A 55,954-nucleotide genomic window follows, 5' to 3' on the forward strand; every position below is an offset into this window, starting at 1 on the left:
GAGGCGGTCGTCATGTTTGGGGGAGTCAACATATTCTTTTGATTTAGGAGTTTTATTGTCGCATGAGCATCCTAATCAAGCCTAGCTTAACTCACCCTGAGTCAGGCGTTCATCTGGCGTTCATGTTTGTGAATTAGCCAAATGACCGCGCACTTGGCCATGTAATGATCGGTTTGGTTTCGCACCATACCGATCCACCGCCAAGCCGTCTGTGGAAATTTCCGGCGACCTGCCGATAATCATGTCGGCGAGCAATTTGCCGCTTCCACATGCCATGGTCCACCCCAGGGTGCCATGGCCGGTGTTGATAAATAAATTTTGGTGGGTGGTACGCCCCACGATTGGTGTGCTGTCGGGTGTCATGGGGCGCAGACCTGTCCAGAACTCAGCCCGGGAAAGATCTCCGCCCGGGAAGAGTTGTTTGGTGACCATTTCCAGTGTCGCTCTTCGCTGAGGCAGCAGTGTTCGGTCAAAACCCGTTAGCTCTGCCATGCCGCCCACGCGAATGCGTTGATCAAAACGAGTGAGCGCAATTTTGTAGGTCTCATCTAATACCGTGGAGACAGGTGCCAGTGCTTCGTTCACAATTGGTATGGTGAGCGAATAGCCCTTGACCGGGTAGACCGGTAGGTCGATTCCGGTGGAAGCAAGCAGGTTGCGGGAGTAGCTGCCGAGTGCCACAACGTAACGATCAGCTTTTAGCACTTCCTTGTCGGGTGTGTTGAGTGTCACACCGGTGATGCGGTGGTTTGCGTCAAACGTAAACGATTGGGCTGCAACGCCGAAGCGAAAGTCCACCCCAAGGCCCTTTGCAATTGCGGCAAGCGCAGTTGTAAACATAAAGCAGTCGCCAGTCTCATCGTTGGGCAGTCGCAGGCCCCCCGCTATTTTTTGTTGGGACTGGGCCAAGGCGGGTTCGGCGCGTTTCACGCCGGTCGCATCGAGTAGCTCGAAGTCGATGCCGTATTCACGGAGAACCCGAATATCACGCTCTGCTTGGTCGAGCTGGTCGGTGCTGCGAAACAATTGCAGTGTGCCGGCAGTTCGTGCTTCGTACTGTATGCCTGTCTCAGCGCGAAGTTGCTGCAGGCAGGTTCGGCTATACGTGGCGAGCCGAAGCATGCGCTCTTTGTTGAGCGTGTAGCGCTCGCCCGAGCAATTGCGGAGCATCGCTGCCAACCAACGCAGTTGAAATAGGGTTCCGTCCAAGCGGATCGCTAGTGGTGCATGTCGCTGAAACAGCCACTTGATTGCCTTTAGGGGAATGCCGGGCGCCCCCCAGGGCGTTGAGTAGCCGGGCGAGACTTGGCCCGCGTTGGCGTAGCTCGTGTCTAAGGCGGCGCCTTCCTGCTGATCAACGACCGTCACTTGTGCACCCGAACGTGCCAGGTAGTAGGCAGTGGTCACGCCAATGACGCCAGACCCTAAAACAATTACACGCACGATTCTCTCCTAAATCAGTAGATTTAAAAATTATAGGAACCAGAATCAGTAAATGTTGCTGAAATTATTGGCTTATACAATAATTATTGCTTTTAGAATCCTGAAAGTATTTCTTATGCAGCAAACATCAGAGCTCGATACCATTGACCTGCGCATCCTGGATCTTTTGCAACAAGAGGGGCGCTTGACCGTGACGGAGTTGGGGGAGCGGGTGGGGCTCTCCACGTCACCCTGCGCGCAGCGGGTAAAGCGACTCGAGCGGCTAGGCGTGATTACTGGGTATCACGCAAAAATAGACCCCTTGGCCGTCGGCCATACCTTGCTGGTGTTTGTCGAGATTACGTTGGCGGAAAAATCAGAGCAGATCTTCAAAAAGGTGCGCGACGAGCTGGCACACATGCCCGAGGTGCTGGAATGCCATCTCGTATCGGGCAGTTTTGATTATCTGGTGAAGGCACGTCTTGCCGGCATGCCGCAGTATCGGCACTTGTTGGGTTCTATGCTTGAGAGAATCCCCGTGCCGGCACAGTCAAACAGTTATGTCGTGATGGAAGAGGTGAAAGAGACTTTCGCCTTGCGTTTAGATCGGCGTGGGGCCAAGAGTGCAAAAAAATAGCAGCACGCCTTGGCGATCTCGTCGTGCGACTCTACATGCGCTTTTGGATTTATGCTAGCGTGTGTTCGTTTTATCAACTAACTGATAGTTTGAAAAATTCTGGGGGGGATCAAATGAAAGTCTTTGTGAACGGGTTGGTCGCTGCAGTGCTTGGTGTGTCTTCCATTACCGCCGCCGTTAGTGCGCCGTCTTCTGATCGGGCACGGATTGTCTTGCAGGTCAGTGACGATGACCCGAAAAAGTGGAACCTGGCATTGAATAATGCCAGAAACGCTCAGCAGGATCTTGGCGGACCAAAGAATGTCGACATTGAAATTGTGGCCTACGGACCGGGTATCAATATGCTCAAAATGGATGCCGTGACCGCGAATCGAGTCACCGACGCGATCAAGACCGGCATTTCAGTTGTCGCTTGCGAAAACACCATGGGCGCACAGAAAATCGAAAAATCAGAAATGAACCCGTCGATTAGTTATGTCCCAGCTGGCGTTATTCAGTTAATGCGGCGCCAGCAGCAGGGCTGGGCCTACGTTCGGCCGTGACGTTATGAAGCAGTTTTTCCGCCCTCGGATAATCGCCGCAGACGCTTAAGCCCGGCGACGCATCACCCCCAAATTTCTGCGCATCACATTCGTCGTCGGGCCGCTCACCAAGCGCTATTTATGCATTCTGTTGTTGAGGAATGCCTTTTCATGGAGCCCCAAATGTCTACTGTTCTAAATGATGAGCTGCTGCTGACCGAACTCGATTACGTGCGTCTGTCGAGATTGAATGATGGACATCTGCCCCCCGATTTATCTCGGGTGCTAGACGCTGCTGATTTGGTGCCGGCGCCGGAAATTCCCGAAACGATTGTCACCATGTACTCTCGGGTACAAGTGCGCGACCGCGATAGTGGTGAGTCCCAAGAGATCACGGTTTGCTACCCAATTGATGCCAGTCTTGAAAAAGGCTTTATTTCGGTGCTATCGCCGATTGGCGCTGCCCTGATTGGTCGTCGTGTTGGGTCGGCCGTGTATTGGACACCGCCCGCGGGCAAGGAGCGCAGTATGGAGATTCAATCCATGCTGTATCAGCCAGAAGCCCACGGGGATTATGTGACTTGATCGGCGCGGGCACTGGTTTTACTTGGGGGGTGTTCGATCAAAGGCCCAGGGTTAGTTTCAAGCCTGCAATCAGCAAAACCACCCCAAGAGCCCGTTTTACGCCGACATGTGCAAAGTAGTGGATACCAAATCGTGTTCCAATGAAAGCGCCTAGCAGGACAAACGCGACATACAGGGGCAATACGGCAGGTAGTTGACTTACTGAGCTGATATTGCCGAGCAAACCAAACAGCGAGTTAAAAAATATAAATATCGCGGCTGTTCCGCTGGCGCCTTTTACCCGGGTCCATCCGGCAAACAAGATTAACGGTGACAGAAAAATACCCCCGCCAGTGCCCGTTAGCCCGGATAAAAAGCCAATCACTCCGCCCACAACAACCGCCAGCCATTTTTTATAGGGTTTTGGTGGTTGTTCTGTTTGGCTGGTGGTGGCGATGAATCGGTACGCCGAATACAGCAAAATGATGCCAACGATCGGTTTGTAAATGTCGCTTGGTAAGTTAAGTCTTCCACCTAAAAACGCGCAAGGAACGGCTCCGATGAGCAATGGAATAACAAGCTTTAGATCGTAGAGTTTCGCTTTAATAAACTGAAAGCTTGTGTAAGAGGACACAAAGATATTGAGCGTGAGTGCCGTGGGTTTTATCGCTGCAGCGCTCATTCCAAAAAGCGACATGATTGCAATATAGGCGGACGCTCCGCCGTGCCCAACAGAGGTGTAGAGCACCGCCCCTAAGAAAAGGCCGAATCCAACCGATAGATCGTAGAGGCTAAAGAGGGTTGTCATAAAATTGGGCGAATCCGGCAACAGCGCATTGACATTCTAAAGATGAAAAAAGGCCAAAAAAGTAGGGCGAAAGGCAAGGCTCGCAGAAGTTTAACTTCTCGATGGCTGTTGTGGTCGTTTGGGCTGGCCTGCGCTGGATTGCTGGCGTATCAGACATGGATCTTTACGCAGGTAGTATGGTTCCGGTGGAACGACCCACGCACCACTGCTTTCATCGAGGCCGAAAAGGATCGGCTTCGGGCCAAGGGAACATCTAGTTCCATTCGGCAGATCTGGGTGCCTTATGGTGCCATTTCAGTCTCTGTAAAACAGGCTGTGGTTGCCGCCGAAGATTCCGCCTTTGCTTTTCATGATGGCGTGGATTGGGAGTCGATAGAAAAAGCCGCTCGGGAGAACATTCGGCGCGGACAGGTGCGGCGGGGTGGGTCGACCATCACCATGCAGCTGGCAAAAAACCTTTTCTTGTCGTCTGACCGGTCTTACGTAAGGAAAGCTCAGGAACTGGTGATCACGGGAATGCTTGAGGTAGTTATGGACAAACGGCGAATTCTTGAGCTTTACCTGAATACCGCAGAATGGGGTGTCGGGGTGTTTGGTATCGAGGCCGCATCAAGGCACTACTTTGGTCTGCCAGCATCCCAAATAGATGCCATGCAGGCGGCCTGGCTGGCTTCTGTCTTACCGTCTCCGAAGCGGTTTGACCGCAATCGCGCGTCGGAATATCTGACCGAACGTGCCTTCGTTATTTTGGAGCGGATGCCCAAGGTGGCCCTGCCACGTTAGTTGGGGCAGTTCTTTTTCGCGGCGCGTCCTGACAGCTCGATTGCGTCGTTGGCGGAATACCCCATCGTTTCAGGGGTTTTCATTGGCGAAATGGTTGACGTCACCAAGCCGAATCTGTTTCAATTTGCCTGCCTCTCAAAGGGAGTAGCTGGCACGATCGTGCAAATGCGTCGTGTAGCGGTGTCGTCATTACGATATCGGTGGGCTGGCAGCCACTGGTGTTCGGTACCGTAACCTGGAACAGCGTTGTATCCGGGCAGCAAGACTGGCGAGGATTCCTAACAATTTGTTACCCAATCGTTGCCGGTTTGGGAAGAGAGGCTCGTCACGATGATGTCCATCGGAACCCCCTTGTTGTGGTCGCTGTTTGCCGCCTTCGTGGTGGTGGCGCTTGCGATCGACTTTTTTGCAATGAACCGCCAGGGTGCTCATACCGTGAGCATCAAAGAGGCCACGATCTGGTCCCTGATCTGGGTGGCGGTGTCCTTTGTCTTTGTGGGCTGGCTCTGGTGGTACCTGGGCGGCCTGGGTGCTGACCCTGTCGCCAAGGAATTGGCCGATGGCAAGGCACTGGAGTTCATCACCGGTTATCTGGTTGAGAAAGCACTGGCGGTCGACAACATCTTTGTGTTTTTGATGCTGTTTACGTATTTCGCCGTGCCGCCAGCGTTTCAAAAGCGTGTGCTCATGATCGGTATCCTGGGGGCGCTTGTCTTGCGTGCCGTCATGATTCTGATCGGTGCTTGGCTAATTGCTCAGTTCCACTGGATCATGTACGTGTTCGGTGCATTTCTGGTCTTTACCGGTGTCAAGATGTGGTGGGCGGCTGGGCAGGAGCCTGACTTGGATAACAACCCAGCACTTCGCTGGATCAACAAGCACATGAAGATGTCGCCAAACTACGATGGCGAGAAGTTCTTCACGATGGTCAACGGCGTAAAGATGGCAACACCGTTGTTTGTGGTGATCATCCTAATCGGTATTGTGGATCTGGTTTTTGCAGTGGACTCCATTCCTGCGATCTTCGCGATCACGACCGACCCTTTTATTGTGCTCACCTCTAATGTGTTTGCCATTTTAGGTCTGCGGGCAATGTACTTCCTGCTTGCCGGCATGCATGAGAAATTTCACCTGCTGTCTTATGGTCTTGCCATCGTCCTGGTGTTCATTGGCGCCAAGATGCTGCTCATTGATGTGTACAAGATTCCTATCGTTTGGTCGCTAGGCTTTACGGTGGTTACCCTGGCAGTCACGATGATCTTGTCGCTTCGGATTCCCGCAAAACCGGGTGAGTCCGGCACCGCCTTCCCGTTTGCCGCCAAGCAAGACGGCAAGTCGAAGACTGATCGTTGATCTGTTGACCGCTTCAGAGACAAGCGCCCCATCTTTGGGGCGTTTGTCGTTTGGCCGGCCTTTTTTGGGCAAATGATTAGAATTCTTAGCTACAAAATTCTTCGATTTCCCGATGCCCAGTCTTCAAATCGTCTGGTTTAAACGTGATCTTCGGGTCCGGGATCATGTTGCCCTGAGTGTCGCAGCGCTGCGTGGGCCTGTGCTGGGGCTGGTGGTGTTTGAGCCATCTTTGTGGGCGCTGCCGGACAGCAGCGGTCGGCACGCGGCCTTTTATCAGGAGTCGTTGGACGATCTTAAGATCTCCGCCAACAAGCTTGGATTAAAGCTGTTGGTGGCAACCGGCGAGATGCCTGATCTATTGAAGGTCTTGGTCGATCAGTTTGGTGTTTTCACGCTTCACAGTCATGAAGAGACCGGTAATTGGGAGAGTTTTGCACGCGATAAGCGGGTGGCGAATTGGTGCCGCGCGCATGGGGTTGCCTGGCTGGAGCACCCCCAAAACAACGTGGTGCGCCGGTTAAAAGATCGCGACGATTGGGCCCGTATCTGGGAAAAGCGAATGGCACAGCCAACGGCTGGGCTGCCTGAGCTGCAGCCGATTGGCGGCGAGATTGAGCAGGGCATTGCCCGCCTGCCCGAGTGTTTTCGAACTGATGGCGTTTCGGGCTGGCAGGCCCTTGCCCGAGTGGATCATTGCCCTGGAAGGCAGCAGGGCGGTCGCCGTTCTGGTATCGCACTTTTAAAAAGCTTCGTCGAGGGCAGGGGGCTCGACTACCGTTGGCATATGAGTAGTCCCGGTACTTCTGAACAATCTTGTTCGCGGCTTTCTCCCCACTTGGCATGGGGAACCCTGTCGATCAAAGAAGTCATTCAGGCGATAGAGCGTGCCAAGACCAATTGGCAGACGGAAGCTGGGCATCCCCACCAAAGCCGCATGCTGATGAGTCTAAAGAGCTTTGAGAGCCGGCTGCACTGGCGCTGTCACTTTATGCAGAAGCTGGAATCTGAGCCTGAGATTGAGTTTCGCTGTTTGCATCCGGCAACCCGGGGTCTACGCAATGAGGGGCTTTACACGAAAGAAGAAGAGCGGCTCTTTCAGGCTTGGCGAGATGGCCATACGGGCTTGCCTTTTGTCGACGCCTGCATGCGTTATCTTCATCACAACGGTTGGATTAATTTCCGAATGCGGGCCATGTTGGTGTCTTTTGCGAGCCAACATCTCTGGCTACATTGGCGGGAAACTGGCCAGCATTTGGCAAGACTCTTCACCGACTATGAACCCGGTATTCATTGGCCGCAGATTCAGATGCAAAGCGGCACCACCGGAATTAACACCATTCGTGTCTACAACCCGGAAAAACAACAAACAGATCAAGACCCCGATGGTCGTTTTGTTGCGGCTTGGGTGCCTGAGCATTTGGCTCCCAGTTATCCGTTGCCCATCGTCGATCATTTGGCGGCATCAAAGCTTGCGCGCGATCGGTTATGGGGCCTGCGAAAACAGGAAGATGTCCGTCAACAGGCCCAAGAGATTTTCAAAAAGCATGGCAGCCGAAAGTCGCGCAGGCGCTGAATCTATTTCTGCAGTCTTCATTGCTTTTTCGGTTTTTGGAAAATCTAATTCATAAATATCTAGAACCGCTCCCCCAATGCTCGGGCTAGAGTGGTGCCTATGCATTTTTTGTCAGTTCTAATGTTGAGTGTGGGCTTAGCGGCATCTTCAGCGGCTGCTTCCGAGTCGCTAACCCCTGTTGCGGCCCGGGCCCAGACCTGCGTGTCCTGCCACGGTGCATCTGGCCTGGGATCGGACTTGGCCCCCGCCATTGCGGGACAAGACCAGCATCGCCTTCGCTCCAAACTTTTCGCATACAAGTACCGTCCCGGTGCCCCAAGCCTAATGGTGGAGGAGGCTCGCCGGCTCTCAGATCGCGAGATTGAGGAGCTTGCAGCCCTTTTTTCGAGCCCCGAGCATCTCGTCTCCCGGCCCTAACGGCGGGCTTTAGAAAACCAAAATGCCTGAACCCCAGATTATGGGGTTCAGGCCTTAAATCGCTAGGTTTGACGGTTTAGATGGTGATGAGCCGCAGTTGGATTGCCCAAAAGTAGCCGATCGCCAGGATCATGGCCAGTCCCAGCCACCAGAAGGTGCGGCGGATACCCTCGGATGCATCGCCGATCTTATAGCCACTGATCATTGATTTAATCAGGTTCTCTTTGTGGGTAAAGCTTGAAAACAGCACCCCGGTGACATGCACACCGATCACCAGCAACAACAGATTGGCGAGTACCTCGTGAACCTCTTCGAAGAATTCCTCTTGAAACCCGCCATCCAGCATGATTCCAGATGTGGCCACGCCAATCACCAGAGATAAGATCACAATCACATCCAGGGCACCAAGCGGGTTGTGTCCCACCGTGTGAATCGGTTTTTTGGTAATCAACCCCTTCACATACGCGATGACGCGCTTCGGGCTTGGCACAAATGAGCTAAACCGTGCGTGCCGGGTGCCGATAATTCCCCAAATGATGCGAAAGGCGACCAGCCCAAGCATGGTGTAGCCACACGTGTTGTGAACGATGCGCAGGCTTTCCATGTCCTGAGTGATCATGGCCCCGGCAAAGCAGACGGCGAGTGTCCAGTGGAATATCCGGGTGGGGAAGTCCCACACCAGAATTGCCTTGGGTGTTTTCTTTTTAAGAGAACCCTCAGCGCTTTGGGCATCGATTGTGGTCAAGGAATTATTCATTTCGGAATCCTTACGTTATCTTCTTCAAAATCACCCTTGGCAGCGGTGGTGTGACAGGCGGCGCAATTCGCGGCGCTTTTAATCGCGGCGCGTTGGTACACATTGGGCTGAATTTCTTTGTGTTTGCGCAGGAACCACTCCGTGGTGGTGAGCCGATCCTCTTTTGACGATTGCACTACCCGCTTATAAGTCCCGGCGTGTTGGTTTAGCCACTGACTGATTTCCTTTACTTGAGTGTCATCCAGGCTGGCATCGGTACCGTAGTGGTTCGATAGCGAGTTCATGACCCGACCCCAGGCCGGTTTGGATAGAAACCCAGGGGGGTATGCCATGTGGCAGGTGCCGCACTCTTGTTTATAGATGGTCAGCATCTGCGTTTCCGGCATCATGGGTTTGCCCGCGTAAGCGGCCGTGCTGGCCACGACTGCGACCGCAAAGGCCAGGGATTTGGTAACTGAGTTCATCATGAATCTCCGAAGGTGTTGATTTATTTTTTGACACTCATCACATAGGCGATGAAGTCGGCTTTCTCCTGGGCGGAGCATTCCCGGCCAACGACGTCGTTGCAATTGCGACGGAACCATTTGTTCACTTTTGCAGTGTCAGTGAAGGCTTTCGGGTTGGCGCTCGGGGCGAGGGGCTCGATAGCTTTCCCGGTTGAACTATGCTTTCCTTGGGCCATGGGGTTACTGTTGTGGCACGAAGCGCAGCTCAGATCTTTGCCGTGTTTGGCGTTATAAAAGGTCTTGCCGCGTTCGATATCACCGGGCTTTCCGGCGGCGGTGCTCCACTGGGACAGTTGGGCCGCAGGCGTGGTGTCGGCGGCGCTAGCGGTGACGGCGGCCAATAGCATTCCGGCGCTAAGAATTAGGCGTACGGGTAGGGACTTTGGGATGCGAATCATGATGATTTCTCCATGCGGTTAAAAAGAACACAGGCGCAGTATGGGAAATCCATGATTGATGGAACCTGAAGGGCTCATTCATCTTGCGTTCAGCCGGCGTGGATAAGACTGCAAACCTTCTATAGGAGTTTTGAACATGAACAAAACCGCACTTAAATCTGCGCTGCTGGCCCTTGGGCTTGGCTTTGTTACCCTCACGACCCAGCCTGTGCTTGCTGCAGCCGATCACGCACGGGCAAGGCAGGCCCTGCAATCTGGCGAAATCCTGCCCTTGGATAAGATTCTGGCCAAGGTGTCGGCGTCACAGCCCGGGCAAATCCTAGAGGTCGAGTTGGACGACGAGCGCGCCAAAGATGGAAAGATCTGGGTCTACGAAATCAAGGGCGTAGCCCCCGATGGCAGGCTTTTTAAAATGAAAGTCGATGCGCGCACAGCGGAGATCTTAGAATCGCGCTCCAAGCCCCGTGAGCGCCAGTCGCCTGCCGCCAGGTAGCGGCATAATCAAACCTTGTTTACCCAAGAAACCAGACTCTTATGCGCATATTGGTTGTCGAAGATGAACCGACTCTAGGGCGGCAGCTTCAGACTGCATTCCAAGAGCAGGGCTATGCGGTCGATCTTGCGGTCAATGGCCAAGATGCACTTCACATGGGGCTTGAGGAATCGTTAGATGCCGCGATTCTTGATCTAGGGCTACCCATGCTAGATGGCTTATCGGTGTTAAAGGGCTGGCGGGCGGCTGGTCGAAATATGCCGGTCATCATTTTGACGGCGCGAGACAGCTGGAGTGACAAGGTGGGTGGAATTGATGCTGGGGCTGACGACTATGTTGCCAAGCCGTTTCACATGGAAGAGTTGTTGGCCAGATTGCGTGGCGTGATACGGCGTTCGGTAGGCAACCCAACACCGGTATTGGTGTGGCGAAATGTCAGGCTTGATACCGTGGGCGGACGGGTGAGTGTTGATGGCCAGCCTGTAACCCTGACTGCCCATGAATTCAAGATCTTGTCGTGGTTGATGCATCACCCCAAAGAAGTCGCAAGCCGAACAACGCTATCCGAGCACATTTATTCCTACAACGACGACCCGGATTCCAACACGATCGAAGTCTTTGTGGCGCGTCTTCGAAAGAAAATGCCCGCTGGCATGATTGAAACCGTTCGCGGCTTGGGCTATCGGCTCGGCGATTCAGAAGCGACTCTTGGGTAATAAGGTGATCATGGCCTGGGGCCAGTGGACAGGCTCTCTGCGCGCCCGGCTTAGCGCGATTAGTCTTGTTGCCATTGTGGCGACATTGTTTGTGGCCCATCAAGTGCTGACCGGGCTCTTTGAGCGTCAAGTCACCGCGCAGTTTCAATCGACCTTAAAGGTAACGCTAGATCAGCTCGCAGGCGGGTTAAGTGTTGACTCTGCCACGCAACGTGTCACGCTTAGAGAGCCCCAGGGGGATCCCCGCTGGAGCAAGCCCTATTCGGGAATGTATTGGCAAATCAGTTCAACGGAAGCGGTTATTCCCGGTGGTCTTCAGCGATCCCGTTCACTCTGGGACTATAAGTTGTCCTTGTTGGGGGATTCCTTGGCCGATGGCGCTGTCCATGTTCACCAGGTCACCGGCCCCAATCAGCAGCTCGTCATGGCACTTGAGCGCACGGTTCAGCTGGAGCTTGACCGTGATTCTGCACAGATTCGCTTGATTGCTGCCGCGGATATGAAACCGCTACAGGCGTCTATTCAAGAGTTCAACCAAACGGTGGTGCTGTATTTGGTGATCTTGGCTGCGGTCTTGGCTGCGGTGTTAATGGCGCAACTTGTCGTTGGGCTTTCCCCTTTAAAACGGCTCAATCTGGAGCTAACGAGACTGCGAGAGGGCCGCTCAGACCGGTTAGAGGGAAAATTTCCGGCTGAAATCGAACCCCTTGCCGAAAACTTCAACCAGGTCTTATCGGACTACACCCGACATGTCGAGCGGGCGAGAACCTTATCCGGAAATTTAGCCCATGCCGTAAAAACGCCTTTGGCCGTCATGTCTAACTCGGCGACAGATGCCTCGGTCTCGGAACAAACACTTCGAGACACCGTGAAGAAGTACAGCGAATTGGCCCAGAGCCAAGTGAATTGGCATTTAAAACGGTCCCGTATGGCGGCGGATGTGCGTGTGCATCGCCAGCCCGTGGAGGTAGCTCCGGTCGTGGAAGATGTGTTCAAAGTGATGCGTCGTGCCTTTGCAGAAAAGAATCTTACATTTGAGATTCAGTTGATCGATGGCCCTGTGTATTTCAAAGGGGAGTCACAAGATCTACTGGAAATTCTTGGTAATCTGATCGAAAACGCTGCAAAGTGGGCCCGCAAGCAAGTCTTGGTCACTGTTCAGCGAGAGGGAAATAACGTTGTGCTTGCGATTGGGGATGACGGCCCAGGGGTTGATCCGGCAAAGTATTCCGAGATATTCAAGCGTGGTGTTCGAATGGATGAGCAGGCACCCGGATCAGGGCTTGGTCTGGCGATCGTCTCGGAGTTAGTAGAACTCTATAGCGGCCATCTCAATCTCTCTGTCTCCACTCTGGGTGGGCTCTTGGTAAGACTCACGCTTCCGCAAGACATGTGAGCTGGGTTTTTAAAACAGTGTGGTTGTGCGGCAGATCAAACCGCTACCACTTTTTCAGCAAGCCCACTAACGCAATCAGGCTAAATGTAGCGCTTGCATAAAAAGTAAATGCCGGGCCGAGTTGGTCCCACAACAATCCCGCCACGCTGCTGGCAATCAGCATGGCAATGCCGCTCACCAGATAAAACAAACCAAAGGCGGTGCCACGCAGGTCTTCAGGTGCTGATGCGGCCACCATCGTGGCCAGCAGACCCTGGGTCATGCCCATATGAATTCCCCACAGCGCAACACCGGCCATAAGGGTGACCCAGTGATCGTCTGTGGCCAGCACAAGATCAGCAGCAATCAGCACCATTAAACCGATGGCAAGAAGTCTCTTGTGGCTCTTGCCGTCGGCGAGTCTGCCCCAGGGATAGGCGGTAATCGAATAAGCCAGATTCATCACCACCAGCACCAGTGGCACCAGGGCCAGGGCAACGCCAGCCTGTTGTGCGCGAAGAATAAGAAATGCCTCGCTAAAGCGCGCCAGCGTGAAGACGGCGCCCACACCGACCACCCACCAATACGCTTTGCTGAGTTTTTTGAGATTTTCTTTGTGAATTGGGTTTTTCCGGGTCGTGTCGACCAGTCGCTGAGGTTCTTTCACACCGTAGAGCAGCAGACCAACAGATACAAAGGCGGGTACCGCTGCTACCCAGAAGATCAGTTGGAAGTTGTTGGTCCACAGCAGCATCAATATCACCGCCATGAGTGGCCCCACAAAACCACCAATGGTGTCGAGTGACTGGCGAAGACCGTAGGCCGCGCCGCGTATCTCGCTTGGGGTTAAGTCGGCCACCAAGGCATCCCGGGGTGCGCCTCGAATGCCCTTTCCCACGCGATCAAGCAGGCGTGCGGTGAGTACAAAACTAATGGTGGGGGCAATCGCAAACAGGGGTTTACTCAGTGCGCCCAGACCGTAGCCAATCACGGCCAGGCCTTTGCGTCTGCCCAGGTAGTCACTTAGGGTTCCGGAGAAAACCTTGGCAATCAGTGCGGTAGCTTCGGCAAGCCCTTCGATGACACCAACCACCAAGGCGCTGGCACCAAGTGCGCCCACCAAATAAAGGGGCAAGAGACTGTGGATCATCTCTGATGAGATGTCCATGAGCATGCTGACAAAGCCCAAGATCCAGATGCCCGCTGGAATTCTGTGTGGCGTAACACTTGGTGGCGGCATCATGGGTGCTGGCGTGACAAATGACTGAAAAGAGTAGTGACCATGCGTTTTGTTGTATCAGGAGATAATGCCCTATCTGGGCAATCGATAGGGGTCGTTTTTCGTCATGGCGTTTAATTTTGATCAATTACGCGTTCCAGTAATCGCCGCGCCGATGGCGGGCGGTGTGAATACGCCAGCACTGGCTGCAGCAGTGGCAAACGCGGGCGGTGTGGGTAGTTTCGGTTTTGCCTACAACACGCCCGAAAAAATTGAGTCAGATTTGGTTGCGACTAGGCAACTGACATCAGGGCCCATTAACGCCAATTTCTTTGTGTTTTCGCCGGTGGTCATGCCCGAGGCCAAAGTGCAACAGGCCGCCTTAGCAGCGATTCGTGGGTTGCCATATGCCGACTTGTGCGATGTACAGATCCCGTCGCCGCCTTACTTTCCAGATCTAAATCAGCTTCTGGCGCCGATCTGGCGGCAGCGGCCAGACATTCTGACCTTTCACTTCGGAATTCCGTCGCCTGAAATTTTGCAGCAGGCCAAGTCGCTTGGTATTGCGACAGGAATTACGGCGACAAGCCTTGCCGAGGGCATGGCCATAGAGCGGGCTGGCGCTGATTTTGTTGTGGCCCAAGGCATCGAGGCCGGTGGGCATCGCGGAATATTCAATGTAAATGCCTCTGATGAAGAACTTGGAGTAGAGGCCTTGGTGTCTCAATTGGTCACAAAACTCTCGATACCAGTCGTGGCGGCCGGCGGTCTGATGGATGGCTGGGCGGTGCGGCGTGTACTGAATGCGGGGGCGCGTGCCGCGCAGTTGGGCACCGCGTTTCTGTGTTGTACAGAGTCGGGTGCAAGTCCTGCACACAAGTCGTATCTGGTTCAACAGACCGAACGGAGCACAAGCCTAACTAAAATTTTTTCTGGACGACGTGCCCGAGGGATTAATAACGAATTCATGACCCAGATGCAGGGCAAAGCGTTGTTCCCTTTCCCGGTACAAAATACACTAACCGGGCCTATTCGGGCATTAGCTGTGAAGCGAAATGACGGCGAATATCAAAGCCTATGGGCGGGACAACATTACGCTTTAGTGCGCCCAATGCCAGCAGCTGAACTAATGGCCACGCTTGCCGGTGAAATCAGCGGGTCTATACGACAGCGTTAAGGTATTGAATGGATTGTTGATCTTTAACGGTCTTTTAAGACGCTGCCGCGTAGCGGGCAATTGCAGCTTGGGTGTAGGCCGCTTCACCGATTGCGGTTGCAACAGTGATCTCAATTCCCGGATGCTGGTTCTTGGCCTGAGCAACCAGCTCGGGCAAATCCTGTCGCAAGTGAGAGCCCGATGCCAAAAAGAGCGGCACGATCCGAATGGTTTGTGCGCCACGATCGACTAGGCTGGCGATTCCCTGGGCAAAGTCGGGCTGCATGGATTCAAGAAAGGCCAGGCCCACAGGCCCACTGGCCTCTTGTTCGGTCTGTTGAAGAATTGACTCAAAAGGCCGCTTCCAGTTTGGATCGCGCGACCCGTGAGCAAATAATAAAATGCCGGTCGTCATGCCGTGAGCATACCGCGTTCTACACAGCGAAAGCGTGCCGTTTTATGGTCAGGCCAGGGCCTGAACTGCAGGTTTAATCGCGCCAAGCGTCTCGCGTAGGCGAACCACCTCACCGATCACAATCAGTGCCGGCGGTTTAATTTCCTCTTGGATGGCGATCTCGGGCAATGTCTTGATGTTCCCCGCCACGCAACGCTCTGCATCGGTGGTGGCCCGCTCAACCAGGGCCGCAGGTGTGTCTGGGGAAAGGCCGTGGGCGATGAGTTGTTGACTGATGATGGGCAGTGTGCCAATTCCCATATAGATCACCACGGTTTGATTGGGCCGTGACAGTGTGTCCCAATCTAAATCGACTTGTTTATTTTCGCGCAGATGCCCAGTAGCAAAGATCAGGGACCGGGAATGATCGCGGTGTGTGAGTGGGATTCCAACCGAGGCGGCTGCCCCCTGGGCAGAGGTAATGCCGGGAATCACGCAAAAGGGCACGCCGGCCTGGGCCAATACAGCAGCCTCTTCACCACCGCGGCCAAAGATGTAACCGTCGCCACCTTTTAATCGAATCACATCCCGGCCGGATCGGGCCAGGGCCACCAAGGTGTCGCAGATTTTTTCTTGGGGCATGGAGTGGCGTGAAGACTCTTTGCCCACATAAATGAGCTCTGCACTCTGGGGAAGGAACTTCATGACCTCTTGGCTGACCAGATGATCGTAGAGCACGACTTGAGCGGACTGGAGTGCGCGATACGCTTTTAGCGTGAGTAAATCTGGGTCACCGGGGCCGGCACCGATCAGCGTGACGGTGCCCACTCGGCCGGGTCTGCCACTTGACGATTCAGATCCGGAAAATTCGCGGATTAGTCCGTTATCTCGCACGTTCATCTCTTTCCCCACAAAAATTGATGGAAGTCATTTTCTGGTGGTAATGTCCCAATTTCCTTAACCTAGGTTAAGGAAAACAAAGGTTCATCTGGGCACCATAGCCCTCATGAAAACGGCCTGGGGAGTGGCGATGATGGGTGGTAAGAGTGGTCATCTGGGGGTAATCGTGGTTGGGCTTTTGCTCTGTGTCACAGCGGCCCAGGCTAGCACAGACCCGGCCGCATCGGAACCATCGTTGGCCCGTCAACAACAGTTAATCCGTATGGTGCGTCAGGATTGTGGCTCATGTCACGGCATGCGACTCACCGGCGGGCTTGGCCCTGCGCTCACCCAACAGGCCCTGGCCGACAAACCCCTGGACTCCCTGGTCGCCACAGTCCATGCTGGCCGACCGGGCACCCCCATGCCACCTTGGTCGGCATTATTAAGCTATGAAGAGGCCGCGTGGATTGTGAAGCGACTGCAGACAGGATTTCCAGAGGAAGTGGAGAGAGGTCGATAATGGAACGACGGGTATTTTTGGCAGGTGCAGTCATTGGTCCGGCGATGTTGGCGGGGTGTGCCTCGGTGGGGGTTCAACCCGCAGCGGTGGGCACCGGAGATCTGGGTGTTGTGATCCAGCGTGCCAAGGGAAGGCTGTCGATTGTCAACACCACTACCCGTGAATTGATTGGCGAGGTCGAAGGCCTGGGGGATTTATCCCATGCGTCGGTTGTCTTTTCGCGAGATGCTCGCTTTGCTTATGTGTTTGGCCGGGACGGGGGGCTGACCAAGGTCAACATCCTGACCCGGGCGATTGAGGCCCGAGTCATGCAGGCGGGCAATTCGATTGGTGGCGCCATCTCGGCCGATGGTAAGTTGGTTGTTGCTCAGAATTACACACCGGGTGGCATCAAGGTCTTTGATGCGGAGACATTGGAACTCAAACTCGATCTGCCAGCGCGCTACGGTCAAGGTCAGCTGTCCCGTGTGGTGGGTCTGGTCGATCTTCCAAACCGACGGTTTGCGTATAGCCTATTTGATGCAGATGAAATCTGGGTGGTAGATTGCAATGATCTGTCCAACCCGAAGGTGACCACGTTTAAGCAGATTGGTCGTCAACCCTATGATGCCCTGGTCACACCCAATGGGCGACACTACATTGCGGGCCTCTTTGGCCAAGACGGCTTGGCCATGATTGATCTGTGGAGTGAATCGCCCAAAGTGCAGCATATCTTGACAGGGTATGGCCGCGGATCTCAGCCGCTACCGGTTTACAAGATGCCGCACCTGCGTGGTTGGGCAGTGGCTGGCCGGCGTGCGTATCTTCCTGCGATTGGTCGTCACGAGGTCTTGGTGGTGGACACCGACACTTGGCAAGAGGTTGGCCGCATCCCGGTGGCAGGCCAGCCTGTTTTTGTGATGGCGCGCCCCGATGGCCGTCAGGTCTGGGTGAATTTTTCGGTCCCCGATTACAACAGGGTGCAGGTGATTGACACGCAGAGTAATCAGGTTGTGGCCACACTCTCGCCGGGCAAGGCAGTGCTGCATATGGAATTTACGCCCCGCGGAGAGTCGGTATGGATCAGTGCCCGCGATGACAATCGCGTGGTTGTTATCGATACACACACATTGAAGAATCAGGCGGTGCTGTCGGTCGATGCGCCATCGGGAATTTTCTTCACTTCGCGTGCGAATCGGGTTGGGTTTTAAACGCTAACGGCCGTCATGACCACCTCCACCAATCTGCCGATGGACTGCCAGGCTGCCGATCGACCGTTTGAGATGCTCAACGGTGAGCAGCGCGACTTTCCGCTGGTTGCCCGTCCTTTTGCGCTGCTTTCGGAGCGTTACGGCCTATCCATTGAAGAAGTGATGTCCTGTTATTGCGACTGGCTGGACAAGGGTGTGATGAGCCGCGTGGGCGGGGTATTTCATCAGGCCGCAGGTGGTGCATCTTTATTGGCCGCGATGGCGGTGCCTCCGCATGACCTGGATCGTGTGGCCGATATCGTGTCGCAATCTCCCGGGGTGAATCACAACTACGAACGCGAGCATGTCTACAACCTGTGGTTTGTCATGACAGGGCAAGACGCTGCAACGGTCGAAGCAGAGATGCAAGCGCTGGATGCGCAGACGGGCTATCAGGCACTTCGCCTGCCGATGGTCCGACCGTATCGGATTGACCTTGCTTTTGATCTCAAGGAAAAGGCTGCAAGTCACAAGCCCAGCAATCTTTCTTTGCAACAGGTTCCGGCGATTGCGCCCGCAGATCGTGCTTTGGCAGCCTTGGTGGAGGGGGGCATCGCGATTGTTGAACGCCCGTATGACTTGTGGGCAAAACAGTTGGGCTGGACTTCTGATCAGGTCTGTCAAAAGATTCAAGAGTGGTTAGCCACTGGTGTGTTGCGTCGTTTTGGCAATGTGGTGCGGCACCACGAGCTTGGTTTTGGTTGTAACGCCATGACTGTCTTCGATGTGCCGCAGGCGCGTGTGGACGAAGTAGGTCTGGCGTTGGCCCAGGTGCCACAGGTGACGCTGGCGTATCAACGCGCCCGGGCACCAGGATGGAATTACAATGTGTATTGCATGGTGCATGGCACGAATCGCGAAGATGTTCAGGCAGTGATCGATCAGATCTTGCACACCCTTCGTCTTGACGATCTGCCGCATGCGGTGCTCTTCTCACTCAGGCGCTTCAAACAGACGGGCGCCCGGAGATATCGTGATGCAGCTCACATCTAGAGATCTGCAGTTGATCGATCGGCTGCACGGCGGGTTTCCAATCTCAGAGCGACCGTATCAAGATGTTGCGGTGGAGATGGGTTGGTCCGAGATGGAAGTGATTGAACGGCTGCAAGCGCTGTTAGATGCCGGGGTCTTAACTCGCTTTGGGCCCTTGTTTCAGATTGAGCGGGCGGGTGGCCTATTTGTATTGGCAGCATTGGCGGCCCCCGAGGAACGGTTTGAAGCGATTACCGAGCTGGTCAATCAGTTCCCCGAGGTCGCCCACAACTATCGGCGTGAGCATGCCTTGAACATGTGGTTTGTGGTGGCTGCAGAGTCGCCAGCCGCAGCCCAGGATGTTATGGCCCGTATCGAGTCAGTGACGGGTTGTGCTGTGTTGGCCTTTCCAAAAGAGCGAGAGTTTTTTGTGGAGTTGCGATTGCCTGTCTTGGGAGGGACAGTATGAAGGCCCTGGATCCAATGGACCGCGCATTGATTCGCGCCACACAGTCGGGATTGCCGCTGGTGCCACGGCCCTATGCGCAGATTGCGGCCGAGCTTGGCATTGACGAGACCCAAGTCCGCGACCGTCTTTCTGCCATGCTGAACTCAGGACTGATTCGCCGGATTGGTGCGGTGCCCAATCACTATCGACTGGGCTTTGTGGCCAATGGCATGTCGGTCTGGGATGTCGACGACGACGTGGTGGACGCAATTGGTGAGCGTATTGGGGCCTTGCCGGGTGTGAGCCACTGTTATCGGCGCCCACGGCATTTACCGATATGGCGTTATAACTTATTTGCTATGGTGCACGGGCGTAGCCGTGATGAAGTGTCGGCACAAGTCGAGAATTTGGCGGCAATCATGGGCTCAGCGTGTCGTGCCCATGATGTCTTGTATTCGTCGGCAATATTGAAAAAAACCGGCTTCCGGATGAAAGAGGTGTAATCGTGTTTCGAATCAGTCATTACATGCGAGAGTTGGCTGCCGCTCAGCGGCAGGGGGCTTATCCAGCAGCGGCCACTCGTGGCTCAAGCGCGAGCCATGCAGCCAGCCAGCCCATGGGGCCAGTGGTGATCTGGAACCTGATCCGCCGTTGCAACCTCACTTGCAAACACTGCTATGCCCTGTCAGCGGATCACGATTACCCCAATGAGTTAACGACCGAACAGGTCTACACCGTGATGCAAGATTTAAAGGCGTTTCATGTTCCGGTGTTGATTTTGTCTGGCGGTGAGCCGCTGATGCGCAAAGATATTTTTGATATTGCGCATCGGGCCAAAGAGATGGGTTTTTATGTGGGGCTCTCGACCAACGGCACGCTGATTGACGAACCCATGGCGGACCGCATCGCGGCCACAGGTTTTAATTATGTTGGGATTAGTCTTGATGGCCTTCGTGAGACCCACGACAAATTCCGTCGTTTGCAGGGTGCTTTTGATAAAAGTCTGTCTGCCGTTCGGTTTTTAGAAGCCCGCGGCGTCAAGGTGGGGCTGCGCTTTACCATGACCGCATTAAACGCCCACGATTTTCCGCCGCTCTTGGATTTAATGCGCGAAGAGCAGGTCCAGAAGTTTTATTTCTCCCACCTGAACTATGCCGGGCGCGGCAACATCCATCGTGAAAAAGATGCCCAGGTAGCGGCTACTAAGGCCGCCATGGACTTGTTGTTTGAAAGGGCCTGGGATGCTGCCATCAATGGCCGGGATGAAGAATATGTCACAGGCAACAACGATGCAGACGCCGTTTGGCTTTTGCATTGGGTGGCCAAGCGCATGCCACAGTGGCTCGACCCGCTTCAAGAGCGGCTCACGCAGTGGGGTGGGAATTCAAGTGGTGTGAATATCGCCAACATCGATAATCTTGGCCATGTCCACCCCGACACCATGTGGTGGCACTACGACCTGGGCTCGGTGAAAGAGCGACCGTTTTCTGAGATCTGGCAAGACACCAGCGATCCTGTGATGGCGGGGCTGAAATCCAAACCCCGCCCGGTGAAGGGCCGTTGTGCTACCTGCCACTATCGGGCCATCTGCGGGGGCAACACGCGGGTTCGGGCACAGCAACTCACGGGGGATGTCTGGGCGGAAGACCCAGGTTGTTATCTCACCGATGCTGAAATACAAAGCATGCCGGTGAATGCGTGCGCGGCGACATGAATTCAAAAGGCTAGTTTATGTACACCTTTTTAAATGCATTAACTATTCGTTTTGTTCTGACCATTGCGATTTTCTGGTGCTTAAGTCTTGGCCTGGCCCAAGCCCAAGCCTCTGGTGCTGCGACTACAGCGTCAGAACCCGTTGCGCAGCGGGCAGCGACTGGCGCGATCGATCCAGGCCGTCTGTATCAGCAGCATTGTGTGAGCTGCCATGGCGAGCAGCGTATTGGTGTCATGGGGCCGGCGCTTTTGCCAGAAAGCCTTGCACGTATCCGTGATGCCGAAATTACCCGCGTGATTGCCCAGGGGCGGGTGGCTACCCAGATGCTAGGGTTTTCTGCTGTGTTGTCCCCCGCTGAAATTACAGCGCTCACGAAATGGGTGCGCTCTCCGGTTCATCCAGTACCGCAGTGGGCCGATACAGATATTCGCGCATCGCGTGTGATGCCGCCAGCAGCGCGCCCGGATGCAAATAAACCCGTTTGGTCGGCGGACCCCATGAATCTGTTCGTGGTGGTCGAAGGCGGCGATCACCATATCTCGTTGGTCGATGGGGATCGATTTGATGTGATTCATCGTTTCCCATCTCGGTTTGCACTGCATGGCGGGCCGAAATTTTCTCCCGATGGCCGTTATGTCATCTTTGGTTCGCGGGATGGCTGGATTACCAAGTATGACCTGTGGAATCTTCGGGTGGTGGCCGAAGTGCGTGCCGGCTTGAACATGCGCAATGTGGCCATTAGTTCCGATGGGCGATACGTGGTAGCTGCAAACTATCTTCCCCATACCGTGGTGATCTTTGATGAGATGCTCAACCATGTGAAAACCCTGAAGGCCGAGACCTTGGATGGCAAACAGAGCTCGCGTGTCTCTGCGGTCTACGATGCTGGGCCAAGAAAAAGTTTTGTCGTGGCCTTAAAAGATGCCCCCGAGATCTGGGAGATTTCCTACGATCCAAACGCCAAGCCGATTTTTGATGGCTATGTCCACGACTTTCGTATGGGCGAAGCGGTTGCTAAGCCCGGTTTTCTTGGGGTTCGGCGCACCCGCCTAGACGAACCCCTGGATGATTTTTTCTTCGATCAGTCTTATACCCATGTCTTGGGCGCGACTCGGCCGCGAGAGGGCGCTGGGGCTGCGGCAGCTTCGGCCTCTGCCCAAGTCGTGAATCTGGACATTCGGCGCAAAATTGCCGACCTGGCCATCGCCGGTATGCCGCATCTTGGGTCGGGCATTACGTTTTCGCGTAACGGGGCAACCGTGCTGGCCAGCCCGAATTTGCGCGATGGATCGATTGATGTGATTGAGATGAGCACCTGGAAGCCAGTGGCCACGATTAAGACACCCGGCCCTGGGTTTTTTATGCGCAGTCATGAATCAACCCGGTTTGCGTGGACCGACTCCATGATGAGCCCAACGGCAAAAGACACGCTGAGTATCATTGACAAGCAGACCCTTGAAATCGTTCATCAAGTCAAAGAGCCCGGTAAAACGCTGGCCCATATTGAATTCACCAAAGATGGCCGGTATGCCCTGGCCAGTGTCTGGGAAAACGACGGTGCCTTGGTGGTCTTTGATGCGCAGACCTTTAAAGAAGTCAAACGTCTCCCCATGAAAAAACCCGTCGGCAAGTACAACGTGTGGAATAAGATCACGCGATCAGAGGGCACGTCTCATTAACGCAAGGGGGGCGTCGCATCAGGTTTTGGTGATCGTTCTTTGGTTCGGCTGACCTAGGCGATAGAGAGGGTTTTCGTGGGGATAGGTGCATATATTCGGCGTGTTGGCCGCAAGCGCGGTGATGGCCACGCCCTGACGCGGCCTGAGGCCGCCGATCTGATGGCCCAGGTGTTGGACCGCACGGTGACCGATCTTGAGGTGGGTGCCTTTTGCATGGCCATGCGGATCAAAGGGGAAAGCGCCGACGAGTTGGCCGGTTTCATGGATGCGTTACAGGCGCGTGTGCAATGTATTTCTGCGGCAAACGGCAACCCCGTGGTGGTGATACCCAGCTATAACGGCGCAAGAAAATTCCCGGTGTTAACACCGCTGTTGGGTCTGATGCTGGCACAACGTGGCGTACCAGTCTTGATGCACGGTATGCCAACCGAAGACGTACGGGTTAGTAGTGGTGATGTTTTACGTGAACTCGGTATTGGCCAGAGTCAATCGCTAGCACCAATGGCAGCCGGTGAATTTCGCTGGGTGGATACCGCCTTGCTGTGCCCCGGGCTTGCCCGGCTACTTGAAGTGCGGCGGGCCCTGACCCTTCGTAACACTGGCCATAGTCTTGCCAAGATGATCAATCCAATTGCTGGAAAAAGCCTGTTGCTGTCCAGTTATACCCATGGGGAATACAGCGAGGCGATGCAGGAAGCCATGCAAATGCATCATCTGTCGGCCATGTTGTTTCATGGCCTTGAGGGTGAAGTCATTGCGGAAGCGCGCCGACTGCGAGAGACCGTTTTTATTTTGAACGGGCAGCATCAGTCGGCTGCTTTCTGGGCGGATCAGATGGCGAGTCTTTCCGCCGAGACAGGCCGCGGGCTGTCGTTATCGCCCCAGGAAATGCAGATCGATGCGGCGCAGACGGCTGCTTACACCCAAAAAGTGCTGAGCGGGCAAGGGCCGGTATCCGAGGCGGTGGCAGCGCAGGTGGCTTTAATCACCCGTGCGTGGCAGGCCGTCTGCTAAGGTTGCGGCCCTTGCGCACCCCCCAGACCATCACCACGGCAAAGAAGATAAATGTCAGGGCGTTTGCAACGGCGCCAAATTGTTGAAGGGGTGTGATGTCTAACACCTTTCCCGCAACACGCAACGCCAAAGAGCCGTGAAGTAGTGCTAAAGGAATATAAAAGGCAGCGTGATACGCCACCTTGATTCTGGCGATGGCAGGGAAAATAATGAGTGCATGGCCAAACACCATGGCCATGACGAAACCAAGCCCCAGTGCATGCAGTGCGCTGTCACGCAGTGGGCTGCCCGGCACAAAGGCTCCCAGCAGGCCAAGAACGCCAGCAAGCCCAAGCCACCCATAGCCCGACAACAGGCATGCGGCGATATAACGTGTCATGCCGGTCTGACGCATGTTGTGACGGGCAAGATCGTATCGAATCAGCCATGCGGCCAACAACGTGAGCCCCACTGAAAACAAAGTGCCTGCCCCAGGCAGTACTAGTGCATATCCCAGGGCCCCGATCATGATGGTGACCACAATAGCGTGGCACCAACGCTTTGCGTGCTGTGGTGTGCCCAGCAATCGCGTGAGTTCTAAGCGCTCGCCCGCAATCGTGATGATCAAAAAGGCAAACCAGAGTAGGGTTGCGCGGGCGGTGTCGTTGGTGAACCACCAGACCATGCCCCCGATGCTCCAGCAGGCCGCGCTGCCTGCAAGAATCACGGTGAAATCTGCTTTTACTTTTCGCAGCAGCTGAAGGCTCACCACTGTTAAGACCGTTGCGGCCGCAATCGCCAAAAGCTGTGCGCCGGCCACAATCCCAAAAAGAAGGAGCAGCAGTGTGCCCACGGCATTGAGAACCGGTGCTGCATAGGCGGTGGCGGTCTTCACTGCAACGGCGCGCTCAAGACTAATCACAACGCCAAAAAAACCGGAGATCAGGAGAGGTCCGTGAAAGGCGGCAAACTGCAAGCTGATGTCCGGAACCGTGATCTGTAGTCGGGATAAGCCCGCAAATATTCCCACCAGCAGGGTAATCACGGCGACTGCAAACAATCCAAATCTTAGGGGTCTGGCGCTAGCGGTATTGGCGTTGGAAAGGGCGGTCACTTCAAATATTTTTCAAGATCCAAATCGTCAATATTGTCGGGGTCTTCTAAATGAAAACGTTCCCGCAAAGATGGGCTCATCTTGGATGGGTCCCAGGGAGGATCCCAGACGACATTCACGGCATGGGTCATGCCCTCGGGCAGGTAATGACGCAGGGTCTGATCAATATCGTCCAAGATCATATCGCCCATGGGGCAGGCCGGCGAGGTCATGGTCATTTCGATACTGACCGCCGTTGGCGTGAGCGCAATGTTATAGATCAGGCCCATGTCCACGATATTGGCGCCGACTTCGGGGTCGATAATCTGTGAGAGCACCTGTCGAATGCTGGATTCGGTGATCTCGTCGGGGGGTAGGCTCATGGTGTGAATGACCTTCGCTTTGACTAGGGGCGCATTGCGCGATTCCCGATCATCACTCGTGGTGGGGCGTGAAATCCTTGACCACTATCAAGAGCCGATGGTTTGGCCTAAAGCCGCGGGCTACTCCACGAAATCTTGTAAGGCCTTCACGTTAGGAATGATGACTGAGCGGCCCTGCACCCGAATCAGGTCACCTTGTTGTAGCTTTCCGAAAATCCGTGACAGGGTCTCTGGCGTGATGCTCAGTCGCGAGGCAATCAGCAGTTTGGAAGTGGGCAGTTCAACGATGACTTCTCCGTTTGCCTCGTCGGGACATTGCTGGAGTAGATAACCGATCACGCGTTGGGTGGTGGAGCGAATGGAATAGGCTTCTACGTCTTTCACCAGAGCATGAAGTCGTGCCGACAGGCCGGCAAGCATGGCCTTGGCAAAGGTGGGGTCCTGGGTAAGAGAGTCGTCCAGGGCTGATTTGGGCACATGGAGCAGCAGGGTGTCGTTTAGGCTTACGGCCGATACCGGATAGGGCCGGTTTAAAAACATGACGGCCTCGCCAAAGCTCTGGCGCTGATTGATGATTTCCACCACTTTTTCATCGCCCTGGGGCGAGTCGATGACCAGCTTGATCTGACCAAAGATCACCACATAAAAGCCGTTGGCCATGTCGCCCCGCCGAAACAGGGTCTCGCCGCGAGAGATTCTCTGTTCACGGGTGTGCTCGGCCAGGCGCTGCCTCTGTTCTGGTTGCAGTGCACTAAAAAGCGGCAGTCGGGCAAAGACTTCAACTGGGTTGATCGGCGGGGGTGACGGCATGTTAGTTTCTCACTCTGGCGGGATGGAAATTAGATAAATTGTTGAGTCGAATCAAGGTTTGAAAGGGGCAGGCCTCCCAAAATCCTGACATCCGCTGGCGAATTGTATTGCGGATAGACGATCAGCACATGGCAGTGAACGGTTTATTCAGAAGGGAAGTCCAGATGAAAATCTTACGAATCACGGCGATTGCGGCACTGATGGCCTCATCAGTCGCAGTAACCGCCTACGCTCAAGAGAAAAAGGGGGTTACCCAGGGAGAACTCGGGTACCACGCGGGTAGCTCACCGCTGGCCAACGAACCCATGGTTCAGAGTACCAATCCCAAGGCGCCTCCAATGACGCAGGCAGAGTTCGACAAAGCCCGCGGTATTTATTTCGAACGCTGTGCTGGCTGCCATGGTGTGCTGCGCAAGGGCGCTACCGGCAAGCCGTTGACACCTGACTTAACGGTTAAGGCCGGTACCGACTATCTCAAAGTGTTTATTGCTTACGGTTCACCCGCCGGCATGCCGAACTGGCTGACTTCGGGCGAGATGACCGAAAAAGAAGTCGACTTGATGGCGCGCTACATCCAGCACGACCCACCAATGCCGCCCGAATTCGGTATGGCCGAAATGAAGGCCACTTGGAAGGTGCTGGTTCCGCCAGAGAAGCGCCCCAAGAAGAAGATGAACAAGTACAACATCGACAACATCTTCTCCACAACGCTCCGTGATACCGGCGAAGTGGCCCTGATTGATGGCGACACCAAAAAGATCATCAATATCGTGAAGACGGGCTATGCTGTGCACATCTCACGCACATCGGCCTCTGGTCGTTACGTATTTGTGATTGGCCGTGACGGCAAGATCAACATGATTGATCTATGGATGGAAAAACCCGACAACGTCGCCGAAGTTCGAATTGGTCTGGAAGCCCGCTCGGTGGACACCAGTAAGTTCAAGGGCTATGAAGACAAATTGGCAATTGCCGGTGCCTATTGGCCACCCCAGTTTGTCATCATGGACGGCGACACGCTGGAGCCTAAGAAGATTGTGAGCACCCGTGGCATGACGGTGGACAAGCAGGAATACCACCCCGAGCCGCGTGTGGCATCAATCGTCGCTTCACACTTTAAGCCCGAGTTCATTGTCAACGTGAAAGAGACGGGTAAGACACTCATGGTGGATTACTCGAATCTAGATGCATTGAAAATGACCGAGATCGGCACGGCACGCTTCCTGCACGATGGCGGCTGGGATTCGAGCAAGCGTTACTTCATGGTCGCTGCGAACCAGAGCAATAAGATTGCAGCAGTCGATGCAAAAGATGGCAAGCTTGCGGGTCTGGTTGAAGTCGGTAAGATTCCTCACCCCGGTCGTGGCGCTAACTTCAAGCATCCGAAGTTTGGTCCCGTCTGGGCAACCGGTCACCTGGGAGATGACACCATTTCCCTGATTGGTACCGACCCCAAGGGCAATAAGCAATATGCCTTTAAAGAAGTGGCCAAGTTGACGGGCCAGGGTGCAGGGTCGCTTTTCCTGAAGACTCACCCGAAGTCCAAGCATCTGTATGTCGACACCCCCTTGCATCCTGATCCAAAGGTGTCGCAATCGGTAGCGGTCTATGACATTAACAATCTGGACAAAGGCTTTAAGGTCCTTCCGATTGCCGAATGGGCTGGTATCAAGGATGACGGTGCCAAGCGGGTTGTTCAGCCGGAGTACAACAAGGCTGGCGACGAAGTGTGGTTTGCTGTCTGGTCTGCCAAGAACAAGGAAAGTGCCTTGGTGGTGGTGGATGACAAGACGCTGAAGTTAAAGACGGTGATTAAAGATCCACGGATCATTACGCCGACTGGACACTTCAACATCTACAACACCCAGCATGACGTGTATTAATTGATTCACTGGTAGTCATCACAAAGGGCCCTCAAAAAGAGGGCCCTTTTCACATCGAAAGTAAAGACCATGCCGCAAGTACTGAGAATTCAAGAACCGAGCGGTTCTGACGATTTGTCCCCAAGCTTTTCTGCTTTTCTTGAATTGGCGTTTCGGCCTTTGTATTTGTTGGGGGCAGCGTGGGCGGCGATTGCCGTGTTGGTCTGGGTCTTTGCGCCGCACTGGCTTTCCGGTCAGCTCCAGGGGGTGATGTGGCATGGCCACGAGATGCTCTGGGGGTTTATCGTGACAATTGCAGTTGGTTTTTTGATGACCGCAGGTGCGACCTGGACGGGCATTAATCCTTTGTCGCATAAAGCACTGCTTCTGATTTGTTTGTTTTGGTTGATCGCCCGAGTGGCCTATCTTTTCGGTAGTCCGTTGGCATTTCTAATTGGTGTGGGTTTTGAGACTGCGTTTCTGTTGCTGCCGGCAGTCGCGATGGCGCGTGCGGTGATCCTGAGTAAGAACCAGCGGAACTATGGTGTACCGCTGGTCATGTTGGCCCTGTCAGCTGCCAATGGGGCGTATCTCTGGGCGGTATGGCTGGGTGACTACGATTTGGTGCTGCGCTACTTTCATGTTGGACTGATGCTCATGGCCATGCTGGTTTTGCTGGTGGGCCGCAGAATCATTCCATTTTTTTCGATGCGCGCCGTGCCAGGACTACAGATTCCGAAGCACACCCGCAGTGGTCAATTGCAGCTTGGGCTATCACTGCTTGCTGTGTTGGGCATGGCATTCGATCAGTCCGTTCTTACTGCGGCGGCCCTCGTGATCGTGGGCCTGATCTCTGTCTGGCAGGTTTTGAGTTGGAAGCCGTGGGCAGTTCGTTCGCGGCCGATTTTGTGGGTGCTGTATCTTGGCTATTTTGTGACTGGCGTTGGTCTTCTTGGGGCTGCCGTAAAAGTGTTGGACCCGAGCCTGCGCGCTGCTTGGCCGATTCACACGATTGCCATGGGGGGCTTTTCTGTATTGATTATTGGCATGATCACCAGAACCGCCCTGGGCCATCTGGGCCGGCCCCTGCAGCTGAGCCGCCTGATGGTGCTGTGCTATTGGCTGATTGTGTTGGCCACGGTATTACGACTGACTGCACTCGTTCCGTCGGTTTTTTCAAGCCTGGCATTGGGTGCTGCGGGCACCTTGTGGGCCGCAGCGTTTTTGTTTTATGTCGCCGAGTTTTTGCCGCGGATGGTCCGCCCCAGGCCAGGCCCTGGGGCGAGGTGACCATTAGCTCGTAATACCGATATTCCAGGGCACGAACTCGTGGTCCCCAAGGCCCAGGAGTTCGCTCTTGCTGGGCGCGCCAGATGCAATGTTCAGTGCAAGTTCGAAAATCCGTTGGCCCATTTCGGCCACCGATGCGGTGCCATCGAGGATTTCACCGCAGTTGATGTCCATGTCTTCGGTTAAGCGTGTGTACATGGGCGTGTTGGTGGCAAGCTTGATGGACGGTACCGGTTTGGCACCGAACATCGAACCGCGGCCTGTGGTGAACATGATCAGGTTGGCACCACCGGCAATTTGTCCGGTTGCAGATACCGGATCAAAACCCGGCGTGTCCATAAACACGAAGCCGGCCTGCTTCACGGGCTCGGCATAGCGGTACACCTCCATCAATCCTGTGGTGCCGCCCTTCATGGATGAACCGAGTGATTTTTCAAAAATGTTGGCCAGCCCACCCATCTGATTGCCGGGGCTGACAGCGCCATTAATCTGCACATCGCGGCCAGGCGAATACTCTTCTTTCCACCAACGAATACGATCAATAAGTTTTTTACCTACCGCTTCACTGCAGGCCCGGCGAGTCAGCGTGTGTTCGACGCCGTAGATCTCTGGCGTTTCGGACAGAATTGCTGTGCCACCGTGCTTCACCAGAATGTCCATGGCCGCACCGAGTGCGGGGTTTGCGGTAATGGATGAAAAACCATCGGAGCCGCCACACTGCAGACCGATTTTGAGTTTGCTTGCTGGAAACCGTGCACGCTTGACCTGATTGGCCATGGGCAGCATGGCTTCCACCGCCTTGACGCCTGCCTCAATCGTTGCCCGAGTGCCACCGGTCTCTTGCATGATGAAGGTTTTCAACCGTGGGTTTTCCGCCAGCTTTTCCTGCGCCAAAAGGCCAGAGAGCTGGTTGCGCTCACAACCCAAGCCAATGATCAATACCCCTGCGAAATTTGGGTGACGGGCATAGCCGCCAATGGTTCGCCGCAAAAGCGCCATTGGCTCTCCGGTCATTTCCATGCCACAGCCCAGGCCGTGACTCAGGCCCACCACACCGTCGATGTTGGGGAAAGCCGAGAGTTTTTCTTTGGTAAAGGCTTGCGCAACTTTATGGACCACCGTGGCCGAACAGTTCACCGTTGACAAAATGCCGATGTAATTTCTGGTGCCGACTTCTCCGTCTTCACGGCCATAGCCCATGAAGGTGGCCTGTTCGTCAATCGGCAGTACCTGTGTTGGGCTGTAGTCTTTGCCGTAGGCGTAGTCTCGATCGAACTCTCGAAAGGTGACGTTGTGAGAGTGCACATACGTGCCCACTGGAATATCGGTTGCCGCAAAACCAATGCAGACGTTGTATTTCAGAATCGGCTCTCCGGCTTGAATATCCCGGGCGGCCAGTTTATGGCCGGCGACCACTTGGCTCTTCGAGGTGAAACCCTCGGATTCCACTCTGGTGCCGATCTGAATGTCGACCCGCGCGACCACCACATTGTCAGCGGGGTGCAGTCGGATGATGGGGCCAATAATTTTCTTCTCGGAAAGCTCGATCATGTCGGAGTCGTGTTTGGTAAGGAAACGCCTGGGATTTTAGCCTGCGCGTTTAGGGGTTTGGCTTGTGGGGTAGAGGTCAACCGATGTGCGCTGTTACGATATGGCCAAGGCGTTTTCGTTAACGTAGATCAGGGGGGGGCTGGGGCATGGCCGCTAGCTTTGCAAATCAGGAATTGACCCGCAGCCAGGCCGATGGCTTTCGCGGCTGGGTACTGCTGCAATTTGGTGCGGACTGGTGTGGGCATTGCCAGGCCGCGCAGGCCCCGATTGAAGAAGCGCTGCTGCACAGACAAGACATTACCCATCTCAAAATTGAAGACGGAAAAGGTCGTGCGCTCGGCCGATCGTTTTCCGTCAAGCTGTGGCCAACGCTGATCTTGCTGCGAGATGGTCAAGAGGTGGATCGAATCGTGCGGCCCACCACTACCGCAGAAGTGAACCGTCTGATCGGCCGAGCCCAATAGTCGGTGGTGATGCTGTGACCGCTTCCATTACCCTTTCGACAGCCCAATACCTGATCGAGTTGGTGGCCATTCTTGCCTTTGCGCTGTCTGGTGTGATCGAGGCTGCCCGCCGAAAACTCGATGCGGTCGGGGTCTCGGTGGTGGCTGGGCTTGCCGCTTTTGGCGGCGGAACACTTCGGGATGTGCTCTTAGATAGGCGGCCTTTTTTCTGGGTCGAGCATGCCGAATTGCTGTGGTGGCTGCTGGCACTAACCATTGCTTCGATGCTGTTTATGCGCGCCAAACATTTCGAGCCGACCGAGCGTGCCATGCAGTGGCCTGATGCATTGGGGCTTGGCCTGTTTACTGCCGGCGGCACTCAGATTGCATTGGCCACCGGCATGCCTGCCCTAGTGGCAGTGCTCATGGGCATGATCACGGCGGTGTTCGGCGGTGTGTTGCGTGATGTGGTCTGCAATGACATCCCAAAGGTCTTTAGTGATCACCGGCCCTATGCCGTCTGTGCTTTTCTTGGTGGTTGGGCTCTGGTGCTGGCCGATCAATTAGGCGCCCCGCAGTGGTTAGCGCTGGTGGTGTCCGCCGTGATCGCCACGGGCCTGAGAATTCTTGCCATGGTGTTGAATATCCAGATACCTGCCTGGAAGATTGACTAGTGGTTAACGAGGCGCGGCCAGTGTCGAGGCGGCATTCCCCTGGCCCTGAATCTTGCTGGCAACGGCATCGGCCTGGGCGGCCCACGCCACGTCTAGCTCAGTTAGGCCGCCTGCATCGTGGGTGGTTAGGGTGACGCTGATTCGCTGATAGACATTGGTCCATTCTGGGTGATGCCCGATGCTTTCGGAAAAATCAGCCATCTCTTGCATGAAGGCAAATGCCTGCAGGAAGTCAGCAAATCGGTATTCCCGCGTAATCAGGCCGCCACGTTCTGGCCGATACGACCAGTGGGGTAGGGAAAGCAGGCTTTTTTGGCGTTCATCGGCGGAAAGTAGGCTTGGCATGGTGTGAATTTCCTGAATTTCTTTGTTTTTTCGCCCAACGCTAGGGTTTTCTTACAGTTGAAGAGTAAAATTTTCAGCAAATAAAAAAAGACTCAGGGAGTCTGTTTCGTCGCCTTCATCCCTTACAGGAGTGTTGAAATGCAAGACAACTTTAATCGTTTAGTAAGACTCTGTTTTTATGGCCTGTTGATTCTGATCGGCTTTCTGCTCGTCGGGGCTCAGGCCAACAGCTTTGGTGCGCCTGCCGTGTTGGGTATTGCGCTCTTTTTGATTTTGTTGTCGATGCAGTTCACGTCTCGCGCCATGAAGTCAAAGTCGGCCAAGGAGTCGTCGGGCGCTAGCCTGTCGGGCAATAAGGGTGGCGTGATCACGCTTGTGTTAATCGCGTTGATTGCCTTATTTGTGGTGTTTAAGGCCTTTACCGCCTGACCAAACCTACTCCATATTTAAGACATCAAAGGCGGCCCTGAGTCGCCTTTGATATTGGGCCTTGGCCTGCTGGATTTCATCTTGCGTCCACTTGCGATAACCCTCGGCGTTTTTCACGCCGCTGCGGCCATCCACAAGCATTTTTTCTAACACGCTCGGAATCTCGGCCACGTTGTAAAGCGAGGGATAGATGGCCTTGGCCGCATTGGCCTGAGTGTCCCAGCCCGAGAGCTCCTTTTGCATCATCGGCCCAACGGCGGCATAACGAAAACCAAAGCTGTAGCGTACGGCGTCATCCACATCGTCAAAGCTGGCGATACCGGCATCCACCAAGCACAGGGCCTCGCGCATTAGGGCATGCTGAATACGATTGGCCAAAAAACCAGGAATATCTTTTTTCACCAAGACCGGTTTTTTATGGATGCTGCGATACAGCGCGCAGACTTGCTCTGCAGTCTTTGGGTCGGTGCGTTCGCCGAGTACCACTTCCACCAGCGGCACGATGTCGGCAGGCATGAAGTAGTGGGCCCCCATCATGCGGGAGGCCGTGGGCAGACCTTTGGCAATCTCGCTGATGGGATAAGCCGAGCTGTTGCTGCCAATGGGAATGTGGGCCGGCACGGCCTTGTCCATCATGGCGAAAAGATCACGTTTTAACGCGAGATCTTCCGAGACCGTCTCAATGATCAAGTCGCAGTCGGCCCAATGCGCCCAGCCGTCGATGGTGCCAAACCGGTGGGCCAACTCAGGGTTGTTGGGCTTTAAGCTGTCGGCCGCAAGCTTGGCCTTGGCTAGACAATCCTTTGCTTTCTCTTCAGTGCGGCCCAGTACCGTGACCGTACAATTTTCAGCAATGAAGCCGGCGGCAATTCCCAAGGCCATGGTGCCGGTGCCCAAAACAGTGATGCGATGTCCCATAACAGTTTTTGTTTCTTATTCGTATAGGTGAGTTAGAAATCTAAGAATATCCAGATTTTTAGCTATATTCTCACAGCTGTGGTTCAATAGATGTCCGTACAAACCATATTTCCACAAAGCTGAGGAGGCCTTTTCGTGTTCAATCCGTTCCAACCCGTCGAGAGAATCAAGACCGAAGTCTGGACCTCGATGCCCGCCAAATTCCGTAAGAAACAGCGCTCGGCCTGGTCAGACCCCAATCGGCAGGGCGCTGAGGTGGAGTGCTTTTTAGAGGGGCCATCATTCGACCGCGATGGCAACCTGTGGTTTGTGGACATTCCCTTTGGACGGATTTTCAAAGTCTCACCCAAAGGGGAGTGGGAGTTGGCCCTGCAGTACGACGGTTGGCCCAATGGATTTAAATTTCACACCGATGGCACAGCGTATATCTGCGACTATCGAAGAGGCTTGCTGCGTTTTGATCCCAAAACAGCCCGGCTAGAAACGGTTTTAGACACGGCCTATAGCGAAAGCTTCAAGGGCTTAAACGACCTGCATTTCGCCAGCAATGGCGATTTATATTTCACGGACCAGGGGCAGACTGGCATTGCCGATCCCACAGGGCGGTTATTTCGGCTACGGGCCAACGGTGCGCTGGAGCGCCTGGTGACCAATATTCCGAGCCCCAACGGCGTGACCTTGTCGACCACTGAAAAGCATTGTTATGTGGCGGTGACCCGTGCCCAGCAGATCTGGCGTTTGCCGTTGATGGCCGATGGTTCGATTTCTAAAACGGGTGTGGCCATTCAGCTCTCGGGTGGCGCGGCTGGCCCAGACGGCATTGAAATGGATTCAGAAAACGGATTGTTGGTCTGCCACCTTGGTGTTGGGATCTGGCGTTTCGATGCCAACATGCTGCCCACCCATTTGATTTATTCGGAAAACCCACATCATCACCATCTGGCCAATCTCTGTTTCGGCGGGCCTGATTTGAAGTCGCTTTACATCACCGAGTCCCTGTCTGGGGATATCTTATTGGCCAAGTTACCGGTCGCTGGCAAAAAAATATTTGGACTTTCAAAATGAACACACCCCGAAAAGAAGATTTTCAAATCGATGGCGTCACGCTGCATGAGGCGGTGGCCAATGCACTCTCAGATCGGATTCGCAATGGGGAATGGGCCGTTGGTTCTGCACTCCCATCGGAGAGTTCGTTTTGTAAGTTCTACGGTGTCAGTCGCCATACCCTGCGCCATGCCCTTGCCACGCTTGAAGAAAACGGACTGATTCTGCGTCGTCAGGGGGCGCCCACTCGGGTGATTTCCCGTCAGCGGCCACGCCGGTTTATTCAGAGTTTCAGTTCTCCTGCCGATATCTTGCGTTATTCCAACGCGACTTATCGTGTCAACGAGGTCGAGGAATATGTCGAGTGTGATGAGCAACTGGAACCCCTGTTGCGATCCCCCATTGGGTCGTCTTGGTATCACATTGGTGGTGTGCGCCGAGAGCAGGGCTCGAATCAGTTGGTGTCGTTTAGCGACATTTATATCCTGCCCCAATTTGCGGATCTGGTGCATGAATCGGATCATGGCCGCTCCATGGTCTATGAGCAGATTGAGCGCCGCTTTGGTGTGGTGATTGACCGGGCAACGGTGGATATCTATGCAACCAGCCTGGATGCCATGCGGGCCAAGGCCCTGCAGGTGCCAAAGGGCACGCCGTGTCTGGTGATCGTTCGGCGCTATTTTGACGCGGCTGGCAATCCATTTGAAGTCACCATGACCCACCACCCAGAAAGCCGCTTTGTCTACACCATGGAGTACCGCAGCAGTGGATCGGTGAAGCCGTAATCGTTGGGTCAGCCGTGACCGACGAGCGTTAAAACAAAACAATTACATCAGGAGACAGGAATGCCCCTTATCGAATCGGTATCGGTGACCGCATGTGAAATACCACTTGACCATGTCACGTCGTTTTCGACTCGCACGGTCTCATCGCGGCACTATGGTCTGGTGAAAGTACGCAGCACCGATGGCCATGAGGGTATTGGGTTTTGCTATGTCGGTAGCCGCGCCGGCGGGCTGGTCAAAGCCGCGGTGGAGCAGCTACTTGGCCCTTTGTTGATCGGCAAAGAGAGCCGGCAGACCGAGGGCCTGTGGCAGATGATGTACCAAGAGGCACTGCTGCAGGGGCGCTCGGGCTCGGTGATGCGGGGCATCTCCATTCTGGATACAGCGCTTTGGGATTTGAATGCCCGCTCTGTGGGCCTGCCCCTGCATGATTATTTGGGTAGTGTGCATCGCGACTCGGTGATGGCCTATGCCAGTGGCGGCTACTACTTAGATGGCAAGACACCAGCGAAACTTGGCGAAGAAGTGGCTGGCTATGTGGAGAAGGGCTTTCGGGCGGTGAAAATTAAGACGGGCCGTCTTTCTCCGGCAGAAGAAGAAAAGCGTATTGCGGCGGCGCGCGATGCCATAGGCCCCGATGTCTATCTGATGTTAGACGCGAACAATGCATGGTCTGATCTGCCAACGGCAATGGAATACATGCGGCGCTTCGAGGCCTATGACCCGTACTGGATTGAAGAGCCCTTTTCGCCTGATGCAATCGATCTGCACGCGCGGTTGGCGGCAAGAACGTCGGTCACAGTGGCCACAGGTGAAATTGAAGTGGGCCGTTGGCGTTTCCGTGAGCTTCTTGATGCGGGTGGTGCCGAAATTTTGCAAACGGATGCAGCAGTCTGTGGCGGTATTTCCGAGTGGCGAAAGATTGCTGCTTATGCCGATGCAAAGGGCGTGACGGTGAGCCCGCACTGGTTCCACGACCTGCACACGCCATTGGTGGCGGCCACGCCCAATGCCCGCTTCGTGGAGTTTTTCTTAGACGATCAGGTGTTGAATTTCCGCCGCCTGGTGGATCACCAGCTTGAATTTAAAAATGGCAATGTCGTTCTTCGGCAGACACCAGGCCTGGGCTTTGGTTTTGATGAGGCCGCTGTCAAGAAGTACGGCAGTGGCTGGTTGGTGATCAAAGCCTAAGCGCGGTTAACCATAAGGATAAAGCCGATGACGCTTGTGCCTGCTGACCGCGTTCAAGAATTTATCGCGCAGGCCTTTCAATCAGTCGGCATGAGAGAACGTGATGCGGTCTCTGTTTCCCGGCTCATGACCCGCGCGGATCTTCTGGGCGCCGATGGCCATGGCATTTTTCGGCTGCCGCAGTATCTGCGGCGTATTCGTGCCGGGGGTATCAACCTGCAGCCAACAATTCGTGTTGAACAGGAGCGCGGTGCGACTGCTTTGATGAACGGCGACAACGGCATGGGCCATTTGGTGGTGAAGCAGGCCACTGAGCTGGCAATCGCCAAGGCCAACATCCAAGGGATTGGCTGGGTGGGCTGCAAGATGAGTAATCACGCGGGGCCAGCATCGCTTTATGCCGGTATGGTGGCCGATGCTGGCTTGGTGGGAGTCTATTTTGCGGTGGGCAGCGCCAATCACATGGCACCTTGGGGCGGTATTGAGCTGTTGCTGTCGACCAATCCGGTTGCGATTGCAGTGCCAGCCAAGACAGGGCCAGCAGTCGTGCTGGATATGGCGACTACTGTTGCGGCCTATGGCAAAGTTAAAATCAAAGCCCAGAAAAATGAACTCATGCCCGAGGGCTGGATGATAGACAAGCAAGGCCAGCCCCTGCTGGACCCCAAACGATCGACCGAGGGGCTGCTTCTACCCATTGGGGGCTACAAGGGCTACGGGCTCTCACTCATGATTGGCCTGCTTGCCGGAACACTTAATGGCGCTGCCATGGGCCGCGATGTGATTGACTTCAACAAAGACGACACCTCTGTAACGAATACGGGACAAGCGATTGCGGCCATTGATATTTCGGCGTTCGGCGATAAAGATACGTTTCTTGATGCGGTTGATCAGCTGGTTGCAGAGCTGCACGAATCACAAACCCTTCCAGGGGTTGATCGTGTACGTGTGCCGGGGGAGGGCAGCGCGGCGAGTGTTGAAAAACGCAGCAAAGAGGGAATACCTTTTTCAGATGAACTGTTGTCTGCCTTAGAAGGTGTTGCGAAAGAGTGCGGTATTGCTGGTTTGGTTCAATAGGAGATAAAGAACGATGAAAGCGTTTCAGCCAGTACAAGTAAAGCGACGTGCCTTAACGGCCCTGACAGCGGCTGCGGTGTTGGGCGTTTCGCTGATTGGGGGCGCCCAGCAGGCATTGGCGCAGACCTATCCCTCCAAACCAGTCAAGGTCTTAGTGGGTTATGCCCCTGGAAGTTCCACCGACATTGTGGGCCGACTGGTGGGCCAGGCGCTTGCCGAAGTGTGGAAGCAGCCTGTGGTGATTGAAAACCGCGGGGGTGCCGCAGGCAATCTTGCCGCCAACGAGGCTGCCAAGGCCACGCCCGACGGCTATACATTGTTGTTTGCGCAAAACGGCTTGGCCATTAGCACGGCGGCCAACCCCAAGCTGCCGTTTAATGGTGAGACCGATCTGGTCCCGATCGTGATGGTGGCGGCGACGCCCCACATCTTGGTGGTGCCGGTGAACTCCCCTGCGCGCAATGTTCAGGAGTTGATCGCCATGGCCAAGCAATCCAAAAGCAAGCTGAACTTTGCCTCAAGCGGTATCGGCAACTCAGACCACATGGCAGGAGAGTTGTTCAAGTCGATGACGGCGACGGAAGGCGTTCACCTGCCGTACCGTGGAGGTTCACTGGCTGCCGCCGATACGGTCTCGGGTCAAATTGATTATTACTTTGCTGGCATGCCGGTTGGTCTGCCCATGATCAAAGGGGGGCGGCTGCGGGCCTTGGCGGTGACCAGCAAGGAGCGCTTTTCCGGCGCGCCGGAAATACCAACCGTAGCCGAGCAGGGTGTGCCTGGCTATGAGCATGTGCTGTGGCAAGGCTTTTTTGTCCCCAAGGGCACATCGCCCGAGATGGTGAAGAAAATCTCGGACGATGTACTGAAGATTCTGGCCACCAAGGAATTTCGTGAAAGCATGAACACCAAGGGCATCACGGTTGCACCCATGGCGCCAGCCGCCTTTCGGGATTACTACCTGGCGGACATTGCCAAGTGGCGTAAGGTAGTGAAATCTGCAGGAATTGTGCTGCAGTAAATCCGTCTCGATATACACTTCGGGGCTATGATTAGCCCCGAACAAAACTCCCCCTTGTCGCAGTCGGCTTACCGGCCGCTGCGCCCCATGCCCGCTTTGATTTTCGCTAGCCGCTGGCTACAGCTGCCCCTGTATTTGGGGCTGATTGTGGCCCAGGCGGTCTATGTGGTCTTATTTATTCAAGAGCTGCTGCACCTGGTGCCAATCTTGTGGGACCCGAATGCGCTTTCCAGTTCCGCTGCTGTTCTTGGTGTTGAAAAGGCCAGCAAGGAAATTGTGGTGATGCTGGTGGTGCTCTCGCTGATTGACGTGGTCATGATCTCGAATCTTTTGATCATGGTCATCATTGGCGGCTACGAGACCTTTGTATCGCGATTGGATTTAGAGGGCCACCCTGATCAGCCCGAGTGGTTGTCCCATGTAAACGCCAACATTTTGAAGGTGAAACTTGCCACGGCCATCATCGGCATCTCATCGATTCACCTGCTCAAGACCTTTATCTCGGCCGACTCCATGTCGGATAAGGCCCTGCTGTGGCAGACCATCATCCACGTTGCATTTATTTTGTCGGCAGTATCGATTGCCTATATTGATCGGCTCTTAAGCCACGCCATGGCGTCGGCAAAGCACTAAGTTATTTGTTAAACCAGTCGCTGTCTTCGTAGTGGTTACGGATGTATCGCAGCGTGACCAACACAATCGCAGCGGCTGGCAGTGCCAGCAGCACGCCGAAAAAGCCAAATAGGCTTCCGAAAAAAAGCAGGGCAAAAATCACTGCAACCGGGTGTAAGCCGATGCGCTCGCCCACCAGTTTGGGTGTCAGGAAAAAACTCTCCACCAGTTGGCCCACGCCGTAGACGGCCAGCACGCCCAGCAATGCCCAAGATGGGCCAAATTGCAGCAGCGCAGAAATCACCGCCAGCACGAGCCCCACACCAAATCCAATATAAGGAATGAAGATGGCCAGGCCGGTCAGAATGCCGATCGCCACTCCGCCGGCCATGCCGATCATACTTAGCGCCAAGGCGTAATACGCCGCCAGAATCAGCATGACGACGAGCTGACCGCGCAGGTATTGGGACAAGAGTTCGTCGCACTCTTTGGCAAGATTTTTGACCGTATCGCGATAGCGGGGCGGGACAAACTCTGCGGCCCGTGAGAAGAACTTCCCCCAATCGATCAGCAGATAAAAGACAACGAACAAAATCAATACCAAAGCGCCGATTGCGGCAATCAGCGTCTGAGTAGAGGTCAGCACCGTGTCGATCACATTGGACACCATGGTGTCGGCATTGGCAGAAAAATGCTGGGTCACTTTATTAACCAATTGTTCTTTGAGCTGATTCCAATCGAGTTGCACATGAAGCCGCTCCAACTGCGGGGCTGCCCAGGTTTGGACATCGCCAATCCACTTTGGTGCCTGGTCTTTGATCAAAGGAATCTCCCGCTGCAAGATGTTGATGAGCAGTACGACCAGGCCAAGGGCTGCGGCCAGTCCGGCTGCTACAGCAGTCAGGGCGCTGAGTTTTCGGGGTAGGCCGATACGGTTCAGGCCCTCTGCAATCGGCTCCAGCACATAGGCCAGAATCAGGGCGGCAAGAAATACGGAAAGAATGGTGGTCATGGCCGGATTTTTGCATGACCGCGGGGGGCTGGTAGTCTTATGGCCACTATGAACAAACCGAAATTCTCTGCTCAGACGCCCAAGGCCTCGAAATTTGCCTTGGCCACACCCACCGCCGACCTGTGTGATGCCCACGAGGATCTGCTCAAGGCGGGTAGTCTTCGGGTCTTGCCCCCGGTCTTTCAGAACTACGGCGGCGAGGCCACGATGGCCGGGCCCATCGCCACGCTGAAGTGCTTTGAAGACAATGTCTTGGTCCGCCAGATTCTGGAAACACCAGGTCAGGGCCGGGTTCTGATGGTCGATGGTGGTGGCAGTGATCGCTGCGCTCTGGTGGGCGGTAACCTGGGCGCCTTGGCCGTTAAAAACGGCTGGGCGGGCTTGGTGGTCAACGGCTGCGTGCGGGACACCGACGAGCTTGCCGAATGCCTGGTGGGCATCTGGGCCATGGCCACCCACCCCCGTCGCAGTGATCGTCAGGGCATCGGTCAGAAAGAGGTCGTGCTCGATATGGTCGGGACTAGGGTTTCCCCGGGGAACTGGTGCTACGCCGACGCCGACGGCATTTTGGTGAGCGATAAAAAACTTGGCTGAGTGGTCAATTTTTGACCACCCCGGCGCCCCCCTTGTCGTGACAATCATGTGACGTTTTTATGACCGAGTTTTCCACAAAACCTGTGGACAACTCATCGGTCAATTACGAAAGAAACTTGCGAAAGCTATGGTAAGCAGTAAACAAACAGGCTACGACGAATCATCCATTCGTGTGCTCAAAGGTTTGGAGCCGGTCAAGCAACGGCCGGGCATGTACACCCGAACCGAAAACGCCTTGCACATTTTGCAAGAGGTGATTGACAACGCTGCCGATGAAGCGCTAGCGGGCTATGCAAAAAATATTGTGGTGACCCAACACGCCGACGGCAGTGTCAGTGTGACCGACGATGGCCGTGGCATTCCAGTGGGCAAACATCCAGAGGAAAAAGTACCCGTTGTCGAGATTGTGTTTACTCGATTACACGCAGGCGGAAAGTTTGACAAAGGTGCAGGGGGTGCTTACGCATTTTCCGGGGGCCTGCATGGTGTTGGTGTGTCTGTCACCAATGCATTGTCCAAACGATTAGAGGTGACTGTTTGGCGTGATGGTGGTGAGCATCGCATTGTGTTTGCGGGTGGCGATGTGATTGAGCCATTGAAAAAAGTGGGCAGCGCATCGGGCCGAAACGGCACCCAGGTGCGGGTTTGGCCGGATTCCAAGTATTTCGATGATGCCGGGATTCCCGCAGCCGAATTGGCGCGAAGTTTGAAAGCACGGGCCGTGTTGTTGCCGGGTGTCACGACCCATTTGCATGTCGAAAAATCAGGCAAACAAGATTCCTGGCGCTACCAAGGCGGACTGAAAGATTATTTGTTGGAGTTGATCGAAGGTGATGTGCCGGTGGTCGATCCGTGGATTGCCGAAGGCTATGTCACCACTGCCGATGACACCTTTGCGCTGGGTGAAGGCGCGCAGTGGGCAGTGGTCTGGACCGCCGAGGGGGCCACACCGCGAGAGTCATTTGTAAACTTGATTCCCACAACTGCCGGTGGCACGCACGAGGCTGGGTTGCGTGATGGATTGTTTAGCGCAGTCAAAGCGTTTGTAGAACAACACGGCCTGACCCCCAAGGGCGTAAAAATTCTTCCCGAAGATGTTTTTTCGCGTGTGAGTTTTGTCTTGTCAGCGAAAGTGTTGGATCCGCAATTCCAGGGCCAGACCAAAGAAAAGTTGACCAGCCGCGATGCGCTTCGCTTAGTCTCCAACCAGGTTCGCGCACCATTGGAATTGTGGCTGAATCGGGATGTGGAATCCGCCCGAAAAATCGCAGATCTGGCGATTCGGGCGGCCCAGAGCCGGGTCCGTTCTGCCCAAAAGGTGGAAAAGAAAAAGGGCTCGGGCGTGGCCGTGCTGCCGGGCAAGCTGACCGACTGCGAATCGACCGACATTTCCCGAAACGAGATCTTCCTGGTCGAAGGTGATTCGGCCGGCGGCTCGGCCAAGATGGGGCGGGATAAAGAGTTCCAGGCGATTTTGCCGCTGCGCGGCAAAGTCTTAAACACCTGGGAGACCGAAAAAGAGCGGCTCTTTGCCAATGCCGAGGTCCACGACATCGCGGTGGCGCTGGGCATTGACCCCCATGGGCCAAGTGATGAGGTGAATTGGAGCAATCTGCGCTACGGCAAGGTCTGTATTTTGTCCGATGCCGACGTGGACGGCTCCCATATCCAGGTCTTGTTGCTTACCTTATTTCTTAAGCATTTCCCGCAGCTGGTCGAACGGGGCCATATCTGTGTGGCAAGGCCGCCCCTGTTTCGTGTGGATGTGAATGCCAGTGGCAAGCGGCCAGCCCGAAAAATCTATGCGCTGGATGAAGGTGAGCTCACCCACGTGCTCGACAAATTAAAGCAAGAGGGCCTGCGTGAATCCGCATGGAGCATCTCCCGATTCAAAGGATTGGGTGAGATGAGCGCTGAGCAGCTCTGGGAAACCACGCTCAACCCCGACACCCGACGCTTAGCGGTGGTGGGGTATGGCGGGGTGGACAGTTTGGATACCGCCAAGCGGTTCAACCTGCTGATGGGCCGTGGCGAAGCAGCATCGCGCCGCGCATGGTTGGAAGAAAAAGGTCATGAAGTCGAGGTAGACGTTTAATGTCACGAAAGAAAACCACGCCGGCCGAGACGCCGGATTTGTTTGCACAGGGCACTGCTGCTGTGCCAGCGGCACGAATGACAGTGTCGGCTTCAGCACAGACAACATCGGACTCAGATGATCATCTGTCCAGCTCACCCATGGGCCTGACCTTTGACGGTGAGTCACTAACACTTGCTGATTTTGCCGAGCGGGCTTATTTGGATTACGCCGTCTCGGTGGTGAAGGGCCGTGCCCTACCTGATTTGTGTGACGGCATGAAGCCCGTGCAGCGGCGCATTCTGTATTCCATGCATCGCATGTCGTTAGCGGTGACTGCCAAGCCGGTGAAGTCGGCCCGTGTGGTGGGTGATGTCTTGGGTAAGTATCACCCCCACGGGGACCAGTCGGCCTACGATGCCTTGGTGCGTCTGGCCCAGGGCTTTTCGGTGCGTTACCCCTTGATTGATGGCCAGGGTAATTTTGGTTCGCGTGATGGTGACGGTGCTGCCGCCATGCGTTACACCGAGGCTCGCCTAACCGCGTTTGCATCTTTGCTCTTGGATGAAATTGACGAGGGCACGGTTGATTTTGGGCCGAATTATGACGGTTCGTTTACCGAGCCCCTAAGACTGCCTGCGCGTTTGCCCGTGATGCTGCTCAATGGCGCATCGGGTATTGCTGTGGGCATGGCCACTGAAATTCCGCCGCATAACCTGACGGAAGTGGCTCAGGCCGCCATCGCCATGATTGAAAAGCCATCGCTATCCGATGCTGAGCTGATGGCCATTCTGCCTGGCCCAGACTTCCCGGGCGGTGGACAGATTATTTCGTCGGCCGATGAAATCGCCCAGGCCTATTCGACTGGCCGTGGATCGTTAAAAACCCGTGCCCGATGGTCGATTGAAGAGATGGCCCGGGGCCAGTGGCAGTTGGTGGTGCATGAACTGCCGCATGGTGTTTCGTCGCAGCGGGTGTTGGAAGAAATTGAAGAGCTCACCAACCCCAAGGTCAAAGCGGGCAAGAAAACATTGTCTGCTGAGCAGCAGGTGAAGTCTTTGATTCTGAGTGTGTTGGATACGGTGCGTGATGAGTCGGGCAAGGATGCCGATGTCCGCCTGGTATTCGAGCCGAAATCATCCCGCCAGGACAAAGACGAATTTATTAAAGTGCTGTTGGCCCACACACCGCTGGAGAGTTCGGTGTCCATGAACCTGGTGGCGGTCGATATCGATGGTCGGCCGCGATCGCTCTCATTGCGCGAGATTTTGAGCCAGTGGGTCGACTATCGCATGGCCACGGTGCGCCGCAGGACACAACATCGTTTAGAGCAGGCCCAGCGCCGTATTCATATTCTGGAAGGCCGCTCGATTGCGCTTCTGAATATTGACAAGGTGATTAAGGTCATCCGCGAAGCCGATGAGCCGAAACCGGCATTGATCAAACAGTTTGGGCTAACAGAGATTCAGGCCGAAGATATTTTAGAAATCCGTCTGCGCCAATTGGCCCGACTGGAAGCCATCAAGATTGAAAAGGAATTGGCCCAGCTGCGCGAAGACGAAGGCAAGCTGTCGCACCTGCTTGAAAACGACAAGGCCATGCGTAAGCTCGTTGCCAAAGAAATTGAAGCGGATGCCAAGACATTTGGTGACAAACGCCGAACCCTGATCAAGGCCGCAGAGCGCACCACACTCGAGGTTCCGGTGGTCGATGAGCCGGTTACCGTGATTGTGTCGGTCAATGGTTGGGTGCGTGCCCGCCAGGGCCATGGCCATGACCCGGCCCAATTCACATTCAAAACGGGTGACTCACTCTATGGCACCTTTGAGTGTCGAACCGTCGACACCCTGGTGGCGCTCTCTTCAACGGGCCGCAGTTATTCGGTGGGTGTGGCCGGACTTCCGGGTGCGCGCGGCGATGGCGCGCCATTAACGTCCATGGTGGAAGTTGAACCCGGGGCAGTCCTCACCCAGTTTTGCGCTGGCGTTCCATCCACATCGGTGTTTATTGGCACACGACTGGGCCTTGGCTTTATCACCACTTTAGAGGCCATGACCACGCGCCAGCGCGCGGGCAAACAATTCATGACCATTGAAAAGGGTGATGGGCCCGCCATGATTCGGGCCTTGCCGCAAAAGCCCGGCCACATTGCCATGCTGTCGGCCAAGGGTCGACTCTTGATCGTAGACAGTGCCGATGTGAAAGTCCTGCCCACCGGTGGGCGGGGTGTGCTCTTGTTAGACCCGGAACCCAAAGGCGACGCGTTTATTGATGCCGCCGGCCTGCTACCCAAGGCCGTCTTGGTGGTGTCAGGCACCGGCCGAGCCGGAAAGCTGGTGGAAGAACTGTGGGAGCCAAAGGACTGGAAGTCTTACATCGGCAACCGGGCCCGCCGCGGCAAGCTCTTGGAAGTGAAGTTTAAGCCCACGGGGCTTCGTCTGGCCTGACCTGCGGGCTTGAAATCGGGCGGGCGGCCCCCATATACAAGGCACATCGGCATGCGGTGCGCTGCTTCGGCGGCGGACCACAGTCGCCGCCCTATTTTCTGATCAGAGGAAACATATGTCTAAAGAAACACGTGCCTTTCAGACCGAGGTGAAGCAGCTGCTTCACCTGATGATTCACTCGCTTTACAGCAACCGCGATATTTTTCTGCGCGAGCTGGTCTCCAACGCCTCGGATGCCTGCGACAAATTGCGCGTGGAAGCCCTGCAAAAACCTGAACTCTACGAGGGTGATGGCGAATTCAAAATTCAAATCAGTATTGATAAGACGGCGCGCACCATCACAATCTCCGATAACGGAATTGGATTAAGCCGTGAAGAGGCCATTGATCACCTGGGCACAATTGCCAAGTCAGGTACCAAAGAGTTCTTCAAAAACCTGACAGGTGATGCCAGCCAAGACAGCAATCTGATCGGCCAGTTTGGTGTGGGTTTTTACTCTGCCTTTATCGTGGCCGACCATGTCACGGTGGTGTCGCGCCGCGCCGGCCTGCCCGCAGGCGATGCGGTTCGTTGGGAGTCTGATGGCTCCGGTGAATTCAGCGTGCAAGAGGTGGAAAAGGCCGGCCGTGGTACCGATGTAATTTTGCATCTCCGCGAAAAAGAGGGCGATGACCCCGATGCCAAAAGCCACGATGATTTGCTCGAGCACTGGACGATCAAGGAGATTTTGAAGCGTTACTCTGACCATGTCGGCATTCCCATTCAGATGAAGGTCCGTGATTGGGACGACAAGAAAAACGAATACGTTGAAAAAGACGAATGGGAAACGGTCAACCAGGCCTCTGCCCTGTGGACACGGCCCAAGTCGGAAATTACAGATGAGCAGTACAAATCCTTTTTCCAGGGCCTCAGTTTTGGCACGGGTGACCCACTGGCCTGGACGCATAACCGTGTCGAAGGCCGCACCGAATACACCCAGTTGCTTTATGTTCCCGCTACGGCGCCTTTTGATTTGTGGGACCGCCAACAACGCCATGGCTTAAAGCTGTATGTGAAGCGCGTGTTCATCATGGACGATGCTGAGCAACTATTGCCGTCTTACCTGCGTTTTGTGCGCGGGGTGGTGGACTCGTCAGACCTGCCGCTGAATGTCTCGCGCGAGATTTTGCAAGAAAGCCGTGACATCAAAACCATACGCGAAGGCTGCACCAAGCGTATTTTGTCGTTGCTTGAAGACATGGCCGCCAACAAACCCGATGACTACGCCACCTTTTGGAAAGAGTTTGGCCAGTGTCTGAAAGAAGGTTTCGGTGAAGACTTTTCCAATCGCGATCGCCTGGCGAGCCTGATGCGTTTTGTTTCGACTTCCTCTGAGACTGATACGCCGACGGTGTCATTGAAAGACTATGTCTCTCGCATGAAAGATGGCCAGGAAAAGATCTATGTGGTGACTGCGGACACGCTGGCGGCCGCCAAGGCCAGCCCCCATTTGGAAGTCTTTAAGAAAAAAGGAATTGAAGTGTTGCTGCTCACAGATCGTATCGATGAGTGGATGCTGAACTTCCTGACTGAGTTCGAAGGCAAGCCTTTGCAATCAGTGGCCAAGGGCGCGCTGGATTTGGGCAAGCTGGATGACGAGCAAACCAAGCCCACCAAAGAGGCGGAAAAGCAATATAAACCCATTGTTGAGCGGGCCCAGAAGGTGCTGGGCGAGAAGGTCAAAGAGGTTCGCGTGACCAGTCGCCTGACCGAGTCGGCATGCTGTCTGGTGTCGGATGACCATGACGTGAGTGGGCATCTGGAGCGGCTCTTGAAGCAGGCTGGGCAGAAAGCACCCGACCGTAAACCAATCTTGGAGCTGAACCCGGACCACCCTCTGGTCAAGGCGCTGTCGCAAGACAACGCGGCTTTCGATGATCTGGTCTGGGTGCTTTTTGATCAGGCTCTGCTGGCCGAGGGTGGCCAGCCCGACGACCCCGCCGCCTTTGTCAAACGACTCAATAGCTTCTTGCTGCGCGGCCTAATGGCCTGACGGGTTGTACCGTAAGACCTAACCAGGTTTAGCCAGGCCCTGGGGCTGCACGCCCCAGGGTTGCCCGTGGTAAACTCCGCTGCGTTCAACACGGGGGGAGACATGCTGAACAATTACAAACGATCAGTCTTGGTCGCGATGGTCGCGGCCGTCGGTACTGCGGGTGTTGCAGTACCAGCATTCGCTCAGGGTGCGGCCAAGGCCGCCACACAATCTGCCGCAAAGCCTGCCATCGTCGGCAGTGCTGAAGCAGGCGCTAAAAAAACATCCATGTGTATCGGTTGCCACGGTATTGCGGAATACAAAACCGCATTCCCCTCGGTTTATCGTGTGCCCAAGATTGTGGGTCAGAGTGAGAAATATCTAGAAGCTGCCTTATTGGCCTATCGAAGCGGTGAGCGCAATCACCCCAGCATGACGGGAATTGCCAAGGGACTCAATGATCAGGATGTTGCTGATCTGGCTGCCTACTACGCCAACAAGAAATAAGGAGCTGATATGACACTCAAACAGAATTTAATTCGGGCTGGTCTTGCCATCACGGTGGCCACAGCGTCTTCGGCCGCCTTGGCGGGCAATATTGCAGCGGGTAAAGAAAAAGCCACCGCGATTTGTGCCTCTTGTCACGGTGCCGATGGGGTGACTGCAATTGATCCCAGCTATCCAAAACTTGCTGGCCAGTACCCCGACTTTTTGGCGCGCGCATTGACCGATTACAAAACTGGCGCCCGTAAAAACCCCATCATGATGGGCATGGCGGCTACTCTGACCAAAGACGATATTGCCAATGTGTCGGCGTATTACGCCTCTTTGCCTTCACCACTAAAAGTAGCGCGTTAGCCGCCGATATAACTCATTTCCACTTTTTTCAGGCCTTGTTCGCGTAGCTGCGCACGAAGCTCGGAATAGCGGTCATCACGCTTTTGCCAGATGGCGGCAATCACCTTTTCAATCTCTTCGGGGCTTGGGGTGTTGTCGCCGCGCAGCAAGCCGCGCAGATCCGTTCCTGATTGCGCAAACAAACAGGTGTAAAGCACACCCTCGGCCGATATGCGGGCCCGGCTGCAATTGCCGCAAAATGGATTGCTCACTGATGAGATCAGGCCGACTTCGCCCTTGCCATCGGCGTAGCGCCAGCGCTCTGAGACTTCGCTGGGGGTGTCGCGCCCGATCGGCACCAGGGGGTGTTCGAGTGAAATCATGTCGATGATCTCGCGAGAAGGTACGACATGGTCCCACCGCCAAGCATTCGATGAACCCACGTCCATGAATTCAATGAATCGCAGTGTGTGGCCACGCTCGCGAAAGGCATTGGCCATGGGCAGAATTTCATGATCGTTCACACCCCGCTGCACCACCATATTGACCTTGACCCGCAGGCCCGCTTCAGCGGCTGCATCAATACCAGCCAGCACGTCGGACACGGGGTAGTCCATGTCATTCATGGCCTTAAAAGTCTTATCACTGAGTGCGTCCAGGCTTACCGTGATGCGTTTTAATCCCGCATTTTTTAGAGCGAGTGCCTTTTGTTTCAGCAGTGCCCCATTGGTCGTCATGGCGATCTCAACGGGCTTGCCTGCCAGTGTCTGAATGGGGGCCAGTCGCGCCACTAAATTTTCAATGTTTTTTCTTAATAGCGGCTCACCACCAGTGATACGGAGTTTCTCCACGCCGAGCGCAACAAAGGCCCGCGACAGCCGCTCAAGTTCCTCAAAACTTAAAAGCGATTCTTTGGGCAGAAACTCGTAGTTGCGGTCAAAGACCGATTTGGGCATGCAATACGTGCAACGAAAGTTGCACTGATCAATGACCGATAGGCGCAGGTCTTTGAGTGCGCGGCCTCGTTGATCCAGCAGTGGGCCGGTTGGCAGCGGGCCAAGGTGATCCACCTTGGCCGCTTCTACATGCGGGTGTGCCGTGGAATCCGGAACGATTGAAAATATGCGCTGCCCGTAAGTCATGCGCGATTATTAATCGATTACGGATTGTTTTGGCGCGTTTCCACCATTACCAATGGCTCTTGTGGGGCTGTCTCAGTGTTTCTACGGGGGGTGCGACCGAGCTTGGGCGGAGGCTCTGCAACTGCTTCGGCTGGCGCCTTGTTGGGGTCGGTCTGAACCCACTGCAAGCCTGCCTGATCCAGATTCTGTTTCAGCACTTCTTCTGAGAGTCGAATTGGCTCCGGCGCAGCAATCGGAGCAATTGGCGCAGTCGGTGCTACTTCGGCGGCTGGCACAGGCGCAACCGGCGGTGCTGCCTGAACAACTGTCTCGCTGATGGTCGGACTGGGCGCAGGGGCGCTGGCACGTACTGCGGTGTCAGACACCGTGCGGGTGTCTGACACCGTGCCTGCATCGGCTACCGGGGCAGCCACCGTGGCAGCCGTTGGGGCGGCATCACTTAGATCAAGCTGCTCCTGGCCGCCAACTTGCTGTTCGGATTCTTCGCGTGCGTTGCCACCACGGCCACGGCCACGACGGCGACGCCGCCCGGAGCGGACCTGTTCAGTGGCCTCTGCGTTTGCGGTATCAAGGTCGGCGGAAGTGGCTGTGATCTGTGCTTCATCTGCAGGTGTTGCGCGCTCGGCTGAACGATCGCCACGGTCCTGACGGGGCCGACGGTCATTGCGCTCTTTGCGCTGGTCCGCCTTTGGCTCTGCAGCGCCAGACTCAAGTGTTGGCTGGGCATCGCGACGTGGCTGTTGACGGTTGCGGTCACCATCTTTGCGTTCAGCATCGCCACGAGAGCGTCCATCACGGCCCTCGCGTGGTTCACGCGGTTCACGCGCTTCGCGTGGCTCACGGTTGCCATCACGCTGTCCGCGATTGTTGCGATCATTTCGACCACCACGGCCACGGTTGTTGCGATCACCACCACGCTCCGCAGGCTTAGCAGCGGCAGGGGCGGGGGCAGCTTCTTGTTTATCGCTACTCAGAAAGCCAAAGAGTTTTGCGAAGAAACCTTTTTCTTCCACCTTAGCTTCCACAGGCCGCGCCGATACTGGCGCTGGCTGTGTGGGGGTAACACCTTTGACCACCGCCTCTTGGCGGGGTTTGGCGGCGGCCTGATCGGCCTTTTGCTGCTGATAGGGTGTCTCGGTGGCGGGCTCATCCGCCATGGCGTAACTCGCCTTGGTGTCCTCTAGCCTTGGATCATCGTGCTTGAGTCGATCGATGGTGTAGTTGGGCGTTTCCAAATACTTGTTTGGAATCAAGACCACCGTGACCTTAAGGCGGAATTCCAGCTTGGCAATATCCGTGCGCTTTTCATTGAGCAAGAAGGTGGCCACTTCGACTGGCACCTGAACATGCAAGGCGGCAGTGCCTTCTTTCATGGCTTCTTCTTGCAAGATGCGCAAGATGTGCAGCGCGCTGGAGTCCACGTCACGAATCACACCGGTGCCATTACAACGTGGGCAGGTGATGTGGGAGCCTTCGTTCAGGGCTGGGCGCAGGCGTTGGCGCGACAACTCCATCAGGCCAAAGCGTGAGATCTTGCCCATCTGTACGCGGGCCCGGTCAAAGTGCAGGGCATCACGCAGGCGTTGCTCGACTTCGCGCTGGTTCTTGGAAGACTCCATGTCAATGAAGTCGATCACGATCAGTCCGCCCAAGTCGCGTAAACGCAGTTGGCGGCCAACTTCTTCAGCGGCTTCTAAGTTGGTGCGAAACGCGGTCTCTTCAATATCAGAACCGCGGGTCGAGCGGGCCGAGTTCACGTCAACCGCCACAAGTGCTTCTGTGTGGTCAATCACGATCGCGCCGCCCGAGGGCAGGGGCACGACACGTGAATAGGCGGTCTCGATCTGGTGTTCGATCTGAAAGCGCGAAAAGAGCGGCACATCGTCGTTGTAGCGCTTCACGCGGTTGCCCATGTCGGGCATGACATGCAGCATGAACTGACGGGCCTGCTCATAGATATCGTCGGTATCAATCAAGATCTCGCCGATATCGGGGTGGAAGTAATCGCGAATCGCGCGAATGACCAGACTGGATTCTTGGTAGATCAGATAGGCGCCGGATTGGAGCTTGCGGGCGTCATCAACCGCGCGCCACAGCTGCAGCAGATAGTTCAGGTCCCACTGGAGCTCTTCAGCCGTGCGGCCAATGCCTGCGGTACGGGCGATCAGGCTCATGCCACCGGGCACATCCAGCTGGTCCATGGTTTCGCGAAGCTCTTGGCGCTCTTCACCCTCGATACGGCGCGATACGCCACCGCCACGGGGGTTGTTGGGCATCAGTACCAAGTAGCGGCCAGCCAGTGAGATAAAGGTGGTCAGTGCCGCGCCTTTGTTGCCGCGCTCTTCTTTTTCCACCTGAACCAGCATTTCGGTGCCTTCGGAGATGGCGTCTTGAATGCGCGCACGGCCAGGGTCGACACCGGGCTTGAAGTATTCCCGGGCGATTTCTTTAAATGGCAAAAAGCCATGGCGCTCTTCACCGTAATTGACAAAGCAGGCCTCGAGGCTGGGCTCGATTCGGGTGACCACGCCTTTGTAGATATTGCTCTTGCGTTGTTCGCGACCAGCGGTCTCGATATCCAGGTCGATCAGCCGTTGGCCATCGACAATGGCAACCCGCAGCTCTTCTGCGTGGGTTGCGTTAAACAGCATGCGTTTCATCTTGCTACTACTCCTTCAATGGGCCTGCAGGGCAGACCACAACACCCGCGTTAGCGGTTAAATGGAGCGTGCAATGAGAAGTGGCTTGGCGGAAACGAGCGAAACCAAGGCCCGCGCACGGCGGCGCAGCCTTGTTGACGAAACAAGTGGGGCGTCAGAAAGGAAGGGCTGATGGACCAAGCGCTGACTGGCCGCAGGAGACGGCTTAGGCGATGCCAGTGGTTTGGCTTGGAAACCGAAAAGACTCATCACGTACAACAACACCAATCTGGTTATGTTCGTTTATCTCGTTTGCCGGGCCACGCAACATTGCGCTCCGCGGTCAAATACAATTCGTTGCACCAAATGTGCATCGAGGCAGAGGCATCGGCTGTTGCTGTGTTCTTCCTTAAACCAGGCTCGCATCAGACCAAACGGGTTTGGGGCGGACACCTAAAATAAGGGACACAACAATCAGTCGGGATTCATCTCGACCTGAAGCCAGTATACCCAGAAAGCTTGAGATGTCACGAAAATTACCGAAGTTCCCCGCGCAAGCCCCTGTTGTGGCAGAGAAATCTGGCCATCAGGGGCCTGCGCCGGCCCCGCAGCCTGGTGGCCAGGGGCGGGGAGTGGAGCAGTGGGTTGTTCCTGCCGAGTATGCCGGCCAACGGATCGATAACTTTCTGCTCGCCCGCCTGAAGGGGGTTCCGAAGACCCGTATCTACAAAATGTTGCGCACCGGCGAAGTCCGGGTCAACGGTGGGCGAATTGGCAGTGATTATCGGGTTGAAGAAAACGACCGGCTTCGAATTCCCCCGATCCGCCTTCCCGAGCGTGTAGCGGGTGATGGCCAGGCCCAATCGGCTGGCCGGGTATCGCCCGCCATGGCCAAGTCCATCAATGACAAGATTGGCATCGTCTTGGAAGACGAGATGGTCTTGGCGATCAATAAGCCCTTTGGTCTGGCGGTCCATGGCGGTAGTGGGGTGAGGCTTGGGGTGATTGAGGCCCTGCGCCAGAGCCGGTTTCCTAAATTACCGGCGGCAATGCAAGACCCGTCTCGGCCCCCTGGCCAGATGGCAGAGGGTTTTCTTGAACTGGTCCATCGGCTGGATCGGGAGACCTCGGGCCTGATGCTGATCGCCAAGCGCCGCTCCAGCCTGACAGATTTTCATCGCCAGCTTCGCGAAGGCCAGATGCGAAAGCGTTACCTGGCGCTGGTCTGGGGAGGTTGGCCGGTGGGCGTGGACCGCATCGAGGCCCCGCTGCACAAGTGGGTCAATGCCAAGGGAGAGCGTTGGGTACGTGTGCAAGAAGACGGTCAGGCAGCCATCACCAAAGTCAAGGTCTTGCAAAGGGTTGATGCCCCAGTGCTTGGGCTGGTCTCGTTCTTGGTCTGCGAACCTGTGACGGGGCGAACCCATCAGCTGCGCGTGCATCTGGCGAGCCAGGGCTGCCCGATCATTGGCGATCCGAAATACGGCGACCATGACCGAGACGACCTGTTCAATGGAAAACATCTGGAACCGAAGGCCCGTTTGGTGACTCGAATGTTCCTTCATGCCTGGCAGCTCCGCTGCCAGCACCCCAAGACGCAGGAGACCCTGCAATTGGTGGCCCCTTTGGACAACGAATTTTTAAATGCTCTGAAACTTCTTGAATTGGATTTGCCTTGATGCAATCGCTTGGTGCTGTGGAGTTGGTCATTTTTGACTGGGATGGAACTGTGGTGGATTCAACACCAACGATCACTCAGGCGATATTGAATGCCTGTCGCGACATTGGTGTGGGTGTGCCTGCCGAGCAAGATGCCAGCTGGGTCATTGGCCTGGGCTTGCAAGATGCGCTGTCGCGCATTGCACCGAATTTGTCAGCGGATCAGCAGGCCAGGCTAACGGACCGGTTTCGTTTTCATTACCTGTCGCATGACAAGGCGCTGCGGCCCTTTCCGGGCATGACTGCTGTGTTTGATCACTTAAAAGAAGCAGGGCTGCCGCTTGCCGTGGCGACCGGAAAATCCCGTGTGGGGCTTGAGCGTGCCTTTGATGCCACCAGCACACGGCATTACTTTGATACGTCGCGCTGCGCCGATGAGACGGACCCAAAGCCGGCCCCCACCATGGTCTTGGAAATTTGTGAAGAGCTTTCTATTTCCCCAGCCGCGGCCCTGGTGATTGGTGACACAACCCATGATATTTTGATGGCCCAGTCTGCTGGCGCATCGGCATTGGCCGTGGGTTATGGCGCCCATCAGACACAGGACTTATTACAGGCCAAGCCATTGGGCTGCATGCAATCGGTCACTGAACTTCAGAATTGGATTCGGCAATGGATAACGACTTAATCGAAAAAGTATTACTGGCCAATGTGCAAGAGCAGCGTCGCTCGCGGCGGTGGGCAAACTTCTGGCGTTTTGCAAGCTTCTCGTTGATTTTGTTGGTGGCACTCTTTTCGTTTTTTGGTGGCGGCAGCACCTCGATGCCACACCCCACCACGCGGCATACCGCCATGATCAATCTTAAGGGTGTGATTGCCAGTGATAGCAAGGCCAGTGCCGATGTCATGACGGCTTCACTTCGTGATGCATTTGAAAACAAACATGCGGCAGGAATCGTGCTGCGGGTCAACAGCCCTGGGGGTAGTCCGGTCCAATCCGGCATCGTATTTGATGAGATCCGCCGATTAAAAGCCATTCACAAAGACAAGCCTGTGATTGCGGTGGTGGAAGATGTCGCCGCATCGGGCGGCTATTACGTGGCTGCAGCAGCAGATTCCATTTATGTCGATAAGGCCAGCCTGGTTGGCTCAATAGGTGTGCGAATGGACGGCTTTGGCTTTACCGATGCCATGAAAAAACTTGGCGTGGAGCGCCGCTTGTTAACGGCAGGTGAGAACAAGGCATTGTTGGATCCTTTTCTTCCTGTGGATCCAAAACAAAAGGCTGCCGTGCAGTCGATGTTGGGCGAAGTCCATCAACAATTCATTACTGCGGTAAAGCAGGGCCGTGGGGATCGTTTGAAACCAAATCCCGACATGTTTACTGGCATGGTCTGGACGGGTGCGCGCAGTATTGAACTGGGCCTGACCGACGCATTTGGAACGGTCGACTCGGTGGCCCGAGATGTGATCAAGGCAGAAGAGGTGGTGGATTACACCCTGCAGCCTACACTGGCAGAACGATTGGCAGACCGTTTTGGTGCGGGTCTTGGCGATGCAGTTGCCAAGGCCATGCTGCGTTGGTCAATCTACTAAATCGGTTGGCTGTGCGCGTTTAGTGCGCAGTTGTTATTGCGCAGCCAAAGGGTCCACGCCAAGCTGGCGTAATCGAGCCGACAGCGTAATCAGCGGCAGTCCCACCAGGGCGGTGGGGTCACTTCCGGTAAAAGATTCCATCAGTGTGATGCCAAGTCCTTCAGATTTAGCCGAGCCAGCGCAGTCGAAAGGCTGTTCCAGCGCGATGTAGCGTTTGAGATGTGCATCGCTCAGTTCTTGCGCGCTACGGAACTTCACTCGGATGGTGACCACATCGGAAAAACTTTTCTTGCCGCCCTCGGCCATGACACACATTGCGGTGTGAAACTCCGAGACATTGCCCCGTTGGCGTTGGAGTTGTTCTAAAGCAGTGGCCGCATTGCCCGGTTTGTCGAGTCGGTAATCACCGCAGCAGGCCACCTGGTCTGAGCCAATGACGATGGCCTCTGGTGCGTTCACCGAAATGACGCGGGCTTTTTCTTTGGCCAGACGAATTGCCGTGTCCACAAACCCTTCGCCTGACAGTGGCGATTCATCAATGTCAGGACTCAAGGTCTCAAACGGCAGGCCCAATCGCGAGAGCAGGGCTTTCCGGTAGGGGCTTGAGGAAGCAAGGATGATTCTTGTTGTCATGGCGTGCGCTTGTAAGCCGGTTTGAACACGGTTAAGGTTTGCGCATTATGAGTCCCAAATCTGAACACACGCCCGAGACGAATTTTCGGGTCGATCTGCATCTGAGCGCCCCGGTCTTGGAAAAAGCACTTAGCCTTGGCCGCTTACCTGCCAAAGGGGCGCTTGGCCTATCGGCACTCCCCCGGCTTGAAAATGAGGTGCTTGGCGTGGATGGCCCGGTGTCTTGGGCCTTTGCTCCCGACGCCAAGGT

Annotated in this window: 58 protein-coding genes (1 of these 58 cut by a window edge); 40 read left to right on the forward strand and 18 right to left on the reverse strand. The window is 55.2% G+C overall.

Translation table 11 applies throughout. The features are described from left to right. Positions 1-120: 120 nt before the first annotated feature. Complete coding sequence (locus AOB54_04170; GenBank protein ID WVN42578.1) at positions 121-1,443, reverse strand: D-amino acid dehydrogenase; 1,323 nt, start codon at positions 1,441-1,443, stop codon at positions 121-123. Positions 1,444-1,558: 115 nt separating this feature from the next. Here AOB54_04170 and AOB54_04175 point away from each other — a divergent pair, with 115 nt between their 5' ends. The 3 genes from AOB54_04175 to AOB54_04185 all read left to right on the forward strand — a co-directional run bounded on the left by AOB54_04175 (position 1,559) and on the right by AOB54_04185 (position 3,165). Next, positions 1,559-2,059 (forward strand): winged helix-turn-helix transcriptional regulator, encoded by a 501-nt coding sequence (locus tag AOB54_04175; protein ID WVN42758.1) that lies wholly within the window; start codon positions 1,559-1,561, stop codon positions 2,057-2,059. 113 nt (positions 2,060-2,172) lie between these two features. After that, positions 2,173-2,601 carry a DsrE family protein gene (locus AOB54_04180; protein WVN42579.1) on the forward strand — a complete coding sequence of 143 codons (429 nt, stop codon included), beginning with the start codon at positions 2,173-2,175 and terminating at the stop codon, positions 2,599-2,601. Between the two features lie 162 nt (positions 2,602-2,763). Further along, complete coding sequence (locus AOB54_04185; GenBank protein ID WVN42580.1) at positions 2,764-3,165, forward strand: GreA/GreB family elongation factor; 402 nt, start codon at positions 2,764-2,766, stop codon at positions 3,163-3,165. 37 nt (positions 3,166-3,202) lie between these two features. Here the strand turns inward: AOB54_04185 and AOB54_04190 are convergent, their stop codons facing one another. After that, positions 3,203-3,952, reverse strand: coding sequence for a sulfite exporter TauE/SafE family protein (locus tag AOB54_04190; GenBank protein WVN42581.1), 750 nt, complete (start codon positions 3,950-3,952; stop codon positions 3,203-3,205). Between the two features lie 108 nt (positions 3,953-4,060). Between AOB54_04190 and mtgA the strand changes: the two genes are divergently transcribed. The 4 genes from mtgA (at position 4,061) to AOB54_04210 (ending at position 8,078) form a co-directional block, all read left to right on the forward strand. Further along, complete coding sequence (gene mtgA, locus AOB54_04195; protein WVN42582.1) at positions 4,061-4,735, forward strand: monofunctional biosynthetic peptidoglycan transglycosylase; 675 nt, start codon at positions 4,061-4,063, stop codon at positions 4,733-4,735. Between the two features lie 330 nt (positions 4,736-5,065). After that, positions 5,066-6,088, forward strand: coding sequence for a TerC family protein (locus tag AOB54_04200; protein ID WVN42583.1), 1,023 nt, complete (start codon positions 5,066-5,068; stop codon positions 6,086-6,088). Between the two features lie 112 nt (positions 6,089-6,200). Then, complete coding sequence (locus AOB54_04205) at positions 6,201-7,661, forward strand: FAD-binding domain-containing protein (protein WVN42584.1); 1,461 nt, start codon at positions 6,201-6,203, stop codon at positions 7,659-7,661. Between the two features lie 99 nt (positions 7,662-7,760). Beyond that, positions 7,761-8,078, forward strand: coding sequence for a c-type cytochrome (locus tag AOB54_04210; GenBank protein WVN42585.1), 318 nt, complete (start codon positions 7,761-7,763; stop codon positions 8,076-8,078). Between the two features lie 76 nt (positions 8,079-8,154). On the opposite strand, the gene AOB54_04215 is transcribed toward AOB54_04210, so the two are convergent. From AOB54_04215 to AOB54_04225, 3 genes are read right to left on the reverse strand one after another with little or no spacing between them, the layout of a single operon-like run. After that, positions 8,155-8,835 (reverse strand): cytochrome b/b6 domain-containing protein, encoded by a 681-nt coding sequence (locus AOB54_04215; GenBank protein WVN42586.1) that lies wholly within the window; start codon positions 8,833-8,835, stop codon positions 8,155-8,157. Further along, positions 8,832-9,299: a diheme cytochrome c gene (locus AOB54_04220; GenBank protein ID WVN42587.1), complete on the reverse strand. Its 468-nt coding sequence runs from the start codon at positions 9,297-9,299 to the stop codon at positions 8,832-8,834. The genes AOB54_04215 and AOB54_04220 overlap by 4 nt, the downstream gene beginning before the upstream one ends. Before the next feature lie 23 nt (positions 9,300-9,322). Beyond that, positions 9,323-9,739 carry a DUF1924 domain-containing protein gene (locus tag AOB54_04225; protein WVN42588.1) on the reverse strand — a complete coding sequence of 139 codons (417 nt, stop codon included), beginning with the start codon at positions 9,737-9,739 and terminating at the stop codon, positions 9,323-9,325. 136 nt (positions 9,740-9,875) lie between these two features. Here AOB54_04225 and AOB54_04230 point away from each other — a divergent pair, with 136 nt between their 5' ends. Genes AOB54_04230 through AOB54_04240 form a run of 3 tightly spaced genes read left to right on the forward strand, consistent with a single transcriptional unit; the run spans position 9,876 to position 12,344 of the window. Beyond that, entirely contained in the window at positions 9,876-10,232 is a 357-nt protein-coding gene (locus AOB54_04230; GenBank protein ID WVN42589.1) for a PepSY domain-containing protein, read from the forward strand. 41 nt (positions 10,233-10,273) lie between these two features. Further along, entirely contained in the window at positions 10,274-10,948 is a 675-nt protein-coding gene (locus AOB54_04235) for a response regulator transcription factor (protein ID WVN42590.1), read from the forward strand. Next, positions 10,941-12,344: a HAMP domain-containing sensor histidine kinase gene (locus AOB54_04240; GenBank protein WVN42591.1), complete on the forward strand. Its 1,404-nt coding sequence runs from the start codon at positions 10,941-10,943 to the stop codon at positions 12,342-12,344. The genes AOB54_04235 and AOB54_04240 overlap by 8 nt, the downstream gene beginning before the upstream one ends. Before the next feature lie 43 nt (positions 12,345-12,387). Here the strand turns inward: AOB54_04240 and AOB54_04245 are convergent, their stop codons facing one another. Next, complete coding sequence (locus AOB54_04245; GenBank protein WVN42592.1) at positions 12,388-13,491, reverse strand: MFS transporter; 1,104 nt, start codon at positions 13,489-13,491, stop codon at positions 12,388-12,390. Between the two features lie 178 nt (positions 13,492-13,669). Between AOB54_04245 and AOB54_04250 the strand changes: the two genes are divergently transcribed. Continuing rightward, a complete protein-coding gene (locus AOB54_04250) occupies positions 13,670-14,719 on the forward strand; it encodes a nitronate monooxygenase (protein WVN42593.1) in 1,050 nt (349 codons plus the stop codon). 34 nt (positions 14,720-14,753) lie between these two features. On the opposite strand, the gene AOB54_04255 is transcribed toward AOB54_04250, so the two are convergent. Together AOB54_04255 and cobA are read right to left on the reverse strand one after the other, a co-directional pair. Next, a complete protein-coding gene (locus AOB54_04255; protein ID WVN42594.1) occupies positions 14,754-15,113 on the reverse strand; it encodes a CbiX/SirB N-terminal domain-containing protein in 360 nt (119 codons plus the stop codon). 48 nt (positions 15,114-15,161) lie between these two features. Then, complete coding sequence (cobA, locus tag AOB54_04260; protein WVN42595.1) at positions 15,162-15,986, reverse strand: uroporphyrinogen-III C-methyltransferase; 825 nt, start codon at positions 15,984-15,986, stop codon at positions 15,162-15,164. A gap of 112 nt (positions 15,987-16,098) precedes the next feature. Between cobA and AOB54_04265 the strand changes: the two genes are divergently transcribed. The 8 genes from AOB54_04265 (at position 16,099) to ybiB (ending at position 23,550) form a co-directional block, all read left to right on the forward strand. After that, on the forward strand, positions 16,099-16,494 hold the full coding sequence (locus AOB54_04265) for a cytochrome c (protein ID WVN42596.1): 396 nt from the start codon (positions 16,099-16,101) through the stop codon (positions 16,492-16,494). Next, positions 16,494-17,684: a cytochrome D1 domain-containing protein gene (locus AOB54_04270; protein WVN42597.1), complete on the forward strand. Its 1,191-nt coding sequence runs from the start codon at positions 16,494-16,496 to the stop codon at positions 17,682-17,684. Before AOB54_04265 ends, AOB54_04270 begins: the two co-directional genes overlap by 1 nt. A 15-nt stretch (positions 17,685-17,699) precedes the next feature. Further along, the gene (locus AOB54_04275) at positions 17,700-18,716 is read left to right on the forward strand and encodes an Lrp/AsnC family transcriptional regulator (protein ID WVN42598.1); all 1,017 of its coding nucleotides are present in this window, start codon (positions 17,700-17,702) and stop codon (positions 18,714-18,716) included. Further along, on the forward strand, positions 18,700-19,164 hold the full coding sequence (locus tag AOB54_04280; GenBank protein ID WVN42599.1) for an Lrp/AsnC family transcriptional regulator: 465 nt from the start codon (positions 18,700-18,702) through the stop codon (positions 19,162-19,164). Before AOB54_04275 ends, AOB54_04280 begins: the two co-directional genes overlap by 17 nt. Then, positions 19,161-19,646, forward strand: coding sequence for an AsnC family transcriptional regulator (locus AOB54_04285; GenBank protein WVN42600.1), 486 nt, complete (start codon positions 19,161-19,163; stop codon positions 19,644-19,646). Before AOB54_04280 ends, AOB54_04285 begins: the two co-directional genes overlap by 4 nt. Before the next feature lie 2 nt (positions 19,647-19,648). Next, a complete protein-coding gene (nirJ, locus tag AOB54_04290) occupies positions 19,649-20,857 on the forward strand; it encodes a heme d1 biosynthesis radical SAM protein NirJ (protein WVN42601.1) in 1,209 nt (402 codons plus the stop codon). Positions 20,858-20,874: 17 nt separating this feature from the next. Next, entirely contained in the window at positions 20,875-22,536 is a 1,662-nt protein-coding gene (locus AOB54_04295) for a cytochrome D1 domain-containing protein (protein WVN42602.1), read from the forward strand. 75 nt (positions 22,537-22,611) lie between these two features. Beyond that, on the forward strand, positions 22,612-23,550 hold the full coding sequence (gene ybiB / locus AOB54_04300; protein ID WVN42603.1) for a DNA-binding protein YbiB: 939 nt from the start codon (positions 22,612-22,614) through the stop codon (positions 23,548-23,550). Here ybiB and AOB54_04305 read toward each other — a convergent pair. The 3 genes from AOB54_04305 to AOB54_04315 form a co-directional block, all read right to left on the reverse strand. Beyond that, complete coding sequence (locus tag AOB54_04305) at positions 23,522-24,589, reverse strand: hypothetical protein (protein ID WVN42604.1); 1,068 nt, start codon at positions 24,587-24,589, stop codon at positions 23,522-23,524. The two genes, ybiB and AOB54_04305, sit on opposite strands and share 29 nt — an antisense overlap. A gap of 50 nt (positions 24,590-24,639) precedes the next feature. After that, entirely contained in the window at positions 24,640-25,005 is a 366-nt protein-coding gene (locus AOB54_04310) for a metal-sulfur cluster assembly factor (protein ID WVN42605.1), read from the reverse strand. 120 nt (positions 25,006-25,125) lie between these two features. Next, positions 25,126-25,815 (reverse strand): Crp/Fnr family transcriptional regulator, encoded by a 690-nt coding sequence (locus AOB54_04315; protein WVN42606.1) that lies wholly within the window; start codon positions 25,813-25,815, stop codon positions 25,126-25,128. A 164-nt stretch (positions 25,816-25,979) separates the two neighbouring features. Between AOB54_04315 and AOB54_04320 the strand changes: the two genes are divergently transcribed. Together AOB54_04320 and AOB54_04325 are read left to right on the forward strand one after the other, a co-directional pair. Then, positions 25,980-27,698 (forward strand): cytochrome D1 domain-containing protein, encoded by a 1,719-nt coding sequence (locus AOB54_04320; GenBank protein WVN42607.1) that lies wholly within the window; start codon positions 25,980-25,982, stop codon positions 27,696-27,698. Positions 27,699-27,767: 69 nt separating this feature from the next. Further along, positions 27,768-28,967, forward strand: a complete 1,200-nt coding sequence (locus AOB54_04325) for an NnrS family protein (protein ID WVN42608.1) — start codon at positions 27,768-27,770, stop codon at positions 28,965-28,967. 3 nt (positions 28,968-28,970) lie between these two features. Here AOB54_04325 and AOB54_04330 read toward each other — a convergent pair whose 3' ends face one another. Next, positions 28,971-30,518: an altronate dehydratase family protein gene (locus AOB54_04330; protein WVN42609.1), complete on the reverse strand. Its 1,548-nt coding sequence runs from the start codon at positions 30,516-30,518 to the stop codon at positions 28,971-28,973. A gap of 146 nt (positions 30,519-30,664) precedes the next feature. Between AOB54_04330 and AOB54_04335 the strand changes: the two genes are divergently transcribed. Together AOB54_04335 and AOB54_04340 are read left to right on the forward strand one after the other, a co-directional pair. Then, on the forward strand, positions 30,665-30,982 hold the full coding sequence (locus tag AOB54_04335) for a thioredoxin family protein (GenBank protein WVN42610.1): 318 nt from the start codon (positions 30,665-30,667) through the stop codon (positions 30,980-30,982). 14 nt (positions 30,983-30,996) lie between these two features. After that, the gene (locus tag AOB54_04340) at positions 30,997-31,635 is read left to right on the forward strand and encodes a trimeric intracellular cation channel family protein (protein ID WVN42611.1); all 639 of its coding nucleotides are present in this window, start codon (positions 30,997-30,999) and stop codon (positions 31,633-31,635) included. A gap of 3 nt (positions 31,636-31,638) precedes the next feature. On the opposite strand, the gene AOB54_04345 is transcribed toward AOB54_04340, so the two are convergent. Next, entirely contained in the window at positions 31,639-31,980 is a 342-nt protein-coding gene (locus AOB54_04345) for a 4a-hydroxytetrahydrobiopterin dehydratase (GenBank protein ID WVN42612.1), read from the reverse strand. Positions 31,981-32,118: 138 nt separating this feature from the next. On the opposite strand from AOB54_04345, the gene AOB54_04350 reads away from it, so the two are divergent. Continuing rightward, positions 32,119-32,409: a hypothetical protein gene (locus tag AOB54_04350; protein WVN42613.1), complete on the forward strand. Its 291-nt coding sequence runs from the start codon at positions 32,119-32,121 to the stop codon at positions 32,407-32,409. 6 nt (positions 32,410-32,415) lie between these two features. On the opposite strand, the gene AOB54_04355 is transcribed toward AOB54_04350, so the two are convergent. Next, complete coding sequence (locus AOB54_04355) at positions 32,416-33,327, reverse strand: 3-hydroxyacyl-CoA dehydrogenase NAD-binding domain-containing protein (protein WVN42614.1); 912 nt, start codon at positions 33,325-33,327, stop codon at positions 32,416-32,418. Positions 33,328-33,462: 135 nt separating this feature from the next. On the opposite strand from AOB54_04355, the gene AOB54_04360 reads away from it, so the two are divergent. From AOB54_04360 to AOB54_04385, 6 genes are read left to right on the forward strand one after another with little or no spacing between them, the layout of a single operon-like run. Next, positions 33,463-34,392 carry an SMP-30/gluconolactonase/LRE family protein gene (locus AOB54_04360; GenBank protein WVN42615.1) on the forward strand — a complete coding sequence of 310 codons (930 nt, stop codon included), beginning with the start codon at positions 33,463-33,465 and terminating at the stop codon, positions 34,390-34,392. Continuing rightward, complete coding sequence (locus tag AOB54_04365; protein ID WVN42616.1) at positions 34,389-35,156, forward strand: GntR family transcriptional regulator; 768 nt, start codon at positions 34,389-34,391, stop codon at positions 35,154-35,156. The genes AOB54_04360 and AOB54_04365 overlap by 4 nt, the downstream gene beginning before the upstream one ends. A 60-nt stretch (positions 35,157-35,216) precedes the next feature. Further along, complete coding sequence (locus tag AOB54_04370) at positions 35,217-36,347, forward strand: mandelate racemase/muconate lactonizing enzyme family protein (protein ID WVN42617.1); 1,131 nt, start codon at positions 35,217-35,219, stop codon at positions 36,345-36,347. A 27-nt stretch (positions 36,348-36,374) separates the two neighbouring features. Then, positions 36,375-37,424: an Ldh family oxidoreductase gene (locus AOB54_04375; GenBank protein WVN42618.1), complete on the forward strand. Its 1,050-nt coding sequence runs from the start codon at positions 36,375-36,377 to the stop codon at positions 37,422-37,424. Positions 37,425-37,437: 13 nt separating this feature from the next. Continuing rightward, complete coding sequence (locus AOB54_04380) at positions 37,438-38,445, forward strand: tripartite tricarboxylate transporter substrate binding protein (GenBank protein WVN42619.1); 1,008 nt, start codon at positions 37,438-37,440, stop codon at positions 38,443-38,445. Positions 38,446-38,472: 27 nt separating this feature from the next. Further along, a complete protein-coding gene (locus AOB54_04385) occupies positions 38,473-39,078 on the forward strand; it encodes a TIGR00645 family protein (GenBank protein ID WVN42620.1) in 606 nt (201 codons plus the stop codon). 1 nt (position 39,079) lies between these two features. On the opposite strand, the gene AOB54_04390 is transcribed toward AOB54_04385, so the two are convergent. Then, complete coding sequence (locus AOB54_04390) at positions 39,080-40,069, reverse strand: AI-2E family transporter (protein WVN42621.1); 990 nt, start codon at positions 40,067-40,069, stop codon at positions 39,080-39,082. Positions 40,070-40,168: 99 nt separating this feature from the next. On the opposite strand from AOB54_04390, the gene rraA reads away from it, so the two are divergent. The 6 genes from rraA (at position 40,169) to AOB54_04420 (ending at position 48,056) form a co-directional block, all read left to right on the forward strand. Further along, entirely contained in the window at positions 40,169-40,663 is a 495-nt protein-coding gene (gene rraA / locus AOB54_04395) for a ribonuclease E activity regulator RraA (protein ID WVN42759.1), read from the forward strand. A 127-nt stretch (positions 40,664-40,790) separates the two neighbouring features. Continuing rightward, entirely contained in the window at positions 40,791-42,758 is a 1,968-nt protein-coding gene (locus AOB54_04400; protein WVN42622.1) for a DNA topoisomerase IV subunit B, read from the forward strand. A 140-nt stretch (positions 42,759-42,898) separates the two neighbouring features. Continuing rightward, entirely contained in the window at positions 42,899-45,184 is a 2,286-nt protein-coding gene (gene parC / locus AOB54_04405; GenBank protein WVN42760.1) for a DNA topoisomerase IV subunit A, read from the forward strand. A 115-nt stretch (positions 45,185-45,299) separates the two neighbouring features. Next, on the forward strand, positions 45,300-47,216 hold the full coding sequence (gene htpG, locus AOB54_04410; GenBank protein WVN42623.1) for a molecular chaperone HtpG: 1,917 nt from the start codon (positions 45,300-45,302) through the stop codon (positions 47,214-47,216). Positions 47,217-47,354: 138 nt separating this feature from the next. Then, positions 47,355-47,705 carry a c-type cytochrome gene (locus AOB54_04415; GenBank protein WVN42761.1) on the forward strand — a complete coding sequence of 117 codons (351 nt, stop codon included), beginning with the start codon at positions 47,355-47,357 and terminating at the stop codon, positions 47,703-47,705. Between the two features lie 9 nt (positions 47,706-47,714). Further along, positions 47,715-48,056 carry a cytochrome c gene (locus tag AOB54_04420; GenBank protein WVN42624.1) on the forward strand — a complete coding sequence of 114 codons (342 nt, stop codon included), beginning with the start codon at positions 47,715-47,717 and terminating at the stop codon, positions 48,054-48,056. On the opposite strand, the gene moaA is transcribed toward AOB54_04420, so the two are convergent. Next, complete coding sequence (gene moaA, locus AOB54_04425) at positions 48,053-49,177, reverse strand: GTP 3',8-cyclase MoaA (GenBank protein ID WVN42625.1); 1,125 nt, start codon at positions 49,175-49,177, stop codon at positions 48,053-48,055. The genes AOB54_04420 and moaA overlap by 4 nt on opposite strands. Before the next feature lie 17 nt (positions 49,178-49,194). After that, entirely contained in the window at positions 49,195-51,837 is a 2,643-nt protein-coding gene (locus tag AOB54_04430; protein WVN42626.1) for an Rne/Rng family ribonuclease, read from the reverse strand. A gap of 503 nt (positions 51,838-52,340) precedes the next feature. Between AOB54_04430 and AOB54_04435 the strand changes: the two genes are divergently transcribed. The 3 genes from AOB54_04435 to AOB54_04445 are packed head-to-tail and all read left to right on the forward strand — an operon-like array spanning position 52,341 to position 55,071. Next, entirely contained in the window at positions 52,341-53,495 is a 1,155-nt protein-coding gene (locus AOB54_04435) for an RluA family pseudouridine synthase (GenBank protein WVN42627.1), read from the forward strand. After that, complete coding sequence (locus AOB54_04440) at positions 53,495-54,163, forward strand: HAD-IA family hydrolase (GenBank protein ID WVN42628.1); 669 nt, start codon at positions 53,495-53,497, stop codon at positions 54,161-54,163. Before AOB54_04435 ends, AOB54_04440 begins: the two co-directional genes overlap by 1 nt. Beyond that, positions 54,148-55,071, forward strand: a complete 924-nt coding sequence (locus tag AOB54_04445; GenBank protein WVN42629.1) for a S49 family peptidase — start codon at positions 54,148-54,150, stop codon at positions 55,069-55,071. Before AOB54_04440 ends, AOB54_04445 begins: the two co-directional genes overlap by 16 nt. A gap of 33 nt (positions 55,072-55,104) precedes the next feature. Here AOB54_04445 and AOB54_04450 read toward each other — a convergent pair whose 3' ends face one another. Then, positions 55,105-55,704 (reverse strand): Maf family nucleotide pyrophosphatase, encoded by a 600-nt coding sequence (locus tag AOB54_04450; protein WVN42630.1) that lies wholly within the window; start codon positions 55,702-55,704, stop codon positions 55,105-55,107. A gap of 47 nt (positions 55,705-55,751) precedes the next feature. On the opposite strand from AOB54_04450, the gene AOB54_04455 reads away from it, so the two are divergent. Continuing rightward, positions 55,752-55,954, forward strand: the 5' portion of a protein-coding gene (locus AOB54_04455) for a YceD family protein (protein ID WVN42631.1). 442 nt of this gene lie beyond the right edge of the window; 203 of the gene's 645 nt are visible here — the first part of the coding sequence; its start codon is at positions 55,752-55,754; its stop codon lies off the right edge, out of view.

The sequence above is a fragment of the beta proteobacterium MWH-UniP1 genome, from assembly GCA_036362785.1.
Classification (GTDB): Bacteria; Pseudomonadota; Gammaproteobacteria; order Burkholderiales; family Burkholderiaceae_A; genus Lacustribacter.

Excerpts from the sequence above, each read along its gene's own strand:
- AOB54_04175 (WVN42758.1), top strand. The coding sequence starts at position 1,559 with ATGCAGCAAACATCAGAGCTCGATACCATTGACCTGCGCATCCTGGAT.
- AOB54_04180 (WVN42579.1), top strand. The coding sequence starts at position 2,173 with ATGAAAGTCTTTGTGAACGGGTTGGTCGCTGCAGTGCTTGGTGTGTCT.
- AOB54_04185 (WVN42580.1), top strand. The coding sequence starts at position 2,764 with ATGTCTACTGTTCTAAATGATGAGCTGCTGCTGACCGAACTCGATTAC.
- AOB54_04190 (WVN42581.1), bottom strand. The coding sequence starts at position 3,952 with ATGACAACCCTCTTTAGCCTCTACGATCTATCGGTTGGATTCGGCCTT.
- AOB54_04200 (WVN42583.1), top strand. The coding sequence starts at position 5,066 with ATGATGTCCATCGGAACCCCCTTGTTGTGGTCGCTGTTTGCCGCCTTC.
- AOB54_04205 (WVN42584.1), top strand. The coding sequence starts at position 6,201 with ATGCCCAGTCTTCAAATCGTCTGGTTTAAACGTGATCTTCGGGTCCGG.
- AOB54_04210 (WVN42585.1), top strand. The coding sequence starts at position 7,761 with ATGCATTTTTTGTCAGTTCTAATGTTGAGTGTGGGCTTAGCGGCATCT.
- AOB54_04215 (WVN42586.1), bottom strand. The coding sequence starts at position 8,835 with ATGAATAATTCCTTGACCACAATCGATGCCCAAAGCGCTGAGGGTTCT.
- AOB54_04220 (WVN42587.1), bottom strand. The coding sequence starts at position 9,299 with ATGAACTCAGTTACCAAATCCCTGGCCTTTGCGGTCGCAGTCGTGGCC.
- AOB54_04225 (WVN42588.1), bottom strand. The coding sequence starts at position 9,739 with ATGATTCGCATCCCAAAGTCCCTACCCGTACGCCTAATTCTTAGCGCC.
- AOB54_04230 (WVN42589.1), top strand. The coding sequence starts at position 9,876 with ATGAACAAAACCGCACTTAAATCTGCGCTGCTGGCCCTTGGGCTTGGC.
- AOB54_04235 (WVN42590.1), top strand. The coding sequence starts at position 10,274 with ATGCGCATATTGGTTGTCGAAGATGAACCGACTCTAGGGCGGCAGCTT.
- AOB54_04245 (WVN42592.1), bottom strand. The coding sequence starts at position 13,491 with ATGGACATCTCATCAGAGATGATCCACAGTCTCTTGCCCCTTTATTTG.
- AOB54_04250 (WVN42593.1), top strand. The coding sequence starts at position 13,670 with ATGGCGTTTAATTTTGATCAATTACGCGTTCCAGTAATCGCCGCGCCG.
- AOB54_04255 (WVN42594.1), bottom strand. The coding sequence starts at position 15,113 with ATGACGACCGGCATTTTATTATTTGCTCACGGGTCGCGCGATCCAAAC.
- AOB54_04265 (WVN42596.1), top strand. The coding sequence starts at position 16,099 with ATGAAAACGGCCTGGGGAGTGGCGATGATGGGTGGTAAGAGTGGTCAT.
- AOB54_04270 (WVN42597.1), top strand. The coding sequence starts at position 16,494 with ATGGAACGACGGGTATTTTTGGCAGGTGCAGTCATTGGTCCGGCGATG.
- AOB54_04275 (WVN42598.1), top strand. The coding sequence starts at position 17,700 with ATGACCACCTCCACCAATCTGCCGATGGACTGCCAGGCTGCCGATCGA.
- AOB54_04280 (WVN42599.1), top strand. The coding sequence starts at position 18,700 with ATGCAGCTCACATCTAGAGATCTGCAGTTGATCGATCGGCTGCACGGC.
- AOB54_04285 (WVN42600.1), top strand. The coding sequence starts at position 19,161 with ATGAAGGCCCTGGATCCAATGGACCGCGCATTGATTCGCGCCACACAG.
- AOB54_04295 (WVN42602.1), top strand. The coding sequence starts at position 20,875 with ATGTACACCTTTTTAAATGCATTAACTATTCGTTTTGTTCTGACCATT.
- AOB54_04310 (WVN42605.1), bottom strand. The coding sequence starts at position 25,005 with ATGAGCCTACCCCCCGACGAGATCACCGAATCCAGCATTCGACAGGTG.
- AOB54_04315 (WVN42606.1), bottom strand. The coding sequence starts at position 25,815 with ATGCCGTCACCCCCGCCGATCAACCCAGTTGAAGTCTTTGCCCGACTG.
- AOB54_04320 (WVN42607.1), top strand. The coding sequence starts at position 25,980 with ATGAAAATCTTACGAATCACGGCGATTGCGGCACTGATGGCCTCATCA.
- AOB54_04325 (WVN42608.1), top strand. The coding sequence starts at position 27,768 with ATGCCGCAAGTACTGAGAATTCAAGAACCGAGCGGTTCTGACGATTTG.
- AOB54_04330 (WVN42609.1), bottom strand. The coding sequence starts at position 30,518 with ATGATCGAGCTTTCCGAGAAGAAAATTATTGGCCCCATCATCCGACTG.
- AOB54_04335 (WVN42610.1), top strand. The coding sequence starts at position 30,665 with ATGGCCGCTAGCTTTGCAAATCAGGAATTGACCCGCAGCCAGGCCGAT.
- AOB54_04345 (WVN42612.1), bottom strand. The coding sequence starts at position 31,980 with ATGCCAAGCCTACTTTCCGCCGATGAACGCCAAAAAAGCCTGCTTTCC.
- AOB54_04350 (WVN42613.1), top strand. The coding sequence starts at position 32,119 with ATGCAAGACAACTTTAATCGTTTAGTAAGACTCTGTTTTTATGGCCTG.
- AOB54_04355 (WVN42614.1), bottom strand. The coding sequence starts at position 33,327 with ATGGGACATCGCATCACTGTTTTGGGCACCGGCACCATGGCCTTGGGA.
- AOB54_04365 (WVN42616.1), top strand. The coding sequence starts at position 34,389 with ATGAACACACCCCGAAAAGAAGATTTTCAAATCGATGGCGTCACGCTG.
- AOB54_04370 (WVN42617.1), top strand. The coding sequence starts at position 35,217 with ATGCCCCTTATCGAATCGGTATCGGTGACCGCATGTGAAATACCACTT.
- AOB54_04375 (WVN42618.1), top strand. The coding sequence starts at position 36,375 with ATGACGCTTGTGCCTGCTGACCGCGTTCAAGAATTTATCGCGCAGGCC.
- AOB54_04380 (WVN42619.1), top strand. The coding sequence starts at position 37,438 with ATGAAAGCGTTTCAGCCAGTACAAGTAAAGCGACGTGCCTTAACGGCC.
- AOB54_04385 (WVN42620.1), top strand. The coding sequence starts at position 38,473 with ATGATTAGCCCCGAACAAAACTCCCCCTTGTCGCAGTCGGCTTACCGG.
- AOB54_04390 (WVN42621.1), bottom strand. The coding sequence starts at position 40,069 with ATGACCACCATTCTTTCCGTATTTCTTGCCGCCCTGATTCTGGCCTAT.
- AOB54_04400 (WVN42622.1), top strand. The coding sequence starts at position 40,791 with ATGGTAAGCAGTAAACAAACAGGCTACGACGAATCATCCATTCGTGTG.
- parC (WVN42760.1), top strand. The coding sequence starts at position 42,899 with ATGGGCCTGACCTTTGACGGTGAGTCACTAACACTTGCTGATTTTGCC.
- htpG (WVN42623.1), top strand. The coding sequence starts at position 45,300 with ATGTCTAAAGAAACACGTGCCTTTCAGACCGAGGTGAAGCAGCTGCTT.
- AOB54_04415 (WVN42761.1), top strand. The coding sequence starts at position 47,355 with ATGGTCGCGGCCGTCGGTACTGCGGGTGTTGCAGTACCAGCATTCGCT.
- AOB54_04420 (WVN42624.1), top strand. The coding sequence starts at position 47,715 with ATGACACTCAAACAGAATTTAATTCGGGCTGGTCTTGCCATCACGGTG.
- moaA (WVN42625.1), bottom strand. The coding sequence starts at position 49,177 with ATGACTTACGGGCAGCGCATATTTTCAATCGTTCCGGATTCCACGGCA.
- AOB54_04430 (WVN42626.1), bottom strand. The coding sequence starts at position 51,837 with ATGAAACGCATGCTGTTTAACGCAACCCACGCAGAAGAGCTGCGGGTT.
- AOB54_04435 (WVN42627.1), top strand. The coding sequence starts at position 52,341 with ATGTCACGAAAATTACCGAAGTTCCCCGCGCAAGCCCCTGTTGTGGCA.
- AOB54_04440 (WVN42628.1), top strand. The coding sequence starts at position 53,495 with ATGCAATCGCTTGGTGCTGTGGAGTTGGTCATTTTTGACTGGGATGGA.
- AOB54_04445 (WVN42629.1), top strand. The coding sequence starts at position 54,148 with ATGGATAACGACTTAATCGAAAAAGTATTACTGGCCAATGTGCAAGAG.
- AOB54_04450 (WVN42630.1), bottom strand. The coding sequence starts at position 55,704 with ATGACAACAAGAATCATCCTTGCTTCCTCAAGCCCCTACCGGAAAGCC.